The organism is Microcoleus sp. AT3-D2 (assembly GCF_036705715.1).
Taxonomy (GTDB): domain Bacteria; phylum Cyanobacteriota; class Cyanobacteriia; order Cyanobacteriales; family Microcoleaceae; genus Microcoleus.
The window spans coordinates 1-56,815 of sequence record NZ_JAUBVE010000040.1 but is presented as its reverse complement, the minus strand read 5'-3'; the positions used below and the strand labels follow the sequence as shown (position 1 = coordinate 56,815).

General features: G+C 45.2%; 53 protein-coding genes and 1 pseudogene. 21 read left to right on the top strand and 33 right to left on the bottom strand.

The annotated features are described in order from the left end of the window. Positions 1–143: 143 nt before the first annotated feature. Both QUB44_RS17610 and QUB44_RS17605 read right to left on the bottom strand, forming a co-directional pair. Positions 144–698: pseudogene (locus QUB44_RS17610) on the bottom strand (Uma2 family endonuclease); the annotation flags it as partial. A gap of 153 nt (positions 699–851) precedes the next feature. Beyond that, positions 852–1,940, bottom strand: coding sequence for a Rho termination factor (modular protein) (locus tag QUB44_RS17605; RefSeq protein ID WP_333369622.1), 1,089 nt, complete (start codon positions 1,938–1,940; stop codon positions 852–854). Positions 1,941–2,260: 320 nt separating this feature from the next. On the opposite strand from QUB44_RS17605, the gene QUB44_RS17600 reads away from it, so the two are divergent. Beyond that, the gene (locus QUB44_RS17600) at positions 2,261–2,395 is read left to right on the top strand and encodes a hypothetical protein (RefSeq protein ID WP_333369621.1); all 135 of its coding nucleotides are present in this window, start codon (positions 2,261–2,263) and stop codon (positions 2,393–2,395) included. Between the two features lie 134 nt (positions 2,396–2,529). On the opposite strand, the gene QUB44_RS17595 is transcribed toward QUB44_RS17600, so the two are convergent. From QUB44_RS17595 to QUB44_RS17580, 4 genes are all read right to left on the bottom strand, one after another. Next, complete coding sequence (locus QUB44_RS17595; protein ID WP_333369620.1) at positions 2,530–3,237, bottom strand: ParB N-terminal domain-containing protein; 708 nt, start codon at positions 3,235–3,237, stop codon at positions 2,530–2,532. Next, positions 3,237–4,739, bottom strand: a complete 1,503-nt coding sequence (locus QUB44_RS17590) for an AAA family ATPase (protein WP_333369619.1) — start codon at positions 4,737–4,739, stop codon at positions 3,237–3,239. The genes QUB44_RS17595 and QUB44_RS17590 overlap by 1 nt, the downstream gene beginning before the upstream one ends. Before the next feature lie 182 nt (positions 4,740–4,921). Next, positions 4,922–5,974, bottom strand: coding sequence for a fatty acid desaturase (locus QUB44_RS17585; RefSeq protein ID WP_333369618.1), 1,053 nt, complete (start codon positions 5,972–5,974; stop codon positions 4,922–4,924). 257 nt (positions 5,975–6,231) lie between these two features. After that, entirely contained in the window at positions 6,232–6,438 is a 207-nt protein-coding gene (locus QUB44_RS17580) for a hypothetical protein (RefSeq protein WP_333164289.1), read from the bottom strand. A gap of 195 nt (positions 6,439–6,633) precedes the next feature. Here QUB44_RS17580 and thrC point away from each other — a divergent pair, with 195 nt between their 5' ends. The 3 genes from thrC to purU all read left to right on the top strand — a co-directional run bounded on the left by thrC (position 6,634) and on the right by purU (position 9,479). Next, positions 6,634–7,770: a threonine synthase gene (thrC, locus tag QUB44_RS17575; RefSeq protein WP_445299903.1), complete on the top strand. Its 1,137-nt coding sequence runs from the start codon at positions 6,634–6,636 to the stop codon at positions 7,768–7,770. A 120-nt stretch (positions 7,771–7,890) separates the two neighbouring features. Continuing rightward, positions 7,891–8,511: a Uma2 family endonuclease gene (locus QUB44_RS17570; RefSeq protein ID WP_333369617.1), complete on the top strand. Its 621-nt coding sequence runs from the start codon at positions 7,891–7,893 to the stop codon at positions 8,509–8,511. Positions 8,512–8,624: 113 nt separating this feature from the next. Next, a complete protein-coding gene (gene purU / locus QUB44_RS17565; protein WP_333369616.1) occupies positions 8,625–9,479 on the top strand; it encodes a formyltetrahydrofolate deformylase in 855 nt (284 codons plus the stop codon). Positions 9,480–9,616: 137 nt separating this feature from the next. Here purU and QUB44_RS17560 read toward each other — a convergent pair whose 3' ends face one another. Both QUB44_RS17560 and QUB44_RS17555 read right to left on the bottom strand, forming a co-directional pair. Continuing rightward, positions 9,617–10,606 (bottom strand): mechanosensitive ion channel family protein, encoded by a 990-nt coding sequence (locus QUB44_RS17560; RefSeq protein WP_333369615.1) that lies wholly within the window; start codon positions 10,604–10,606, stop codon positions 9,617–9,619. A 415-nt stretch (positions 10,607–11,021) separates the two neighbouring features. Next, positions 11,022–11,657 carry a hypothetical protein gene (locus QUB44_RS17555; RefSeq protein ID WP_333369614.1) on the bottom strand — a complete coding sequence of 212 codons (636 nt, stop codon included), beginning with the start codon at positions 11,655–11,657 and terminating at the stop codon, positions 11,022–11,024. Positions 11,658–11,786: 129 nt separating this feature from the next. Between QUB44_RS17555 and QUB44_RS17550 the strand changes: the two genes are divergently transcribed. Together QUB44_RS17550 and QUB44_RS17545 are read left to right on the top strand one after the other, a co-directional pair. Beyond that, positions 11,787–12,812: a YihY/virulence factor BrkB family protein gene (locus QUB44_RS17550; RefSeq protein WP_333369613.1), complete on the top strand. Its 1,026-nt coding sequence runs from the start codon at positions 11,787–11,789 to the stop codon at positions 12,810–12,812. Between the two features lie 238 nt (positions 12,813–13,050). Next, complete coding sequence (locus QUB44_RS17545) at positions 13,051–13,713, top strand: hypothetical protein (protein ID WP_333369612.1); 663 nt, start codon at positions 13,051–13,053, stop codon at positions 13,711–13,713. Positions 13,714–13,804: 91 nt separating this feature from the next. Here QUB44_RS17545 and QUB44_RS17540 read toward each other — a convergent pair whose 3' ends face one another. The 3 genes from QUB44_RS17540 to QUB44_RS17530 form a co-directional block, all read right to left on the bottom strand. Further along, complete coding sequence (locus QUB44_RS17540) at positions 13,805–14,497, bottom strand: MAE_28990/MAE_18760 family HEPN-like nuclease (RefSeq protein WP_333369611.1); 693 nt, start codon at positions 14,495–14,497, stop codon at positions 13,805–13,807. Between the two features lie 111 nt (positions 14,498–14,608). After that, on the bottom strand, positions 14,609–15,142 hold the full coding sequence (locus tag QUB44_RS17535; protein ID WP_333369610.1) for a DUF262 domain-containing protein: 534 nt from the start codon (positions 15,140–15,142) through the stop codon (positions 14,609–14,611). Between the two features lie 203 nt (positions 15,143–15,345). After that, positions 15,346–15,576 (bottom strand): hypothetical protein, encoded by a 231-nt coding sequence (locus QUB44_RS17530; protein ID WP_333369609.1) that lies wholly within the window; start codon positions 15,574–15,576, stop codon positions 15,346–15,348. A gap of 207 nt (positions 15,577–15,783) precedes the next feature. Between QUB44_RS17530 and QUB44_RS17525 the strand changes: the two genes are divergently transcribed. Together QUB44_RS17525 and QUB44_RS17520 are read left to right on the top strand one after the other, a co-directional pair. Beyond that, positions 15,784–15,960 carry a ribbon-helix-helix domain-containing protein gene (locus QUB44_RS17525; RefSeq protein WP_333029546.1) on the top strand — a complete coding sequence of 59 codons (177 nt, stop codon included), beginning with the start codon at positions 15,784–15,786 and terminating at the stop codon, positions 15,958–15,960. Between the two features lie 53 nt (positions 15,961–16,013). After that, complete coding sequence (locus tag QUB44_RS17520) at positions 16,014–16,190, top strand: ribbon-helix-helix domain-containing protein (protein WP_096829277.1); 177 nt, start codon at positions 16,014–16,016, stop codon at positions 16,188–16,190. 118 nt (positions 16,191–16,308) lie between these two features. On the opposite strand, the gene clpB is transcribed toward QUB44_RS17520, so the two are convergent. Continuing rightward, the gene (gene clpB, locus QUB44_RS17515) at positions 16,309–18,924 is read right to left on the bottom strand and encodes an ATP-dependent chaperone ClpB (protein ID WP_333369608.1); all 2,616 of its coding nucleotides are present in this window, start codon (positions 18,922–18,924) and stop codon (positions 16,309–16,311) included. A 411-nt stretch (positions 18,925–19,335) separates the two neighbouring features. Here clpB and QUB44_RS17510 point away from each other — a divergent pair, with 411 nt between their 5' ends. Further along, complete coding sequence (locus tag QUB44_RS17510; protein ID WP_333164309.1) at positions 19,336–20,028, top strand: DUF2259 domain-containing protein; 693 nt, start codon at positions 19,336–19,338, stop codon at positions 20,026–20,028. Between the two features lie 117 nt (positions 20,029–20,145). Here the strand turns inward: QUB44_RS17510 and QUB44_RS17505 are convergent, their stop codons facing one another. From QUB44_RS17505 to QUB44_RS17485, 5 genes are all read right to left on the bottom strand, one after another. Beyond that, positions 20,146–21,897: a calcium-binding protein gene (locus QUB44_RS17505; protein WP_333369607.1), complete on the bottom strand. Its 1,752-nt coding sequence runs from the start codon at positions 21,895–21,897 to the stop codon at positions 20,146–20,148. 365 nt (positions 21,898–22,262) lie between these two features. Further along, positions 22,263–23,978 (bottom strand): ATP-binding protein, encoded by a 1,716-nt coding sequence (locus QUB44_RS17500; RefSeq protein ID WP_333164313.1) that lies wholly within the window; start codon positions 23,976–23,978, stop codon positions 22,263–22,265. Positions 23,979–24,332: 354 nt separating this feature from the next. Then, the gene (locus QUB44_RS17495) at positions 24,333–24,854 is read right to left on the bottom strand and encodes a hypothetical protein (RefSeq protein ID WP_333164315.1); all 522 of its coding nucleotides are present in this window, start codon (positions 24,852–24,854) and stop codon (positions 24,333–24,335) included. A gap of 530 nt (positions 24,855–25,384) precedes the next feature. Then, entirely contained in the window at positions 25,385–25,957 is a 573-nt protein-coding gene (locus QUB44_RS17490) for a thermonuclease family protein (protein ID WP_333369606.1), read from the bottom strand. Positions 25,958–25,968: 11 nt separating this feature from the next. Beyond that, positions 25,969–29,349: a DNA polymerase I gene (locus tag QUB44_RS17485; protein WP_333369605.1), complete on the bottom strand. Its 3,381-nt coding sequence runs from the start codon at positions 29,347–29,349 to the stop codon at positions 25,969–25,971. 200 nt (positions 29,350–29,549) lie between these two features. Here QUB44_RS17485 and QUB44_RS17480 point away from each other — a divergent pair, with 200 nt between their 5' ends. Then, positions 29,550–30,872: a J domain-containing protein gene (locus QUB44_RS17480; RefSeq protein ID WP_333369604.1), complete on the top strand. Its 1,323-nt coding sequence runs from the start codon at positions 29,550–29,552 to the stop codon at positions 30,870–30,872. A gap of 54 nt (positions 30,873–30,926) precedes the next feature. Here QUB44_RS17480 and QUB44_RS17475 read toward each other — a convergent pair whose 3' ends face one another. The 3 genes from QUB44_RS17475 to QUB44_RS17465 form a co-directional block, all read right to left on the bottom strand. Continuing rightward, positions 30,927–32,627, bottom strand: a complete 1,701-nt coding sequence (locus QUB44_RS17475; protein ID WP_333369603.1) for an EAL domain-containing protein — start codon at positions 32,625–32,627, stop codon at positions 30,927–30,929. Then, a complete protein-coding gene (locus tag QUB44_RS17470; protein WP_333369602.1) occupies positions 32,627–34,999 on the bottom strand; it encodes a PAS domain S-box protein in 2,373 nt (790 codons plus the stop codon). The genes QUB44_RS17475 and QUB44_RS17470 overlap by 1 nt, the downstream gene beginning before the upstream one ends. A 525-nt stretch (positions 35,000–35,524) precedes the next feature. Beyond that, positions 35,525–36,811 carry a WD40 repeat domain-containing protein gene (locus QUB44_RS17465; RefSeq protein ID WP_333369601.1) on the bottom strand — a complete coding sequence of 429 codons (1,287 nt, stop codon included), beginning with the start codon at positions 36,809–36,811 and terminating at the stop codon, positions 35,525–35,527. 259 nt (positions 36,812–37,070) lie between these two features. On the opposite strand from QUB44_RS17465, the gene QUB44_RS17460 reads away from it, so the two are divergent. From QUB44_RS17460 to QUB44_RS17450, 3 genes are all read left to right on the top strand, one after another. Continuing rightward, positions 37,071–37,445 carry a DUF1257 domain-containing protein gene (locus tag QUB44_RS17460; protein WP_333369600.1) on the top strand — a complete coding sequence of 125 codons (375 nt, stop codon included), beginning with the start codon at positions 37,071–37,073 and terminating at the stop codon, positions 37,443–37,445. 46 nt (positions 37,446–37,491) lie between these two features. Then, positions 37,492–38,271, top strand: coding sequence for a DUF6920 family protein (locus QUB44_RS17455; RefSeq protein ID WP_333369599.1), 780 nt, complete (start codon positions 37,492–37,494; stop codon positions 38,269–38,271). A 68-nt stretch (positions 38,272–38,339) separates the two neighbouring features. Beyond that, positions 38,340–38,534, top strand: coding sequence for a hypothetical protein (locus QUB44_RS17450; protein WP_333369598.1), 195 nt, complete (start codon positions 38,340–38,342; stop codon positions 38,532–38,534). A gap of 44 nt (positions 38,535–38,578) precedes the next feature. On the opposite strand, the gene QUB44_RS17445 is transcribed toward QUB44_RS17450, so the two are convergent. Genes QUB44_RS17445 through QUB44_RS17435 form a run of 3 tightly spaced genes read right to left on the bottom strand, consistent with a single transcriptional unit; the run spans position 38,579 to position 39,638 of the window. Beyond that, on the bottom strand, positions 38,579–38,866 hold the full coding sequence (locus tag QUB44_RS17445) for a type II toxin-antitoxin system HicA family toxin (protein WP_333369597.1): 288 nt from the start codon (positions 38,864–38,866) through the stop codon (positions 38,579–38,581). Continuing rightward, positions 38,863–39,066, bottom strand: a complete 204-nt coding sequence (locus tag QUB44_RS17440; protein ID WP_333369596.1) for a type II toxin-antitoxin system HicB family antitoxin — start codon at positions 39,064–39,066, stop codon at positions 38,863–38,865. The genes QUB44_RS17445 and QUB44_RS17440 overlap by 4 nt, the downstream gene beginning before the upstream one ends. 53 nt (positions 39,067–39,119) lie before the next feature. Continuing rightward, the gene (locus QUB44_RS17435; protein ID WP_333369624.1) at positions 39,120–39,638 is read right to left on the bottom strand and encodes a hypothetical protein; all 519 of its coding nucleotides are present in this window, start codon (positions 39,636–39,638) and stop codon (positions 39,120–39,122) included. Positions 39,639–39,861: 223 nt separating this feature from the next. Between QUB44_RS17435 and QUB44_RS17430 the strand changes: the two genes are divergently transcribed. Both QUB44_RS17430 and QUB44_RS17425 read left to right on the top strand, forming a co-directional pair. Further along, positions 39,862–40,002: a hypothetical protein gene (locus QUB44_RS17430; protein ID WP_333369595.1), complete on the top strand. Its 141-nt coding sequence runs from the start codon at positions 39,862–39,864 to the stop codon at positions 40,000–40,002. Positions 40,003–40,322: 320 nt separating this feature from the next. Then, positions 40,323–41,084 (top strand): hypothetical protein, encoded by a 762-nt coding sequence (locus QUB44_RS17425; protein ID WP_333369594.1) that lies wholly within the window; start codon positions 40,323–40,325, stop codon positions 41,082–41,084. A 144-nt stretch (positions 41,085–41,228) separates the two neighbouring features. Here the strand turns inward: QUB44_RS17425 and QUB44_RS17420 are convergent, their stop codons facing one another. Genes QUB44_RS17420 through ilvA form a run of 3 tightly spaced genes read right to left on the bottom strand, consistent with a single transcriptional unit; the run spans position 41,229 to position 44,191 of the window. After that, positions 41,229–41,420: a hypothetical protein gene (locus QUB44_RS17420; protein ID WP_333369593.1), complete on the bottom strand. Its 192-nt coding sequence runs from the start codon at positions 41,418–41,420 to the stop codon at positions 41,229–41,231. Then, the gene (locus QUB44_RS17415; protein WP_333369592.1) at positions 41,417–42,625 is read right to left on the bottom strand and encodes a hypothetical protein; all 1,209 of its coding nucleotides are present in this window, start codon (positions 42,623–42,625) and stop codon (positions 41,417–41,419) included. The genes QUB44_RS17420 and QUB44_RS17415 overlap by 4 nt, the downstream gene beginning before the upstream one ends. A 33-nt stretch (positions 42,626–42,658) precedes the next feature. Further along, positions 42,659–44,191 carry a threonine ammonia-lyase, biosynthetic gene (ilvA, locus tag QUB44_RS17410; protein ID WP_333369623.1) on the bottom strand — a complete coding sequence of 511 codons (1,533 nt, stop codon included), beginning with the start codon at positions 44,189–44,191 and terminating at the stop codon, positions 42,659–42,661. 206 nt (positions 44,192–44,397) lie between these two features. Between ilvA and QUB44_RS17405 the strand changes: the two genes are divergently transcribed. Beyond that, entirely contained in the window at positions 44,398–44,952 is a 555-nt protein-coding gene (locus QUB44_RS17405) for a GNAT family N-acetyltransferase (protein WP_333369591.1), read from the top strand. Positions 44,953–45,043: 91 nt separating this feature from the next. On the opposite strand, the gene QUB44_RS17400 is transcribed toward QUB44_RS17405, so the two are convergent. From QUB44_RS17400 to QUB44_RS17380, 5 genes are all read right to left on the bottom strand, one after another. After that, positions 45,044–45,613: a hypothetical protein gene (locus QUB44_RS17400; protein WP_333124450.1), complete on the bottom strand. Its 570-nt coding sequence runs from the start codon at positions 45,611–45,613 to the stop codon at positions 45,044–45,046. A 188-nt stretch (positions 45,614–45,801) separates the two neighbouring features. After that, the gene (locus QUB44_RS17395; RefSeq protein WP_333369590.1) at positions 45,802–46,659 is read right to left on the bottom strand and encodes a bifunctional class I SAM-dependent methyltransferase/HIT family protein; all 858 of its coding nucleotides are present in this window, start codon (positions 46,657–46,659) and stop codon (positions 45,802–45,804) included. A 109-nt stretch (positions 46,660–46,768) separates the two neighbouring features. After that, the gene (locus QUB44_RS17390; protein WP_333369589.1) at positions 46,769–48,400 is read right to left on the bottom strand and encodes an Hsp70 family protein; all 1,632 of its coding nucleotides are present in this window, start codon (positions 48,398–48,400) and stop codon (positions 46,769–46,771) included. A 20-nt stretch (positions 48,401–48,420) separates the two neighbouring features. Beyond that, positions 48,421–49,203 carry an XRE family transcriptional regulator gene (locus QUB44_RS17385; RefSeq protein WP_333369588.1) on the bottom strand — a complete coding sequence of 261 codons (783 nt, stop codon included), beginning with the start codon at positions 49,201–49,203 and terminating at the stop codon, positions 48,421–48,423. An 11-nt stretch (positions 49,204–49,214) separates the two neighbouring features. Next, the gene (locus tag QUB44_RS17380; protein ID WP_006633566.1) at positions 49,215–49,427 is read right to left on the bottom strand and encodes a DUF2997 domain-containing protein; all 213 of its coding nucleotides are present in this window, start codon (positions 49,425–49,427) and stop codon (positions 49,215–49,217) included. An 82-nt stretch (positions 49,428–49,509) separates the two neighbouring features. Between QUB44_RS17380 and QUB44_RS17375 the strand changes: the two genes are divergently transcribed. Beyond that, positions 49,510–50,532, top strand: coding sequence for a low specificity L-threonine aldolase (locus tag QUB44_RS17375; RefSeq protein ID WP_333369587.1), 1,023 nt, complete (start codon positions 49,510–49,512; stop codon positions 50,530–50,532). Positions 50,533–50,731: 199 nt separating this feature from the next. Here the strand turns inward: QUB44_RS17375 and QUB44_RS17370 are convergent, their stop codons facing one another. Both QUB44_RS17370 and QUB44_RS17365 read right to left on the bottom strand, forming a co-directional pair. Continuing rightward, positions 50,732–51,130 carry a DUF4112 domain-containing protein gene (locus tag QUB44_RS17370; RefSeq protein ID WP_190743084.1) on the bottom strand — a complete coding sequence of 133 codons (399 nt, stop codon included), beginning with the start codon at positions 51,128–51,130 and terminating at the stop codon, positions 50,732–50,734. Between the two features lie 71 nt (positions 51,131–51,201). Continuing rightward, positions 51,202–51,540 carry a helix-turn-helix domain-containing protein gene (locus QUB44_RS17365; RefSeq protein ID WP_333369586.1) on the bottom strand — a complete coding sequence of 113 codons (339 nt, stop codon included), beginning with the start codon at positions 51,538–51,540 and terminating at the stop codon, positions 51,202–51,204. Between the two features lie 116 nt (positions 51,541–51,656). Between QUB44_RS17365 and QUB44_RS17360 the strand changes: the two genes are divergently transcribed. The 4 genes from QUB44_RS17360 to QUB44_RS31205 all read left to right on the top strand — a co-directional run. Beyond that, positions 51,657–52,355, top strand: coding sequence for a pirin family protein (locus tag QUB44_RS17360; RefSeq protein ID WP_333369585.1), 699 nt, complete (start codon positions 51,657–51,659; stop codon positions 52,353–52,355). A 160-nt stretch (positions 52,356–52,515) separates the two neighbouring features. After that, positions 52,516–52,722 carry a hypothetical protein gene (locus QUB44_RS17355; RefSeq protein ID WP_333369584.1) on the top strand — a complete coding sequence of 69 codons (207 nt, stop codon included), beginning with the start codon at positions 52,516–52,518 and terminating at the stop codon, positions 52,720–52,722. A gap of 154 nt (positions 52,723–52,876) precedes the next feature. After that, positions 52,877–54,520, top strand: coding sequence for a WD40 domain-containing protein (locus QUB44_RS17350; protein WP_333369583.1), 1,644 nt, complete (start codon positions 52,877–52,879; stop codon positions 54,518–54,520). A 410-nt stretch (positions 54,521–54,930) separates the two neighbouring features. Beyond that, positions 54,931–56,815: ATP-binding cassette domain-containing protein (locus QUB44_RS31205; RefSeq protein WP_445299902.1), on the top strand; the 1,885-nt coding region annotated here is incomplete at its 3' end.

Sequence of the window (56,815 nt, the reverse complement as noted above, 5' to 3'; positions counted from 1 at the left end):
GAAGTTTAGAAAATCTTAAGGTTCTGATTTAATTTGCTTAAATGTGGTTAAAGTTAATGATTTTTAAAAGTTTTTTTTAGTTATTTAGTAATGCACAAATTTAGGTGTTTGTCAAATTAATTTAGATGCGTTTACCCTGCACAAATTCCGAGACTCAAATCGAGCTGCTGACTCCGCAGATGCCCGAATTCGTTCGGTGCGATTGCTTCATATTCCCCATCAAGTAAATGAAACCCAGCTAATTCTAAAGTTTCTGGGTCAAACCAAAAGTAGTCGTGAGTGCGAAAAGTATCTTGATAGAGTTGTTTCTTAAAGTTTTTGTCTATATCCGCTGTTTTGGGAGACAGGATTTCTACGATAATATTGGGGTACTTTCCCTCTTCATCCCAAACTACCCAGCTTTTCCGAGTTTTGCGTTCAGTTCCGAGTACCACAAAAAAGTCTGAGCCTCGGAAGTCCTTCGATTTGAGTTGCTTAGAACAGTAATAAAGGGCGAGGTTTCCAGCAGCATAGAAATCATTTCTATCTCGCCATAGCCATTCTAGACAGTTGAGGAGTAGGATTATTTGTCGGAGATGCAGTTCTGTTTCCACCGGAGGTTCGTCACTGTATAAATCGCCTGAAGGAAAGATAACATTTTCCGGTATCTCTTGTTCTGGTATCTCTTGGGTAGTAGCTAATTCTGCGGTTGCGGACATGGCTGCTGGCTGAGGAGTAAGAGGTTGTGTGTCTATTTTAGCAAGCTTTTCATATCTCTGCCGAGGACTGTTCTGAAAGCCCGATCGCGCTTTTTGCAAAAAAATGCGATCGAACACCGAACAATTAGTCTTTAACTACTAGCAATTACCGCTTTATTCGCCGTCAGTGTCCCTGAGAGCGGCCAGAATTTCCGGTCGTTTCATGCGCGCGTAGCCCCGCACTTTCCTGTCTTTGCCGATCGCCTTCAACCGTCTCAGCGAAAGACTTTCGTAGTCTTCTTCTGGGGACGGAAACGGCAACTCCAACTGCAACTGCGGTAACTGAGGTTTCTGCTGTGCTTTCGACTGCTTCTTCGGCTGCGTTTTTGGCTGCTTCTTCGGTTGTGCCTCTGGCTGTATTTCTGAGTGCGTCACTGTGGCTCCCAGTTGGCGGCGGAGCGTTTCAATTTGATTTTTCAGGTCATTTTCTACGTCTTCAATAGCGTCGGAAACAAACTGATTAATTGTTTGGACTGTGCGTTCTAATTTTGTTGACAGTAGTTTTTCCAGTTCATCCAACTGTCTCAAAGCACCTTCTAGATTTCCCTCAGAAATAACAGCCGATGTTGGCGGACGGTTGCTGCTCGATTGTTCAATTTTTTTAGCCATTTTATCTACCTTTTCATGAAATGCTTTTTCCACTTGTTCGAGCAAATGCTTAATCTGTTCTATTTGATTACGCTCAAAGTTCTGCTCAGTGAGAGCTTTTACGTGTTTTTTTAGCAGGTCTTCATTTTTTTTAACAGATTGTTCTATTTGTTTTGTTAGACTATCTACCTTTTTTTGAAATGATAGCTCAAATTGTTGCAGTACAGTCTCAATTTGTGCAGTTTTCTGAGTAGGTTGCGGAGCTAAATGTTCCATTTCTGCTTGAGCAACAGCTACCTCCTCGTCGGTCATTTCAAATACCCAAGCCCACATTTGCTCGATGCCGAGTTCTTTAGCAAGAATACACCAATCTGATCCGCAGACAACTTCATATTCTTCTTCGTTGCTGTAAGCTTCAGTGGGGCGCACAATTAAAGGAATCAAGTTGCTGCCTTGCTCGATCAAACTTCTCCTGATAGCTTCGCGGCGTTCGCGGGGAATCTCCCCCCTGTGAGGCTCTGGTACTGCAATTTGGGAAGTGTAAATCTGGCTGTAACTAATTGGCTTAATTCGCAAATATTCAACTATTCGGTTTTGATCCGACGATCGCTCCATCTTGTTATAAGTCCCCTTTTCTCATTAAAATCTGGTGTTTGGGTGTTTATGTATATTTGCACTTTACAGCCTGCGTTTTAAGTGCAGCAGGACTAACCCAAGAAATCTAATTGTAGGGTGCGAGACAAACACCTTACCCAGACCGTGGTAAGTTAAAGGGTTTCTTGGGCTGAGTCTTCCCAGTCTGCGATCGAACTCGGTTATCTGGGGGAGATATCGCTTTGCTGCTGTACCTGTGCGGCTAGCTGTGCGGTGACAGCCCGATCGGCAAAAGTTACTGCAATTCCTAAAAAAAGCGACTGTGATGAGTTTAACTGCCTGTGGGACACCAACGATACAATGCTTTACTCATCTTTACTTTTTTTGGCGTCAGGGCGATCGGGCTGACGTTGCGAATTACGATCGCAATTGCGATTTATACGAAAGCCAGCTTTAATATCGCCCTTATTCTTTAGTCTCAAGCGAGAGGGACGAAAGTTTGTGTATTGTGTAGGATGGGTTTCAACCGCCGAGTCAGATCGGGTTTTTCAACGTTTGTCGCATGGGCTTTGAGCAATGCCCCAAAAATGCAATTTAGATGGCTGAAAGCTTATAAATATCTTTGCCAATAGTCAATAAGCTTAATCATTGTTTTATCTCCTAACCCTGTAATGCGTTGCACCACACTCTCAAATGAGGTAAATGGCTCCAAATCTCGCTGTTTGATGATTTGTTCTATTATTTGAGATTTGATGCCAGCATTTTTCAAATTTGTCGCCAGTTTAAATTTATCTTGAGTGTTGAGCGCTGACAACAGCGGAACAGGTTTGGGAATGTGGCTTTCAACATCTTTAACCCTCTCTATCAGCGCCTGTTTTTCCCGCGTATACTCGGCTTTCAATTCATTAATTCTGTTTTCCAATCGAGTTTCAATATTGGTCAGCCGCTGTTCAAAGCTGGAGGACTGTTGCGGAACCACAGTTACACTTGGATTCTCAATGATTGCGGTTTTTCTGAGAATTTCAAGTTGTTCTAGGAGAATTCCTTCATTTTCTTCTTCCAGGATGAATGCTCCGATTGTCTCGCCTTTGAGAGCATCTATTTCCTTTGCTCTCGCCGCCGCGTAGTATTCAAAGTCTCCGTCTACTATTTCGTAAGCATCCATACCGTTTCGGCGGACAATTATCGGATTAATCAATCCTCCTGACTCTAAAATGAGTCTCGCTAATTTTTCCAAATCCGGATCTGCAAAATTGGAACGGGGAACTGCGGATGTAATTTTTTTAACTGCAACCAGTGACGGAGATAATTTTTTCATTAGTTTTTACCTATTTTTTCCAAAACTTCGAGTGCTAGCATTTCAAATTCTTGGGATGCGATGGAATCTGGCTTAAAGTCTAGCACTGAAATGGGATCGGCAATTTCCATATTTCCCACGATTTGAAATTGTTCTGCACACTTTGCCAAATCGTCTCTCTCGTAAATTACGCTGTCCATGATTTCAAAGCCGTAGCGTTTGGGAATTGCCTCCCTCCGCTTGGGCAAACTGTACTGTACAAATTTAGCATTAGTTGAGATTTTGCAAGCAAGTACGCCTAAAATTTCTAGAGGTTTCTTGCCAATTTGTTTTTTGAATCCGTTGACTTTTTTAATAAAATCCTTGACATTAATCAGTCCTTGATTGGCAAAAGGTTTTAAGTCAGAAGGAATAATTAAATAATCCGCCGCAATTAGAGCAACTCTAGCATAAAAATTCAAAGATGGCGGCGTATCGATCAGTACAATATCATATTTATCCTGTACTTCTGCTAGTTTTTGAATTAAAATCATTCGGCTGTAATCTAGTTGATTGAGTTCCGTTTCATATTGCATTAAATCAATGTGGGAAGGAATCACATCTATTTCGGGATTGCAAAAATTAGACTTGCGAGCTACTTCTTCGATCGAAAAAAAGTCTTCTGATTGCAAAACTTGAAGAATATTATTATCTTTCAAATCATCTTGTTCTTCATCCTCAAATTTTACTAAACCTGTCGCAAAGGTTGTATTAGCCTGACTGTCTAAGTCGATTACCAAGACTCTCTTACCTTTCTTGCTCAGCGCAGCAGCTAAATTGACTACTGTTGTAGTTTTGCCCACGCCACCTTTGTTATGGTAAACTGCAATAACTTTCATACTATTTTGCCTTTTTTGGGGAACGGTTACATCGGATTTAACTTGAGGCTTAACTGGATTATTTTCAGGTATTTGTTGTGGTTCAGAGATTTGACTTAGCTCAGGTTCTGCGGTTGCGGGATTGTCTGGTTGTACTGGGACTTCGCTAATTAATTCAGGACTAACCAAATTAATTTTACTATCTTCCAGTTCGAGATTATCGGGATTTTTTATTGGTTTTAAAGTATTTCTGCCAATGAAAGCGATAATTTCATCAATTCTATTTTCAAGGTCTTGTCCAGCACACTTAAAGACTAGCTGAATATCATCGGCGACTCTTTCGTAAATTCTAATTTCTTTACCGTTAGTTATGAGTCCGTAGCGGATGCTCAAACTTGTTAAATAGCGAGTTAGTTTTCGCAGGTGGCGGTCTAAATTTTCCTTCGGATGTTTAGCCTCCATGACTACACTCATCGGTGAGTCTGCATCGACGACTATGGGGATAACTTGGGTGGCAAATGAGAGGAAGTCTAGACGAATATTCCCAAATGCTATTTCTTGGTGCCAAGTGTCGGGCGTATAGCCTAGTTTTGGTAGCAGGTAGCTGACAATGAGTTTGCTTTCTACTTCGCTTTCGTTGCGACAGTTATTGGGATTGAAAGTCATTCGATTTTAGATTTTAGATTTTAGATTTTAGATTGGGAATGACTGATTTAATAATGGTACGGATTGTGATATTGACAGTAGGGCGCGCATTCTGCCCCTGACAAAGGCTACGGATTGTAATATCGAAAAACCCGGTTGTGTTTGACAAACCGGGTTTTTCTGGCATTTATCGCGTTTAAAACTTACTTTGTTTTAGCGTTAAATTCCTGCAATGTTTGATAGCCGCCAGCGGGATTGTACAAGTGACAGTTGTCGGCAATCCGCTTCATTAAAGACCAAGAAAATTCTGTTTCGTAGAGATGATCTTGCCAATTTTCCTTTAAGCTGCTGTGGGCGAGGCGCAAATTGTACCAGGGAATAGCAGTCGAAAGGTGGTGGGGAACGTGCACGTTAATGTCGTGGCACAGAAACTCTACCCAGCGGGGATAATCGCAGTGAACTGTTCCCGATAGTTGCGCTTGGGCTTCGTTCCATTCTTCGGGTTCTTGAAAGGAAATGTCTGGTGCTGTGTGGTGGACGATCGTAAAAGTGCTCATCCAGAAATGGTAAACCAGCCAGGGCATCAACCAAAATTTGACAAATCCCCAAATGCCTGTGGTTGCAATTAACATCGGGAATCCGATCGCAGCACCGATTAAAACGACAAAAACTGAAAACCGCACTTGTTCTTGTTTCTGTTGGCCTTTGAAGCGCCACCACATAAAGTGCACTTTTGCCCAGTGGGCGATCGAGCCGATCCACCACATCCGACCGAATATTAAACTATAAGCTATTTGTAAAGGCTTGGACGCGCCAGCGTAGTCTGCTGCTGTCATCGGCTGCCAAGCATTATCTTCGCCAATTTTGTTGGTGTGCTTGTGGTGGTAATTGTGTCCATGCCGCCATGCGTGAAACGGGAAAATTAACGGCAGAAATGCAATATGTCCCACTAAATCGTTTACCCAGCGGCGGTTAGCAAATGACCGATGGCCGCAGTCGTGGCCGATCACAAAAAAACCGGTTAATCCGGTTCCTGTGAAAATCCACATTAGGGGTAGTAGAAACCAAGGAGAGACTGCTATGCCCCAATAACCGACAGCAACGAGCAAAACGTTGACGATTACTTTTGTCCAAGCTTTGCGGGGGTTTTTGACGAATACTTCCCGCGGCAGGGTTTTGAGAATATCTTTGAGGCGCAGGTTGGAGGTGTCACTTGCGGATGTCAAATTTAGTGGTTTTTCGATCGATGCTGTCATAAATTGATTTCGATTCTCCGTATGCCATGACGATGGCTTAACAAAATTAGCGCATAAAAAAGCGCAGTAAAATCTCAGCTCGTTGCCAGCTTGCGGCAGACGAGTTGAGCAGTAGGCAAGCGCGTTTTAGCAAATGCTAGTGATCGCTATCCGCAGTTAGGAATTTCTAGCACTTTGGGCAAAAAACACTGCGGGTAGCAAAACATTCGTTTTTATAACACAGGGCCAGGACAATTAGCATTAGGCGCTGTTGTCTGCTAATTGCTCTTGCTGCCAGAAATCGGGTCGAGAGCCGGCAAGCCAGCGATCGAGCGTTGCTGTTTGAGGCTTTGCACTTCCAGCAGCAAGGATTCGATTTCTGCTTGCAAGTGCAGGAACTTAACTTGCTGATCGGCTTGGTAGGGGCACTTTACCAAATCTACTTTGCGGGCAAAACTGGTCGATAGGCTAGAAGAACTAGCCATTTCGGGGTTGCTCGCGGTCACTTGAGGCCGGGAAAGAGTGGATGAATTATTTGACATTAGTAATTGAGTAGACATATCTACACATTCACACCATTAAGTTACTTTAACCTGAACCGATCGTATTAAACATCAAATTAACCGATCGAGCTAAAATTAGTGTAAATTCTTTGGCCATTGCCTAAAACCATTGACATCGTGACCCTGATTCTACCTGCTACTGACTCTGTTGCTAACTCCGCTGCTAACTCCGCTGCCCGCGCAGCCGAGCCGAAACGCTACGGCTGGCCCGGCTTGATCGAAGCTTATCGCCCCTACCTGCCGGTGACGGAAACCACGCCGGTAGTGACTCTCCAAGAAGGCAATACTCCCTTGATTCCAGCACCTGCGATCGCCTCTCTCATCGGTCGAGACGTGCGCGTCTTGGTGAAATACGACGGCCTCAACCCCACTGGTAGTTTCAAAGACCGGGGGATGACAATGGCGATTTCCAAGGCCAAGGAAGCTGGTGCGGAGGCAGTAATTTGCGCCAGTACCGGCAATACTTCGGCCGCCGCCGCCGCCTACGCCAGACGCGGGGGGATGCGAGCTTTCGTGTTAATTCCCGAAGGTTACGTGGCTTTGGGCAAGCTGGCGCAAGCTTTGCTTTACGGTGCGGAAGTAATTTCGATTGGCGGAAATTTCGATCGCGCCTTAGAAATTGTCCGCGAAATGGCTGTCAATTATCCGGTGACATTGGTCAACTCCGTCAATCCTTACCGCTTGGAAGGCCAGAAAACCGGCGCTTTTGAAGTGGTGGACGCTTTAGGCGACGCCCCCGACTGGCTCTGCATTCCCGTAGGAAATGCGGGAAACATCACAGCATACTGGATGGGTTTTTGTCAATACCACCAAGCCAAAAAATGTTCGCGCTTGCCGCGGATGATGGGATTTCAAGCAGCCGGGGCTGCACCTTTGGTGACGGGACAGCCAGTGGCGAACCCAGAAACCCTGGCGACGGCGATTCGGATCGGGAACCCGGCTAGCTGGAAACAGGCGATCGCAGCTTCCGAAGCCAGCCGTGGCAGTTTTGCCGCAGTCACCGACGCCGAAATTCTCGACGCTTACCGTTTGTTAGCATCACAGGAAGGAATTTTCTGCGAACCGGCGAGTGCAGCTTCTGTGGCCGGTTTGCTGAAGGTAAAAGACCAAGTTCCGACTGGGGCGACGGTAGTTTGCGTGCTAACTGGTAACGGTTTGAAAGACCCGGATACCGCAATTAATCACAGCAACAATCAATTTAAAAGCGGCATTGCTCCGACTTTGGATGCAGTAGCTGGGGCGATGGGATTTTAAAAGAAGGAAGAGGGAACAGGGAAATAGGAAAACTCTTTGTCATCTTCTCTCTCTTCTCTTCCTCTGCGTCCTCTGCGGTTCGTTAAAAAAATTCTTAATTCATCACCAGGAGCAAACAGAATGGTTCAATCACCTGCCAAACTTCTAAGTGTTGATGAATTTATTGCCAACTTTGGCGACAGCGAGCGTTACGAACTAATCGATGGTGAATTAACCGCAATGGAACCAACGGGGCCGCACGAACAAGTATCCGCCTTCCTCGGACGAAAACTCAATGTAGAGATCGATCGTCTGGATCTACCCTACTTTATTCCCCCTCGCTGTCTCATCAAATTATTAGGAACAGCAACAGCGTTTCGCCCCGACGTACTTGTAGTAGATCGAACTCAACTAATTAATGAACCTTTGTGGCAACAAGAACCTGTAATTACATCGGGAAACTCAATTAAACTAATCGCTGAAGTCGTCAGCACCAATTGGCAGAACGATTACGCCCGTAAAGTTGAAGATTACGCACTGCTGGGAGTGCATGAGTATTGGATTGTGGATTATCTGGGCATTGGCGGCAGAGAATATATTGGCAAACCCAAACAGCCGACAATTACGATTTGTATGCTGCGAGAAGATGAGTATCAAAAAAAGTTGTTTCAAAAGAGCGATCGACTGATTTCTTCACTCTTCCCAGACTTGCAGTTAACCGCACAACAAATCTTCGGAGTAAGCAGTATTTTAAATTCCTGATTACCAAACGGCGGTAGTTCGAGTAACAGTAAGCTGCGTAGCGTACACCCTACAGAATAACTTCAACGAGCTTGTATGCTGCGGAGCGTCAATAAAACTTTAGCGATTATACAATGACTAGCCCTACTGCAACCCTGTTAATTTCCTGTCCCGATCGCAAAGGACTTGTCGCCTTACTTGCCAATTTTATCGCCTCCCATAACGGCAATATCATCCATGCAGATCACCATACGGATTTTACCGCCGGATTATTTCTGAGCCGGCTAGAATGGCAATTAGATGATTTTGACTTAACCACCGAACAAATAACACCTGCTTTTAGTGAAATTGCCAAGGACTTACAAGCCAATTGGCAATTGCATTTTTCACATAAAATTCGACGCATCGCAATCTGGGTAAGCCGTCAAGATCACTGTTTATTAGACTTGATTTGGCGACAGCGAGCGCAAGAAATCAGGGGTGAAATCCCCCTGATTATCAGCAACCATGAAAATTTAAAGCCCATTGCCGCACAATACGGTATCGACTTTGAGTATATTCCCATTACTAAAGATAATAAAGCTATTCAAGAAGCACAACAGTTAGAAATCCTTAAAAAATATAAGATTGATTTAGTAGTTTTGGCTAAATATATGCAAATTTTGAGTCAAGACTTTATCAGGAAATTTCCCAATGTGATTAATATTCACCATTCATTTTTACCCGCGTTTGTGGGTGCAAATCCCTACGAAAGGGCTTATGAAAGAGGGGTAAAAATTATAGGTGCAACAGCCCACTATGTTACACCGGATTTAGATGCTGGCCCGATTATCGAACAAGATGTTGTGCGCGTGAGTCACCGCGATGAAGTGTCTGATTTGATTCGCAAAGGTAAAGATTTAGAAAGGGTTGTCTTAGCAAGAGCGGTGCGATATCATTTACAAAATCGTGTTTTAGTTTACGGCAATCGGACTGTGGTTTTTGCTTGAAAATTAGGCATCATATCAATCCTGGTTTGTTACTCCTTTCATAACTCGGTGAGTGATATCAATTCAAGTGGCACGATCGCTGTGCAGCGAATCCCAAAGTTTTCTCAACTTGATATTTTTCATTAATTGTAATGCTGTTAAGATTTTCCGTTGTCGTCTTGTTGCGATCGCCTTTCGACCAATTTTCGCAAAGACCGGTGCATACGACGAGGTTTCGGAACTTTACTTTTGCCCGCAGGCCATCCTTCACGCTGCTGGTAGCGATCGCCATCTGTCTCTTCGGTTTGATCGTGGAACAAGATGTTCCGCGTGGGATAAGGCAAATCGAGGCCGTTTTCCACATATAGCTTTTTTTTAATAGCAGAAATTACCTTGTCGCGCGATCGCAGATCGTCAATTCGGCGCGGCGGAGCAATCCACCACCGAACGCGGATATTGACGGTACTTTCTGCTAACTCCATCGCCAGCACATCGGGTTCAGGAGCTTTCAAAACCTCCTTCAGGCTGTACAGTGCTTCCAGGATTAACTGCTTGGCGTGGTCAATATCGTCGCCGTAACCAATACTAATATCGTATTCCATGCGGCGTTTATCGAAAGCAGTATTCACTGTCACCGTATTCGTAAACAACTCGGCATTAGGAATGACAATCCGCCGACCATCATAGGTTTCGATTGTTGTAGCGCGCGTCTCAATATTTTCTACCGTTCCCTCAAAGTTTTTAAACACAATTTGGTCATCGATTCTGAACGGTTCCGTCAAAAGAATTAGAATACCGGCTAAGAAGTTTTGCAAGATATCGCGAAAGGCAAAACCAATCGCCACCCCGCTAATTCCCAGCAGTTGCACCAAATCGCCAGCTTTCAATGTGGGAATTATAATCGAAAGAGAAATAAATAGACCAACTAGAACGATCGTACCCTGCGCTAACCGTCCTAACACCAGCCCCAAATTTCGAGCTTGGTGGTGCTTGCGGGTAACTCGCCTGACCACTCTCTTAATTTGCCGACCCACAAAGTAAAAAATTGCAAAGACAATTAACGCCAGCACAATATTAGGGAGCATGATCAGAAAGCCGTCGATCATGCTCTGAATCTTTTTCCAGACTATGGATATCTCTGCCTTCATGAAGTTTCCTCCCGCATCAGTCGTTGTCGATAGTAGTAGAATTTAGCTCGATTAAGTTCTATCTAAAGACTGTAGGTTGGTAGGACGCGAGGAAGATTTTTTTGTCGTCCTCAAAATTTTGAATGCGGATTATAGGTTGGGATCTAGTGCAATTACATCAATTAGTAGATTATCCGTAGATGCGGAATAATATCAACTCAGCCCTTCATCGGAATTATTCATCTCTCTTCCCTTCCTCTGTATCCTCTGCGTCATCTGTGGTTTAATCATTCCGATATAACCGGAATTGAATATCATAAAGAAGCTGAGAAATTAATGCCGCTTAATTGCAGGAAAAGCAAAAACAACCTATCGGTGACTAAATCCCACCTGCGAAGGGGACTCGCCATGCCGACAATTCCTGAATTTTTAACTCCTAATTCCCAAAGGGCGGTAGATCGAGTAACTGATTTTTAGAAGGTGGAAGCTGGGCGGGATTTTTACCTGTTTGGGCGGAAGTTTGGCGTATTTCCAGAGCAGTTTCGCCTGGATTTGTAGTGCGAGTAGGTACTATCTCTAAAGAATATACTGTCTCGGTTTTTGCAGGAGCGGGATTTTGGGCTTTCGTGAGCAAGTCAACGGCATCTCCGAGGGCGCTAGTTAAATTTTTGCTAGTTTCGGCGTGACGGGCTTCTTCTTGTTTGAGGGCTTGAGTCAGTTGTTTAACTTGTTCGATCGCCCGATCGCGCTCTTGAAGAACTTCTGCTAACTTAGCTTTAAGTTCGCCTACTGTTTGCAGTTGTTCGACTTCCTGCTGGCGAGCAACCCCAGCATCGTCGCCTTCGGACACAATTGGAGAAAAATTTTGTAATTGCTGTATTTGTGCTTCCAGAGAAGCGATGCTTTGCTGAGTTAATTTAGCATCATTCCGCCGCTGCTCAGCTTCGGTATTGTAGAGTTGGCGCCACTGAACCGCACTTTCACCGGCCTCATCTCGATCGCGCGAAACTTCTGTTAACTGCTGTTGCAGCCGCTTGATTTCATCTAACCACTGTCTGACATCCTGAGCCATAATATTGATTTTAGATTTTAGATTTTAGATTTTAGATTGGGGAATTGGGAATTGGCAATTGCGAGTTGATAATGGCTTAATTAATTAACGACTTGTGTACCTCATCTTTCACCCCATTGCCTGTCCGCTATGAACATTTTTTACTGGTTGCGCTACCTGATTTTAGCTTTGTTTAAGGCATTTTTGAGGCTGCTTCGAGCTCTCAAACGGAAATTTGGGGGTTTTTGGCGGTTTTGTCGGTGTTTGACTTGGGGCACGCTCAAGGAAGTCGGCGCGAAGGCGGGAGAACAGCGCTTGCCGGGGCTGTCTGCGGAAATGGCCTACAATTCTATGCTGGCGCTGTTTCCGGGGCTGTTGGCTATCTTATCTGCGATCGCTCTCTTTGAACCTTTGCAGTCAACACTGTATCAAATCGCCCGTCTTTTGGGCGAAGTTATACCCGATAACGTTCGGAACTTGATTGGTGGGTTAATCAAAGAAATTCTGTTAACTCGCAGTAAAGGGCTGTTTTCGGTGAGCTTTCTTGGGGCGATTTGGGCATTTTCTGGAGTAATGAGCGCGGCGATGGCTGCACTCGATCGCATCCATGACATCCCCAGCGCTCGAACTCGACCATTTTGGAAAGCAAAACTTATTTCTCTGGCGCTAAGTGTCGGCACAATTATACTATTGATTCTGGCATCGGGAGTAGTATTTGTCAGCGACTTAATTGTACAAGCTATTGCCCGCCAGAGTTGCCTGCTGGAGTCCGTCGCCCATTGCGATTTAAAAGATGTTCAAAATTGCTTGCTGCTCGCCAGAACTTGCCCTTTGGAATCGCAACTGTTAGGTGTTTGGCGGTTGTGGCGGTGGCCGATTTCTTTGGGAATTGTATCACTGGCTTTTGCCTTTGTTTACCGCTACGGGCCTAGCCGCCGTCAACCAGATATTCCTATTTTGTCGGGAGCTGTTTTTGCTGCTATTTTGTGGGCGCTGTTTTCAGCTTTATTTCGGTGTTATGTTTTGCATTGGGGCAATTACAGTTGGGCTTACGGCACGATCGGAACTTTTATTGTGTTGCTGCTGTGGCTCGATATTTCTTCTTTGGTGATGCTGATCGGCGCTCAGTTGAATGTGACAGTGGGAAAGGCAATGAAACAATCAAAATTAAAATAAATAGTTAATTTTTAATTGTTAATTCTTATTTGTTATTTGCCGGATGCTGGCTTACCGACGGAGTAAAGTGCTGAGGATACCCGCAACAAAAGACAACAAAATCAGTATCCAGATAACACCACCGGGAATGGATGTCAATATCCCAACACCTCTGAGAATCCAAACTAGGAGGGTGAGGCCCAGGATAGTCAAAAAGATGCGGGTAGATAGTCGCATTTGAAATCTAGGAGAATTAGTCATGTTGAATGTTAAAGTTTTGTCTGGATCAATGATAGCTGCTTTGCTGGCGATCGGCAGTTACCTCACCTTAATTTCAGTTCCGGGTTCCGCTGTTGCACCTGGGGGTGCAAATAAGCTGGGCGAAACGGCAAAAACTGCTCAAAAAACACCTTCTGCAAGTTTAACAATTTCCGATCGCACAATTGGAGCGGCGAAGGTGGGGATGACTTTCGGAGGATTGAAAAAAGCTCTGGGTTCCACGGCGCAGTTTAAGGTAGAGTCTCCTTTTATGGTAGACTTTGATTCTGTGGCAGTTAGTCGATCGGGAAAAGTGCAATATCGGATTATTTATGCTGCGGGTACAAAGCTGAAAGATTCGGATGTCATTGAACTTTTGATGACTGAAAATGTTAATTATAAAACAGTTCAGGGCGTCGGGCCGGGAATGACGTTGAAACAAGCTGAGGCTATTTACGGCAAAGCTACTTTATCTTATAATGTTGATAATGAAATGAGAGAAGGGGTTGTATTTGCCAAGCAACCCACTAGAAACATTATGTTTGTTCCCAAGGCTGAAGGGAAACAATTTGCGGGAGTTTATGGCGCTGGTAAAGGGGGATTCTATCAGACTAATAAGTATCAGCCGAATGCTGTAATTAAGTCTGTGATGGTGCGGCAGTAGCCTTCGCATCATCCCCAGAAACCGGGTTTCTTCCGAGATATCTCGCCACCCAACCTAAATTATCAGAGAAACCCGGTTTCTTAGCCTAAAATTAAGGATTACCTGTAGTTACTTCTAAATACTCTTGATTGTCAAGATAAATTTTAATATTCTGCAGTATTTGACGTAGATACTCTATGACTTCCTCCTTCATTTCTAATAGTTCCTCAATAGCCTGATCTTGCCCCACTTCCTCAAAAGACTTAATCCCATGCGCCAAATCATTCCTGTTGCTTTTAACAACTACAAGATTTTGCCAGTTCTTGGTCTTAGTAAAGTCTGTTTGATATGAAAAACCATATTTTTCTGCTATTTCTTTAATCAACCTAGCATCCACATTTCCTGAAAACAGTTCCTCGCGCTCAAATGTAGCTGTGATGATATCTGTAGAGATTTGATTGATTGTTAAATGAATTTTCTGAGGAGAACGGTTTTTCAGATTTTGGAGGACAATCACTTTGATTTTGGGTTTTAGTCGGTCAAAGGAGATTCCTTTATTTTTGAACTCCTGGAATATGGCTTCTATCGCATTTCGCATAGTGGATTCCACTAAGTTATACAGTAACAAAAAACCATTGGCTCTCAGAGTTTTTGCTAACTCAGGATCGAGACTTTGTATTTTGTATGTGCCAGCAGGATCGAATACAGCTAACTTCGTTGTCTGTTTTTCCAAGCTCTCCAGAAAAATGAAGTAATCATCCACATCTTTAGCGCGTGTATTAAAGTCGAAGAGTACAGTTTCCATGATTATCCTAGCCGTCGATCGCAGACATATTCAATACACACAACATTTTTTTGATTTCTCACACTAATACCAGAGATTTTTGGCTCTATTTCAAATGTATTTACTTTGCTATTAAAATGATTGTAGCCGCTCAAATAAATCTCTTCTGAATTCCTCATTTGCAGTTTTGCTTAGTTGGATTACCCGAAGTGTAGTTCGATTGAAATGCCTCTGACGAGGCATGAGTAAATCACTAAACTTAAATCCATTCAAATGCTCTAATTTTTTCAGTCCACTTAAGGTTAATTCGTTGTTGACAAATCTGGTTAGAGTACGAATGCGTTCTGCACCGTCTACGATCTCTAAACGTGATTCATCATTTTCATCATCACCGAGATCGGCAACGAATAGATAAGGTATTGGTAGCCCCAAAATTACAGATTCGATAAACTTTGATTGCCTTGCTTCATCCCAAGTCATTTCACGTTGGTAGTCAGGAATAAACAACTTATTAGTATCATCGTCAATTCCTTCCATATATTTTTGAACGAGTATTTCGACGGGATACTGTTTGGTGTCGTAATTAATTTGCTGTCGCTTGTCGCGAATTTCCATTTCAGCAGCATCTTTGTCTTGAATCGTAATTTCTTCTAGTTTCGATCGCATATTTTTAAGTAACAAGAAAGTGTTGTGGATATGATAATTTTACCACAGCCCAAGGTTGATAAAGTCGTGTTCGGAGAATTTCAGTCTTGAGGCTACCCCAGTGTAAATTCTGATTTGGCTGAGAGGGTACGGACGATCGCACTTATCAAAAAAAGTGCGATCGCCCAAATTGAATCAACTCAAAACAGCCGGAAAATTACAGTTTATAACCCGCTGGCGAGGGAATTGATAGAGCTGCCCAACGCCGATAAACGGTTGCTGTCCTCGCTTAAATCGAACACAACCTCAAACTTAACGTGGGGTATAGTTTGACGCAAAAACTGAAAATGCCCGTCTGCATCTGAACGACTGCGGAAGCGGGCGACAATCATCCATTGATGAGAAGGTAACAAACGGGCGATCGCCCAACAGTGCAAGCGGTCTTTATAAGTCATAATTGAATACACTCCATTGATATTTTTGGAGCCAGAGCCAGCCCGGAACCTTGGACAGTGAGGGGCTGGCTTCTGACGTTTTAAGGCCTGAGCCTTATATACACTAATAGCATAATTTGATGCCATTGACATCAAATGACACAAAAATATATCAAATGGTGTTGGAGTGTAAAATTGAAGACAATTGAAGTAAAACCATGCCAGCCCATGCCTTCACGAATGCGAGTCACAGTTACCCTGCCAGAAGACGTTCATCAAGCCTTGTCCGAATGGGCTGAAGAAGAAGATAGAACCCTTGCAAACCTGCTATCCCATGTGGCAGCTAAAGCAGTCAGAGAGCGCCAAGAGCAGAAAAAGGAAGAATCAGAAAGCGATCGCCCTTAAGCGATGACCACGGCGTAAGATGGACTGTGTTGAGATGTTTTGCAGTGCAACCAATGGCTTCACGGGGACGAGTTACCGCATACTTGCCAGAAGAGATTCAAAAAGCTCTCGAAGAATGGGCAGAAGAAGACAGCAGATCCGTCAGCAGTTTGGCAACGTACCTGCTGACGAAATCTGTTCGAGAACGCCAAGAACAGAAAAAAGATAAATCAGAAAGCGATCGCCCTTAAGAACGATCGCCCGCAATCCCATCCGCGTCCATCCGCGTCCATCCGCCTACATCTGCGGTAAAAAAAAAGAACCATCGCCTCAAAAAAATAAGGTGGGCCGCAGCCCACCCTACCCAAATTATTTCGCAGTCACCAACTGAGCCGGCAGCCGCTTAAACGCCAACCTTTCATTCTCGATATCCACAAAAATCGTATCGCCATCAGCAAAATCTCCCCGCAAAATACCCTTCGCCATTTGCGTTTCCAACTCCCGTTGAATTCCCCGCTTCAAAGGCCGCGCACCGTAAACCGGATCGTAACCTATTTCTGCTAAGAAATCGATCGCAGATTCCGACAATTTCAGAGACATCTTGCGATCGGCTAACCGTTTTTCCAAGCGCTTGACTTGCAACAGCACAATCTGCCGCAGTTCTGCCTTACTCAAACCGTGGAAGATAATCATCTCATCAATCCGGTTCAAGAATTCTGGGCGGAAAGTTCCCCGCATCGCTTCCATCACCCGACTCCGCATTTGTTCGTTATCTCCTGCCACATCTAAGATGTATTGAGAGCCGACATTCGATGTCATAATAATCACAGAATTCTTAAAGTCTACCGTGTGACCTTGAGCATCGGTAACGCGGCCGTCATCCAGAATTTGCAGCATGATGTTGAAGACATCCGGGTGCGCTTTCTCGATTTCATCGAATAGAATCACGGAGTAAGGGCGGCGGCGCACAGCCTCAGTTAATTGTCCACCTTCGTCGTAGCCAACGTATCCCGGAGGCGCACCAATTAACCGCGAAACCGCGTGTTTCTCCATGTATTCCGACATATCAATTCGCACGATCGCTTCTTCGGTGTCGAACAGATAAGACGCTAATGCTTTGGCTAATTCGGTTTTGCCAACACCCGTGGGGCCGAGGAAGATAAAACTCGCAACCGGACGATTGGGATCTGCTAAACCTGCGCGCGATCGCTGAATTGCATCTGCAACAGCCGTCACCGCTTCATCCTGTCCAATTACCCGCTTGTGCAATTCATCTTCCAAGTGCAGAAGTTTCTGCATTTCCGATTCAACCAACTTGCTAATCGGAATTCCCGTCCACTTGGAAATAATCTCGGCAATGTCAGCTTCCGTGACTTCTTCCCGCAGCAGAGTTTTACCTGTGGTTTGAGTGGCTGAAAGTTGAGCTTCTGCTTCTTGCAATTGTTTTTGCAATTCAGTTAACTTGCTATATTTCAACTCAGCAGCGCGGTTCAGGTCATATTTTAATTCAGCTTGCTGAATTTCAATATTCACCTTATCAATCTGTTCTTTAATCTTTTGAATGCTGCCGATGACACCTTTTTCCGATTGCCACTGGGCATTCAAAGCGCTTTGCTGTTCTTTGAGGTTTGCTAAGTCTTTTTCCAGTCTTTCCAAGCGTTCGATCGAAGCAACGTTACTTTCTTTTTGCAGCGACAGTCTTTCCATTTCTAGCTGCAAAATCCTGCGATCAATTTCGTCTAGTTCTTCTGGCTTGGAGGTAATCTCCATTTTGAGTTTAGCGGCTGCTTCGTCCACTAAGTCAATGGCTTTGTCTGGAAGGAAGCGATCGCTAATATATCGAGTAGACAAAGTAGCCGCCGCCACCAGGGCGCTGTCAGAAATTTTCACGCCGTGGTGAACTTCGTAGCGTTCTTTCAAGCCCCGCAAAATCGAGACAGTATCTTCAACTGTCGGTTGGTCAACATAAACTTGCTGGAAGCGGCGTTCTAGTGCCGCATCTTTTTCGAGGTACTTGCGGTATTCGTCGAGAGTTGTAGCGCCGATACAGCGCAATTCTCCCCTCGCTAACATGGGTTTAAGTAAGTTGCCGGCATCCATCGAGCCTTGAGTTGCGCCAGCACCGACAACGGTGTGAATTTCATCGATAAATAAGATGACTTTGCCGTTGCTGTCGGTAACTTCTTTGAGCACCGCTTTCAAGCGTTCTTCAAATTCTCCCCGGAATTTGGCACCCGCAATTAACGCGCCCATATCTAAGCTAATTAATTGTCTGTCTTTGAGAGATTGTGGCACATCTCCGGTGATAATTCGCTGGGCGAGTCCTTCGGCGATCGCAGTTTTGCCGACTCCCGGTTCCCCAATCAATACCGGATTATTCTTGGTGCGACGGCTCAAAATTTGAATCGTGCGGCGGATTTCGTCATCCCGTCCGATTACCGGATCGAGTTTGCCTTGACGCGCGGCTTCAGTCAAATCTCGGCCGTATTTTTCCAGCGCTTCGTATTTGCCTTCTGGATTTTGATCGGTCACTTTGTTCTTCCCCCGGACTTGGGTAATGATATCTTTGAGCTTGGCTTCATCTAGTTTAAATTCTTGTAGTAAATTTTTGCCGAAGCGATCGTCCTTAACGTAACCTAGTATCAAATGCTCGATCGAAATAAATTCATCGCCGTACTCTTTGCGATAAGTTTCGGCGCGATCGAGCAAAGTGTCGAGAGAACGACCTAGATAAACGTTGCCGCCGCTTCCAGTGATTTTGGGCTGACGACTGATAAACTCGTCAGTGCGATCGCGCAATTTTGCTACAGAAACTCCCGCTTTGTTAAACAAGCTGCTAGCAAGTCCCGATTCTTGTTCCAGCAAAGCTTTCATCAAATGTTCGCTTTCTAGCTGCTGCTGCTGACCTGCTTTGACGATTTCGGGGGTGCGGGCGAGGGCTTCCCAGGCTTTTTCGGTAAATTGGTTTGGATTATTTGGTTGCATAAATTTTAATTCCCTGCATTAAAAATGATGACTGCTGTAGAGGCAATTACTTAATTCCCCGTACAATTGTCATTGTAGGCAGTTGCGGAGGGGGGGGCGGATCGGTGTTCCCCTATCTTGAGATAGGTATTTCCGTCCTGTGTAGCAGTCTCTCGCAAGGAAAAGCAAACTATCGCCCCTAAAAGTTGGACTCTTGGATAAGAGCAACTCTCACATTAAAAATGCTTTCTAGTGCCACTTGAAAAAACGGCACCTTCTTAAACAGTCTCCTGCTGCGGAAAATGGAGAAACACTCATGTAAATAGGAGAGAGGACTTGAGAAGCGCCACAGTCCTATAGCTAAACCCAAAGCGTTATTGTTTTACTCATCAATAACAGCCGCTATAACTCTCACACATGGAAAATATAGCTATGAAAATTTTACCTTTAATTTCGTTAGGTATTATAGCAAGTGCCGCGATCGCACTAGCCCCTGAAGCTTTGGCAAGTACCTGGCGTGCCGCACACCGGATGTCGGGTTTTTCCGCCGACAGCAATTACTACTTGTATTTAGAAAGTTCCAGAGATACAGGAGCGGGAATTCCCAAAGCAAAATTGCAAATTGTCCAAGTTGCTGCAAATTCCTGCATCAGAAATGGGTGTATCGAAACTAAATATGGCGAACCCGACTCCAATAAAAGCACTAAAATGGCAGAAGATGACTTGCTTAAAAAAAGTTGGAATAACAGGCAAACTTTGAAGTTAACTCCTCCTCAAGCTGGAACTAAACTGAACATTATTTCTCGTACTCCCGGAGCCAATGGAAGCGAGACAGTTGCCGTCAAACTCAATACAGCAAAGCCTTTACAAATTCGCCTGGAACAGCGGCAAAAAAATGCTTCTGCTGGCAAAGAAAGCGCGGCAATGCGTCTTGTAATTAATCATAACGGTCGGCAGCGTGTCCTCGGAACGCTGAACAATTTTCAAGATTGGGTGTTCTCTTATTCAATCCGAGAAGTTCGTTTGTCTCCGAATGGGCGCAATGTCGTTGTCCTGGTGGACAAGACAGAACGCACTTTTGAAGGAGTCTTGAAAACTACTTTTGTACAAGGCTTTGTTCTTTAGACTTGCTATATTCCCAGGTTAAAACCTGGGAATTATCAAAACTTACAGTGATTATTGGCCAATTTTAATCATGTTCCCTGAGCAAAAGTGATTTCAAAAATGACCACTTTACTATCTCTAAACCGAGATGAAATCTTCAGAACCGATGAGATTGGGAGCAACACCTATCAAAGAAGCTAAAACTTCACCGCTGCTGGCTACTGTAATTAATGTGCCGTCAGTTCCCGGCGAAATTGATAGCTGTCCGAACGTCAAGCCATTGATTAATTGCACGGTATCTTGAGACTTAGCGAAATCAGCGATCGTATCAACTCCCAATCCGACACCTAAAACAAAAACATCGTTGCCCCCACCGCCGACTAGAATATCGTTTCCTAAACCGCCGTTGAGGGTGTCAAAACCTTTGCCACCATTCAGGACATCGCTGCCGTCGCCCCCGACAAGCATATCGTTGCCTCGTAAACCCATAAGTACGTCATTCCCTTCCACACCGTTGATGATGTCGTTGCCGCTGGTGCCAAACAGGTTGTCGTTGCCGCTAGTGCCGTTGATGTTGTTATCAGGAGGGTTATTGCCTGGAGTGTTGCCGATGTCAGAAACAAAGACATCGCGGGTATTGTTAGTATCCCCCGGCACGAGGTTGGAAGAATTTGAATTAAACGCTACTCTCCGCCCATCTGCTGAGATGGAGGGGTAGAAGGAGGCATTGTTTCCCTGATTGCCTGCTGCATCTACTGACACACGGGTGGTGGTATTGGTGAGCGTGTCTCGCACGAAGATGTCGGAGGCATTGTTCGTATCCCCCGACACAAAGTTGCTGGCACCTGAATAAAAGGCCACAAAGCGCCCGTTGGCAGAAATGGACGCGTTGGAAGAGTCGCCGTTCGCCTGATTGCCTGCTGAATCTACTGACACACGGGTGGTGGTATTGGTGAGCGTGTCCCGCACGAAGATGTCATAGGTTTCGTTAGTATCCCCCGGCACGAGGTTGGAGGCATCAGATCTAAACGCTACAAACCTCCCGTCGCCTGAAATAGAGGGATTGTAGGACTCCCCGTTCCCCTGATTGCCTGCTGAATCTACTGACACACGGGTGGTGGTATTGGTAAGCGTGTCCCGCACAAAGATGTCAGGGCTATAGTTAGTATCCCCCGGCACAAGGTTGGAAGAATATGATTGAAACGCCACAAACCTCCCGTCGGATGAGATGGAGGAGTTTTGAGACCCGCTGCGTCTAAAGTCGTCGTAGCGTGTTAATGGGTCTACGGAGGTATTGTTCCCCTGATTTCCTGCTGAGTCTACAGAGACGCGGGTGGTGCTATTGGTGAGCGTGTCCCGCACGAAGATGTCGTAGGTTTCGTTAGTATCCCCCGGCACGAGATAGGAGTCCTTTGACTCAAATGCCACAAACTGTCCGTCGGCTGAGATGGAAGGGTTGATGGAGCCATAGTACGTCTGATCGTCCGCCTGATTGCCTTCTGAGTCTACAGAGAGGCGGGTGGTGGTATTGGTGAGCGTGTCCCGCACGAAGATGTCAGAGTTAGCGTTAGTATCCCCCGGCACGAGGTTGGTGGCAACAGACCAAAATGCCACGAACCGCCCGTCGGCTGAAATAGAGGGGTCAAAGGAGTCCTCGTTCGCCTGATTGCCTGCTGAGTCAACAGAGACACGGGTGGTGGTATTGGCTAGCGTGTCCCGCACAAAGACATCCTCGCTAGCGTTAGTGTCCCCCGGCACGAGGTTGGATGCTGGAGATTCAAACGCCACAAACCGCCCGTCGGGCGAAATGGAAGCAGAGGAAAAGATGCCCAATGGCCCTCGATTGCCCTGATTGCCTGCTGAGTCCACTGAGACGCGAGTAATATTCATAAGCCCTGATATTTCAATAGTCCGAACTGTTTTTATTTCGTAGTCTGGAACCCTGGGTTTTCCCTTGTTAGCTCGATCGCCTTAAAGCCTTGAAACCCTTATTCTACGACTGGTAATCAAAAACTATCCGAAGTATTAATATTTAAGAGTAGAACTTTGGAGATGGGTTTTGCGATCGCACGGCAATTGAGGCTATTTACACTTTATGCCCTCATCGCCTTGGCGGTTGCTATATCAATACATTTTAAAATTTCCCTCTTCCTTCCTCCCTCTTTCTTTTTCCTTGAATATCTGCCTCCTGACTATTGACGAATGCTCAATAATTAATCCGTGTATCCGTTTCAAAATCAATATTTTGCCTGACTTTATGCTTGCATCACCACCCGTTCCGGGAGACTGACAATAAAAGTTGAACCCTTACCATCCTCGCTTTCAACGCTAATTTCGCCGCCGAGAATTTGACACAAACGCTGGCTAATTGTCAATCCCAAACCCGTGCCTCCGTACTTGCGGGTAGTCGAAGCATCAGCTTGGGTAAAAGGTTTGAATATCTGCTCTAATTGCTCGTCCGTCATGCCGATTCCGGTGTCGCTGACTCGAAACATTAAAACTTGAGAAGTGTAGCTTGAACCCGATTGAAAATCATTATTTTTATTTTGTTTGGTCGGTCTTGATTTTTCAATTTTCATTCTTTCCACGCCGATAGTAATGACGCCTTTTTCGGTAAACTTGGCAGCATTGCTGAGCAAATTGAGCAGAATTTGCCGCACTTTCGGTTGATCGGCGTACATTGTGCCGAGTTCGCCTTTGGTTTTCAGTGCTAAAGAATTGCCTTTTTTTTCTACTAGCGGTTGAGCCGTAGTCATCACTTCTTCAATCATGGTCGCCACGTCGAAGTTTTCCAAATAAAGGGTGACGTGACCTGCTTCTATTTTGGAAATGTCGAGAATGTCGCTAATCATATCTAACAGGTGTTTGCCTGCGGTTTGAATTTTTTCTAAGTCTGGGAGAAAGTCTTCTGAACCGGAATCTTGAGCATCTTCTTGCAGCATTTCGCTGTAGTTAATGATGGCGTTGAGGGGGGTGCGTAGTTCGTGGCTCATGTTGGCGAGAAATGCACTTTTGGAGCGGTTGGCAGCTTCGGCGGCTACTTTTGCTTCGTGCAATTCTTCGGTGTATTCAGCTACTCTTTGGATCAGTTCGTTGAGGGAGATTGCTAGCATTCCCACTTCGTCGGAAGTAGTGACGGGTACTTGCAGGTCAAAGTTAGATTCTTCTGTCACTCGCTGAGCGATGAGGGTGGTGGCTTCTAAGGAGCGAGCGATCGCCCCGCTGGTGTATGCTGCTAGAATTGCTGCGATCGCACCTGATATCAAGAGAGAGCAAACGAGAATGAGAGTTCCGAGTTTTTCGGCATTTTCGTAGGTTCTCAATGCCTCATCTGCTTTCTCGCGAAAGTTGGCGGCCAGTTGGGCTGAATCCTCGGAAAACTGTTTGAGTTTCAAAGCAGTTTCGCCAGCCACAAAATTGTTCAAGTTCTGCCCCAAAGCCTGCTGCTGCTTCGGATTCAAAGCAGATAATTTGGCAGCAGCCAACAATTTTTGTACTTGTTGAAAGTATGATTCTACGGTTTTGCCGTTGACTTGAGCGAACTGTTGAAGCTGTTGGTAGTCTTTGGCAACCTCGGGATTCTTCGTAGGCGACGAGGTTTGCAGTTGTTCGAGGATGCCGCTCATCTGAGCAACGCGAGTCAGGAATTCCGAGCGTTGGCTATCGAAAATTTGCGGTTTGGCCGTCAGACTCGCCAGCTCTTGCTGCTGAATTCTGACTTCCTGCACCGTGTTGTTGAGGTTTGTCAGGATTTCCGCTTTATCTCGGTCGAGCGCTAGTTTTTCTCTAACTTGCTGCTTGTGATAGGATTCTACTCCCCGTCCCGCCACAGCACCCAAAACGGCAATACCAATGACCAATGCGTATCCGCAGCCGATTTTCTGCCTGATACCCAAGCGGCCCAACAGACTTTTCAACCCTATTTGAGGACGGTTCTGCAGTTGATTTTTCAAAGCTAAGGTTAAAGACATGGGCAATGTACTCGTCACCTTTGAGAGGCACCATCTATATTCTAATTGATGCCTGTCTGAGGGTAAATAAAGTTCTGGCTTCAAGCCCGCTTTCGGCAGTTATTGGGCCTTTGCAGGGTTCCACAGCTCGATCGGCTTGACAGTTTGGAGGAGTTATGCGTAACAAATTATAGCAGAAGGAAGAAGAAAGAAGGAAGAAACAGTCAAAGGGAGCATTTCAGTAATTAAGAACCTGCTCACCGTCGGGCGTGGTTGCGATATTGTGAGTGGCGAGTTATAAGTTGCAAGTTATGAGTTAGATTTCTAATTCATAACTCTACTCTACTCGCAACCCACAACTCTATAGCTGTTCCCCTACTGGCAAAGTTGAAATTGTGCTATCTCAGCAGGAATTCTTGAAGCATTAGGTACGCTCGCAGAGGCAGGAACGAAGATTCCCATGCCGTAACTGCAACCCTCTGCCGTCTTGCATTCCCCAGGCTTAGCACTGATTTGATATTCACCTTGGGATGGGGGAGTAAAAGAGATTGACGCCAGTTCGCCTGTCTTTTGACTCACAGCTATTTCCTGGCCGCTTGCATCCTTAAGAGATAAGTTTAAATCCTGGCAATTTCCGTCGCAAGTGGCAACAAAAACATACTCCACATTAGGATGCAGCGTCGCTCTAAAAGGAGATGAAACTTGGTTGCGAACTTGACCGAGCAACGGCACAAATACTAATTTTTGACCGTTGCCTTTCCGCTGGTCAACTTCTGTTTTCAAGCGACAAATAACCGTTTTTTCGTTTTCGGTCAGTTCTTGAGCAATAGCATTTCCTACGATTGTAGTACCGAGGAGCAGGGCAAGGCCGGAAATAACCAGATGTTTGAAATTCATTGATGTCCCTTAAAGTTAATTTTGGGTGATTGCAATAGACCGCTTTTGTCAGCAGTCTATTAGTTTATCTGGAGCCTATCACATTTGTTGACTTTTCCTAAAAAAAGCTGGGACAAAAGTGCGATCGAACTCATGTCTGGTTTTAGATGAATCTGGCGTCAGCTATCGCCGAAACTCCACAGATTGCAAACCGTAGGAGCAGAACCTCGTCCTGATTGTATTGTACTAAATTAGGACGATCGGCATCGGTATCTAGAAACCCGCTTCCTGGGCCGATGCGGAGCAGCTAAACCTAGGATTTATAGTATAGACGGGGTTTAAAAAAACCGGAGTGACTCCAAGACTGTAAATGTCTGATACAGGTTCCCCGATTCCACCCCAACAACATAATCTTGTCCCTGTCAATATACAAATAGGTTGAAACTTGTGGCTCTACTAGACTAACAAAACTCCGAAGGCAAGAGTTAGCTCCTACTTCTACCATTTTCCTTCTTTTTACCCGATCGCGAAGTCGGAGGGCTTTCTTCCCATCATTTATCACTGTTCCGAAATTTCCACGCGGGAACAAATTTAGAATCTCCCCAAACGCCGCGGCGATTTTTCTTAGCTTCGGCTTCCGCTTGTTCCAGAATACTTGCACTCGGACAGTTTTTCAAGTAAGGACGGTAAACCATTGCTAATCCTTCGCGGATCAAAACTTCTTGGGCAAATGTACCATTTGGCAAGCGAACTTCGCTAACTTTGCGACCGTAACGGTCAGTATCGGTGACTGTCAAAACAACGCGGTCGCCCCCTTTTTTGACAAGCTGCTGCATTCTTTGGTGCGCTAGATTTCCCCACTTAAATTGATTTTTTTTTGCTGCTGCTTTGCTATTTTTTTCAGCATTGGTGTGCGCGACTTCCGGTGCATCTACACAGGCAAAACGCACTTTGATATCTTTCCCGGCGGCATCGCTAGCGACAAGGGTGTCGCCGTCGCTGACTCGCTTGACAGCATAGTTATTCGGTGCGAACTTTTGTGGACACCCGAATAGTAGCAATAGCAGAGCAACTGCACTTAAGGTTTTTATTTTGGGGAAAATGGCAATTTTAAGTTGGCTCATATTTCTGTGTTTTATTTAGTTTCCATCCAATTTTGCCCAGCGTGGATGTCAACTATCAGCGGTACCATACCGGGCGCATTTTCCATCGCACTTGTATTTTTGGGCAGAGCATTTTCCATCGCACTTATAATTGTCGGAGCACTTTCCATCGCACTTCTAATTTTTGGTTGCAATTCTTCCCATTCATCGGGAGGTACTTCAAAGATTAATTCATCGTGCACTTGCAGCAGCAGCCGCGCCTGATAGTTTTGCAAAATTTTGTGTACCTCAATCATGGCAAGTTTAATGATATCAGCACTAGAGCCTTGAATGGGAGCGTTGGCTGCCGCGCGCAAAGATTGGGCATCATCTCTGCTGAGAGATTTAAGTCTATCGGAGTGAATGTCTTGGGGATTGCGGCCTTTTAAGTCGCGGAGGCTTTCGCTCTCGAAGTTTAAGTAACGGCGGCGGCCGAGTATTGTGGTAACGTATCCGAGGGCGATCGCCTCTTTTTTTACTTTCTCCAAATATTCAAAAACTTTACTGTAACGCTCGTTAAATCGCTTAATAAACTCCTTGCCGTCTGCTGCGCTTTTACCCATCGATTTGCCAAACTTAATCGCCCCCATACCGTAAACTACGCCAAAATTAATCGTTTTGCCAAACCTGCGCTCGTCGGGAGTTATTTCCTCCTTTTCAAACAGCAGTTGAGCTGTCACTGTATGCACATCTCGGTTATTTTGGTAAGCTTCAATTAACACAGGTTCTTGACTCAAGTGAGCCAAAATTCGCAGTTCAATTTGAGAATAGTCAGCCGACACCATCAGCCAACCTTCTTCCGGTAAAAATGCCTTGCGAATTTGCCGTGAAAACTCGGTGCGGATGGGAATATTTTGTAAATTTGGATTGGAAGAAGAAAGCCTTCCCGTACCCGTTGCAGTTTGGTTGAAATCTGTATGCACTCGCCCGGTATCCGCACGGACTAACTGCGGCAAAGCATCGACATAAGTTGATTTCAACTTGGATAATGTTCGGTGTTCCAATAAATCGTCTACAATCGGGTGATCTCCTTGCAATTTATCCAAAACAGCGGCGTCTGTAGAGTATCCAGTCTTAGTTTTGCGAGACTTTTTCTGAAACTCATCCGGGATTTTTTCTAACAAGATTTCGCTGAGTTGTTTCGGGGAACCTAAATTAAACTTTCTCCCGGCTGCTTGATAAGTTTTTTCTTCTATTTCTTTTAAACTCTTTTCTAGCTGTTGCGATAGTTCTTGCAGGTAAGCTGAATCAATGCGAATTCCGCAGTATTCCATTTCAGCTAAAACTGGTTCTAGGGGCTGTTCTACTTCCAGCAGCAACTTGTGCAAAGACTTATCTGATGGAGCATTTTCATCATCGGTATTTTCTTCGAGTTTAGCTAATTTGGTTTCTAGCTCTTGCAAGAGGGTATTGAGATAAGCTGAATCAATGCGAATTCCGCAGTATTCCATTTCAGCTAAAACAGGTTCGAGGGGATATTCTACTTCCAGCAGCAACTGATGCAATAACTTGTCTAACAAAGCATTTTTATCAGCATCATCTAATTCTATTATGAGTTTTTTTACTAACTGAAATGTCCTGTAGACATCCATGCCACAGTAATCAGCTACTTCTGGAATGCTTTTATCAGCAATTGTTTTCCCTTTAGGCACTAATTGGTTATAACTTTTGGCTTGATTCCGCTTCTTCAAGTATTGGTAGTGCTGCATAAGGAGTGATGCCATTTGATATAACCCGCTCTGTACAAGGAGATGAAAGGCAAAAATCACTACTTGTTTAGCACTATCCAAGTATTTATTTGACAAATCATCAAGGTTATGTTTTTGTTCTGGATTGAGTACGTAACTGGCTAACATGGTGTCAAATACGACTCCTGCTAGTTTAATTCCTTGACAACGCAGGATTGATCGATCGAACTTAGCATTTTGTAGCGCTTTGGGATAATTCTCGCTTTCCAAAATCGGACGCAAAGCATTTAAAACTGTGGCTTTGTCCAAGTTTTTGCCCGTTTTGTGTCCCGTGGGAATGTAAGCGAGATCCTCTTCACCAGTTCCCCAACAGCAGCCAATTCCGACTAATTCGGCGTCTCGTGGTTCGATGGCGGTGGTTTCGGTATCCCACGCCACGGGTGAGGCTTTGTCGGTGAAGGTTTGCAGCAGTTCGACTAATTCGTTTAACTGTTCGGTTGTTTGAATAATTCGGGGTTTAATTAGCAGTTGCTGGGCGGCTAGGGTATCAGCATAATTCCAAAAGGATAAGTCACCTCCAACTTCTGAAATTTCAGAAGTTGGAGGTGACTTATCTATTGTGGGGAGTAGGGGTTGGGCATCTTGCCCGCCCTGTTCCCATGGCTTTTCTACACCCTCCAATTGCTGTTCTAGGGTGTTTGAGGAGGAGGATTCTTGTTTTTCCTTATCTTCTACACCACCAAAACGCTTTTGAATTTGTTTAACTTTGCTTAAAAATGTTTTAAATTCTAACTTTTCCAGCATGGGAATCAAGGCTGATTCGTCAAAACCGATAAGCTGGCAATCTTCTAAGTTGATTTCTAATGGCACGTCTTGGACAATTGTTGCCATGCGTTGAGAATGATAAGCAGCTTCTTTGCCTTCTTCTAGCTTTTTCTTAGTTGCTCCTTTAATCTCGTCGATGGCTGCATAAATTCCATCTAGGGAATTGTAAGCCTCCAGCAATTGCAGGGCGGTTTTGTCGCCGATGCCTTTGACTCCGGGGATGTTGTCGGATTTGTCGCCGCACAAAGCTTTGTAATCTATTACTTGTTCGGGCAAAATACCGAGTTTGGCTTTGACTTCTTCCGGGCCGTATTCTTGGGATTTGCCTTTGCCCGATCGCCTGAGTTCATCGGTACTCAAATATAATACGCTGATTTGTTTTTCGGTTTCTACTAATTGAAACAAATCTCGATCGCCCGTGAGGATTTTGACCTGATAACCCGCCGCGCTGGCTTTGTTTGCCAAAGTTCCCAAAACATCGTCCGCCTCGTAGCCTGGAGCAGTTATTGCAGGTAAATTCAAATAGGTGAGGAGTTCTTGCAGGTTTTTGATATCCGGCTTAAAATCTTCCGGTGTTTCGGCTCGACCGGCTTTATAGGTGTCGTCTGCTTCGTGGCGAAATGTGGGTGTGGCGAGGTCAAAGGCGATCGCCATGTACTGGGGGTCGTGGGCGGCCATTACTTCCAGCAGCGACTTGAGAAAGCCAAAACAGACGCTGGTGGGAATGCCTGTCGTAGTTCGCAAGCCTCCGTCTCGACTTTTGGCGAAGGCGAAGTAGGAGCGAAAGGCCAGGGAGTGGCCGTCAACTAAGATGAAGATGGGAGCTTGATTTGCCGACACAGACACAAATACCGATCGCACGAAAGGATTTTCTCATTGTACTCAGTTGTCCGCCTGCATTGATCGACCGGAAGGATGGCCCGCAGACTTGAGGACGCTTGACACTCGATCGGATCTCGGCTTACTGTGCAGCTTGGCTGAGAATAGTACAAGATGTTAAGTACGATTCCCTACGGGATAGCTTCGCTTCACGCGAATTTACAAACACCTGCCCGAAGCCTATGGCTGACATTAATCGATGCTACGAAATCCTCGAAATAGAGCCGGGAAGTTCCCTCGAAGAAATTAAGCGCGCTTACAGGGATTTAGCGTTTGTGTGGCATCCCGATCGGTTTGCCCACAACGATCGCCTGCAACAAAAAGCTCACCAAAGATTAACAGAAATTAATGAAGCTTACCAGCAGTTGGTGTTGTTTCTGAGTCAGCCTGAATCGAGTTCGATCGAACAACAGTTTCAGCAGCCACCGCCGCCTGCGCCGGAAAAGCCGCTGAGAAGGCGTTCTGGAAAATCAGCCGCCAGGCCTGGTTCCCAGCGCCGTCAAACCCGCCCAAAAGCCGCCTCCAAAAAATTTCTAACTCAAAAAACCTCTTCAAGAAAGAAACGATTTACCACTCACAATCGTCAAGCGCGGCGGGGCACAAAGCAACCTGGGCGAAGCGTGGCGAGGGAAGCACGGCCCTCTCAAAACTATCCAAAGCTTATCTCGAAAAGGAAAAAAGAATTTTCAACTCAATACTCAAAACCGCGAAGCGCGCCGAGGGAAGTGCGGCCATCTCAACACTATTCAAGCTTCCCTTGGGGGCCGCTGGCAATCGCCGTGGCGAGTTACGCTTTGACCGGTTGGATTTTGACGGTATCACCCGCCCCGCCGTGGATGTGGGCTTTAATCTGCGGTGCAGATTGGCTGTGGGCGGCGATTTTGCTGGCGGAGGGTTCGGCAACGCCTAGAGTGTGGCTGGCGGCGTTAGTTTTGGCTGGGGCGGTAGGGGGGTCGATCGCCGGTTTTCAGGCGGGAGGAAAGGTCACAGGGGCTGCTTGGGGGGCAGTTGGGGCTGGTTTGGGGGCGATCGCCAGTTCCGAGGCCCAGTCTCGGGCTGTAGCTGCTGTGTTGGCTGTGGCGGGAGTGGTGACAGTGGTGGGATTGATGGCTGGAACGGGTTCGGGGAATTGGGTTAAGGCGTTGGTGACGGCCGTGTGTTGGGCGATTGTTGGCTTGATGTGCGGGCTGGCGACGGAACTAGGCGTGAATTCTGGCGGCCCCGTGGGGTTCTCTGGTGCGATCGGGCTGGGGATTGGGGCGTGGGCAGGGGTTTTGGCTGGGGCGGGTTCGGGGGCGATCGTCCAAGCCTTGGCTATCGCCGGGTCTAAGAGTGTTTATGGGGCTTGGGCTGCGATCGGCATTATTGCTGGAGTTGTGGCGCGGATGGTAGCTGCAGAAAGGTTGATCCACAACGGCAGCGGGCTTTATACGTTTATCCTGTTGGTGGCTACTTCCGGTTTTGGGCTGTGGCTGGGAAGTTGGTTGGGCGATCGTATCTTTTGAATTAGTCATTAGTCAACAGTCAACAGTCAACAGTCAACAGTCAACAGTCAACAGTCAACAGTCAACTATTCCGGAGGATTGCAACCGGAATTGATGTAAATTCCAGCACTTATCGCTTTTCAGTAGCGCTTCAAACTCAGCGCTTGGTAGAGCTTTGCTGAAAAAATAACCTTGAATTTCGTCGCACTCGTAATCGCACAAAAAAGCAAGTTCCGACTCATTTTCTACCCCCTCAGCAATCACAGTCATGTTCATGCGGTGTGCCATTTGAATAATGGCTATTGTAATCGCTGCATTTTGGCGATCGTCCGCAATATCGCGAATAAAACTCTTGTCAATTTTTATCGCATCCAACGGAAAGCGTTTCGGAGAACTCAAAGAAGAATATCCCATTCCAAAATCATCAATTGCTATCCTAATCCCCTGCTCTTTCCACACCCTAAAAGCTTTAGCTGCTGCAATTTCGTCTTGCAAAACAAGACTTTCAGTCAGTTCTAATTCCAAACACTTGGGATCGAGAGCGGTTTCTGTTAATATCTCCCTGACTCTTTCCGTGAAATTTTTGCGCTCGAATTGACGGGCTGACACGTTAACTGCCACTCGCAGAGGCGGTAAACCTGCTCTTTGCCATGTTTTAGTTTGCCTGCAAGCAGTCTCTAATACCCATTCGCCCAACGGCGCAATCAAGCCCATTTCTTCAGCCATTGGAATAAATTCCCCAGGGGAAACTCGCCCCCGTTCTGGATGATTCCAGCGCACCAAAGCTTCAGCACCAATAATTTTACCTGTTTTAATTGCTATTTGCGGCTGATAGTAGATTTCAAATTCTGAGCTTTTTAAAGCATGGCGAAGGGAAGTTTCTTGAAGAAGTGTATTGATGAAAAAATTAGCATTCTTTTTCGTATAAAAATGATAATTATTACCGCCTTTCTGCTGAGATTGATACATTGCTATATAAGCATTTTTCAGCATTTCATCTCCGTCGGTGCCGTCCCCAGGATACAAGCAGATCCCCATACTAGCAGTGACATAGACTTCGCAATCTTTGACAATCATACCTTGGGATACAATATCTAAAATGTTTTGAGCAATCTTAGCCACATCCTGTTTTTCTGCAACTGGTTTGAGAATCAGCGCGAATTGGGCCGCTTCCAAACGAGCAACAATAGTAATGTTTTCCATGCAGTTAGTTAGCCGCTGGGCGATGCTGCAAAGCACCGAGTCGCCGATATCGTGTCCCCAGGTACTGTTAATGCGGTTGATTTTATCTAAGCTAAGCGTGACAACTGGAACGACTCCCAACAATTCTTTTTGATCCTCTAATACTCGACTTAACTTTTCTCGCAAAAATGAACGATTCGGCAGGTTGGTTAAGCTGTCATACTGATGTCGGTAGAGTGCCAGTTGAATAGTTGTGTGCAAGTTTTTTTCTTCAAATGGCTTGACAATATAGCCGAACGGTTTTGTGCTATTGACTCGTCGCAAAGTAGTTTCATCGGCATAAGCTGTCAGATAAACTACCGGAATTTGAAAGCGCAAGCGAATTTCTTCGGCTGCTGTAATGCCGTCGATGTTTCCTTGCAGGTTAACATCCATTAAAACTAAATCCGGGCGCAACGTCGCTGCCGATTCAATCGCTTCTTCTCCCGAATAAACCATCCCAGTTATTCTATATCCTAGAGAGATCAAACTGTCGGAAATGTCTTCCGCAATGATGCTCTCGTCTTCAACTATCAGAATTTTTTTGTTGGACACTAATTTTTCTCCTCAGAGTGCAATTTGGGTTGAGAAAAGGTTATTCTAAAAGTCGTGCCAGCAGTTTCTAACAGTTCTATTTCCCCCCGGATTTGCTTGACTAAAGACCCGACCAGTCGCAAACCCAACGTTCGGGCTTTGCGATAATCTAAGTCTTGAGGCAAACCAATTCCGTTGTCACTCACGGTTAGCACGCAAAATCTGTTATTATCTAAAGTGAAATCTATGTTAATTTTACCTTTAACTTGCCCTTTAAAAGCATATTTGAGGGCATTTGTCACAAGCTCGTTGATAATTAACCCGCAAGGAACTGCCGTATCAATATTGAGAGAACACGGCGCAATATTTGTTTGCAAATTGACGCCTTCTGCATGATTTTCATAAGCTTGGAATAAATTGTGGGCGAGATTTTGGATGTATTCAGCAAAGTCAATGTTTGACAAGTCTTTGGATTGATACAATTGTTCGTGAACCAGGGCCATTGATCTGACTCGGTTTTGACTTTCTTTTAACATTTCACTAACGTGGCTGTCTTGGATGTAGCGTGACTGAAGTTTGAGCAAACTGGAAATAACTTGGAGGTTGTTTTTAACACGGTGGTGAATTTCTTTGAGGAGAACTTCTTTTTCTGCTAGGGATGCTTTGATGCCATCTTCGTCGCGCTTGCGATCTGTAATATCCCGCACTACTGCTTGAATTACTTTTCGTCCGTTAATTTCCATTGCATTTAACAGCACTTCAGCGGGAAATTCTGAACCGTCGAGTCGTTTGTTTACCCAGTCAAAGCGACAGCTACCTGTTTGCATTGCTGTCGATATTCTCTGTATTGCTAGACTGGATGAGTCTTGTCCGCTAGGCTGAAATTGTGGGGAAAAGTCGCTCAGTTTCTTGCCGTAAAATTGTTTTGTGTTGCTACAGCCAAATATTTTTAAAGTAGCGGGGTTGCAGTCAAAAAACTCTTTTTCGTCAAGCAACATTACTGCGTCGCTGGTGGCTTCATACAGGCTACGAAATTTGTGTTCTGATTCTTGCAGCGAGCATATCAATTGGTTTTTGAGAGCTTCCGCACGCTTGCGGTCGGTAATGTCTATACCTACAGAAACTGCTGCGGTTCCCTGATGATATTTCTGAGCTACTATCAAATAGTTGCGGGCGAAACCGTTAATTTCTATTTCTATTTCTTGGCAGATTTGCTGAGATGAACTGTCAAAAAAAATTCGGATCAATTCTCCGAAAGCCGAGCCTTTGTCGAGAAAGTTGATTTCTTGACCGACAAAGCTTTCAGGAGACAGGTTGAATGAGGTTGCTAAGTGCTGGTTGACTCCAATATACCGCAAATCTGAACTGATCCAAGAAATCAATCCGGGTACGGCATCCAAAACGGCGCGAAGTTGGTCTGTAGCTTCTTTGAGTGCTTCTTCCGATCGCTTATGGTCGCTAATATCTGTCGCCGTTCCGCACAAGCCTAAAATAGCGCCGTTTTCAGCTTGGTTGACTATGCTGTTGACGCGCAGGTGAACGGGAGTACCGTCTTTGCGAATGTGTACTGTTTCGTAAGGAGAATTAGCGGTTTGTGGCTGAATTTTGGTTCTCGCTAAAAGTTGGGCAAATATTTCTCTTGGTCTACTTTCTTGCTGAGGAACTAAAAAATCGGAGAAGCGGCGTCCGATCATTTCAGGCGGTTCGTAACCGTAGATGCGTTTGGCGGCGGAATTGACAAAAGTCAAGAGGCCTTCAATATCGATCGACCAAATCAATTCTTGGGAGGTTTCTACGAGGTTACGGTACTTTTTTTCGCTTTCGGCAAGTGCTGAATTGAAGACTGCCGTTTGCTGCTGAAGTCTCTCTTCTAATTCTTGATTTGCCGTTTCCAGAGTGGCAATGGACTGCTGGCGCTCGGTAATTTGAGTAGAAACACCCACTGCCCCGACAACTTCGCCGTTTCCATCTCGCAGGGCTGCAGATCGAATTTCGTGAATAAAATGCCTCTCTCGGACGTTCCAAGTGCGATCGTTTCCTGCTAGTACCTCAGCAATATTTTCTAAGATATCTGGCTGGCTGCTGTAAACTTCAAAAATCGATCGCCCGACACTTGTACCTGGTTTGAGTCCCAAATTTTCTAATCCTTTCCCTGCTGCAAGGGTTAACTTGCCTTCTCTGTCTGTTGCCCACAGGAAAATTGGGGCACAACTGACAGCGGCCTGAAGGGTTTGGTTGGCTTGTTTGAGCCGATCTATTTCTGCGTGAAGCCGATCCTGGGTGGTGTTTAATTCTACCGTTAGTCGATCGGCTTTTTGCTGCCAACTGGCAGCAGTATCGCACATTTCTGCGAGATTGCGGGAACGACAGATGGATTGGTTGCAGTGTGACATGGTTACTCTAGGGCGCACTGTATATTTAACCCCAGCCTATCTTTTAAGCATAAACTTTTTAAGTCAAATATTACAATTAGCAGGAATACTCATCCGACCAAGATGCAATATATTAAAGCTACTTTAAAATATTCAGGAATTGCCCCTTGCTCAGGCTTTCTGACCACAGTTCACAAATTGATAATAAGCTGAATAATGCCTGCCAGTCGGTATTTTTACGGTAACTATTTGTACTATTGCAAAAAGAAGTTCCGCAATCTTCGGCTTGCACAAGAACTGAGATTGTAAATTTATTATATGGTTTTGCGTAGATTCACGCACCGAGGAAGAGGGAATCGGGAAAATTGAAATATAGGCAGCCCCTGAATGGTTAGGAGGTACTTAATTTGTGAAAATCATGAGGTCGATTCCCTCTTCTTTCTGCCTTCTGCCTTCTGCCCTATTCCCTATTCCCTATTCCCTATTCCCTATTCTCTATTTCTTCCATCCGCTACATCCGTTACAGAATCCGTTGCCGAACTTTCTTCAATTCACTCCCCAAATTTTGACAGTTTTGTCTATACTACCACTGATAATAGTTTCGCCATCGCTGCTAAAAGTAAGACAAGTAACAGAGTTTTGATGTCCGCTGAGAGTGTAAAAATTTTCGCCCGTACTGGCATTCCAAAATTTGATATTACCATCGGCACTAGCACTGACAACAGTGAGCCCGTCGGGACTAAAGAGGATCGCATTTATCGAGTTAAAATGCCCTGCCAAAGTGATTGAACTATCTGGATTCGATAGCTGCCGCAGTTGGATATTTCTGTCCCAGCCGCCAGTAGCTAAAGTCTGCCCGTCTGGACTCAAAGCCAGACAATTCGCGTAACCCTTAATTGTTTGAGAGCATTCTCTGCTGCGGAGGTTCCACAGTTTAATTGTACCGTCAGAACTGCTGCTAGCGAGAGTTTGTGCGATCGGGCTGAAAGCAAGACTAACAATTCCTGCTTTGCTGCGGAGACTCCACCGTTTAAATGTACCGTCAGAACTGCTGCTAGCGAGAGTTTGTGCGATCGGGCTACAAGCAAGACTAATAATTCTTGCTTGATCAGCTCCCCAAGTTAAATGATTACCAAAAGTACAGATTAACTTTCCCGTCTCTAAATTCCAAATTTTGATAGTAGTATCTGCCGAACCGCTGGCGATAACTTGACTGTCGGGACTGATGACAATTGCGCTAATTTCCTCTTCATGTCCGAGGGAAGTATGCCGCAATTCTCCTCCTTGCCAAATTTCGATCGCACGGTGTTTCGGAGTATTTCTGCTTCTCACAAAAACTTCGCTTTCTTTGCAAAATACAAAAGTTTCTTGAGCGCGGGGATACTTGTCAACAGTATAGAGTATTTCTCCTGTATCTACATCGCAAATTCTAATTATTTTGCCGTGCAAACTCGCCGTGCGAAATCCTCCGGGACTAATCGCAACATTTGTCCCAGTTTTGACCGTGCGGATGCAGTCAAAAAGCTTGTAAGGGACGAATTCTTTTAAAGCTTGGCTGACTAAAGGTTCTGTCCTCGATCGCAACATTAAATAAGCAACTCGCTGCACTTCTGGTGCGGGGTCAAGCAGCGCCTCAATTGCTAAATTTAAACCAGCGCCTCCGTATTTAGGAGCATCTTTAACAGCGGCAATCCGCGACTCGATACTAGGACTGTTGAAGCGCTGCTTGACCCCGGCGATGCCTCCCAAAACAGCGTCGGCGATCGGGATTTGACTTTGAACGCCGAGGACGGCATCATATTCTCTGGGTTGGTTAGGATTGTCGGCCATCATACGATTTTAGATTTTAGATTTTAGATTTTAGATTTGAAGAATTGGATAATTGAAGAAAGCGAACTCACGGATGAATCTGGGGAATTGTTATCGGATACTATGTTTTTAATTTCTGCACAGATGAATCCGGGGGCTTGTAACCTGGCTGCTTTCGCTGACGCTCAAACCTCGTTTAAGAGCGCAAGTTCTAGCTTATTGACTGTTGCAGTTTATGCTATTATAATCAAATCAGCGTTTTACACAAAAATCCGAAAGTGATATGTCACACTTCACAACTATCAAGGTTCAGATCAAAAACGGCGAACTGCTGCATCAAGTGTTGGAAGAGTTAGGTTATCAAGTAGAGTCCAATGTGCAGGTACGGGGTTATCGGGGTGACAAAACTAATGCGGAGTACGTGATTCGGCAATCCAATGGTTACGATTTGGGTTTTCGCCGCAACGGAGAGGATTACGAATTGGTGGCGGATTTTTGGGGCGCTCGAATTAATCAGCAGGAATTTATCAATTCAATTAGTCAAAAATACGCGCGGAAAACTTTGATGGCGGCGGTGCAGTCAGAGGGTTTTCATGTTGAAGAAGAGGAAACTTTGGCAGATGGAACGCTGAGAGTTGTAGTCGGTAGATGGGTTTAAGACTCGCCCTTGATTAACTCGTTTTTAGGTACCAAGAGGAATCACCATGTGGCGATCGGCGATCGTACTAATCATCCTGGCGCTTGTAGTTGGCATTGTTGGCGCGATCGCCCTTGGAGCATACCGCTGGCATCTCGGTACCAAGGAACTGCCAGCAAATCTGGAATCTGCACGCTTGCCGATTCAACCTCTGACATTTGATGCGCGGGAAATCGCCGATTTACCCCAGCCAGTGCAGCGCTACTTTCGCGCGGTGCTGAAGGATGGACAACCGCTAATTGCAACAGCGCGGGTTTCCCACGAAGGCACGTTTAACATGAGCGAAACCGCAGAAAAATGGAGCGCCTTCACCTCAACTCAACTCGTAATTACTCAGCGCCCTGGCTTTGACTGGGACGGGCGAATTGCCATGATGCCCGGTATCAATGCGTTTGTTCATGATGCGTACATTTCTGGCGAAGGCATCCTCCATGCGGCGCTGCTTGGCCTGGTGACTCTGGCGGATCTCCGCGGCACTCCAGAAGCGGCACAAGGGGAACTGATGCGCTTTTTCGCGGAGGCGGCTTGGTATCCGACGAGACTGCTGCCGAGTCAGGGTGTTCGCTGGGAGGCGATCGACAATTCTTCGGCCAGAGCAACGCTACAGGATGGCGACACCGCTGTTTCCCTGGATTTCCGCTTTGATGAAGCAGGGCTAATCGCCACTGTCCGCGCCGAGGCCCGCGCCCGTACAGTTAACGGGGGACTGGTGTTTGCGCCCTGGCAAGGCCGCTTCTGGGACTACGAATTGCGAGACGGTATGCGGATTCCGCGATCGATCGGGTGAGGTGGCGTGGCAACTGCCTGATGGCTCGCTATTGCCCTACTGGCGCGGCCGCATCACGAATGTTGCCTATGAGTTGGCACGATGATTCTAGTTTGTGTTGTGAAGTTGCTTTGCGATTGTTAGATGAGTACGATCGCGCCGATCGCCAGTGGATCGATACTGTACGAGTTAAGATAGATGCTGCTGTTGCCATGTCCGAACATACTCCACCGATTGACGGCGAAACGTTTATTCCAGGGATGTGCGATCGTTTCCCAAAATAGCTTGTAGGCTGGGTTGTTGCTTTCATCCCAATATGGAGGCAATTTCATTCTTGTTCTTCACAGATCGAATCAGATTCATTCGCCGCCTTATTGTCACTATTTGACTCTTCAACTGTGCTGGTATTTTGATGGATATTTTCCAATAAATCCGCCTGTTTTAACAAGTGTCTGAGTAATCCAACTTTTAAAGATTTATTACCGTGAATTGGCACGGAAATTCGGATTGAGCTTCCCGCTTTACCGTAGATGTGGTGACTGCCTTGAACTCTTAATAATATCCAGTCATTACGTTCTAGCAGCTTGGCTAGCTCTTTGCCCGACATGGAGTTCATATCGCAATCTCCATAATTTTGTCTCGCTCATTTGTCTCGATGGATTCAACATCTACACTAAGGCAACCTTCGATTGCTTCATAGAGGTTTTGCAGCAGTTCCTCGAAGGTTTCTCCCTCTGTTGCACAGCCAGGAATAGCAGGAACTTCTGCCCAGAATCCGCCTTCTTCTGCTTCGTGAATGATAATTTTGATTTTCAATTGATTCTCCTAATTTATTCTCAAAACTTACCTCTTTATTACTGTACCAGACTTTACTCCTCAAAGTCCACCTGTTTAACCTGCTCTAAAGGTATATCTAGCGCTTCTGCAATTTGCTCGTCGCTCAAGCCAAACTGCCGTAATTTATCAATTGTTTCAATCTTAGTTTTATTTTTGCTTTTCTGCTGCAAGTCGGGATTTTGCGGCTGACTTTCATCTGAGGTAGGAGTGGAGGGATTAGAACAATTGTTAATGTAGCTAATTTTGTTACTATCTTTAAAGGTATTATTATTACCCAAAGTTGTTATATTCTGATTTATATGCCTTTCTAGGACTGATTCAAGATTACTTTTCTTAACTTGTTCACCAAAGACTTCAGATAACATTTGCAAAAGCTCGTGACTAGCCTTTTTAACGTGTTGGGAACTATAACCATAAGTTTCTGCAACGTCAGCATATCTTTGACGATTCAGTATTCCCGAAATAATCCCCCGCTGCAAGTTATTTAGATGTTTGCCTGTCTTGGCCCAGACAGCTTTATCGACAAATTGCAATATCGGAGGACTGTCCATAGGTGGAATGGTAAGATAGGTATGGTTACTATACCAAACTTTTTCCAACTTTTTCCAACTTTTTGAGCCTCGCATCCGAATTTTAGGAAGTTCCAACTTTTTCCCACTTTTTTTCCTTTACATTTTTTGTGCGATCGGTCTAGTATATGCTGAAGCCAGGAGCTATTGTTTAGCTCTCTCTGACTGGCAACGATCAGTAAAGCTTATTATACAAGGAGAACAAATGAAAAAATACACTTTTGGATGCTGCGATAGTGGCAAATCTGCTGACTCATACAACGGAGTCACAAATTACGTGCCTTCGATTACCAAACAGGTGAATGGAACCCAACAAATATCGAAAGCAGTTAACTCTATAAATTAAACTTTGAGTTTTGATTGACGTTTTTACGCTGGCAAATATCTACCAATGTATTTTTGTCGGCGTATTTCTATATAAATCATTTTCAATAATGATATGAAGTTTCAACTCCCTGATATTAGCATTGCTCTAAATTTAGAAGGCAAAAATAAATTTGAAAAAATTAGATATATTAAAACTGCATTGATAATGATTTTAGCTTATTGGATTGATATAAGTGAAACTAGCAAAACTTATTACAGGAAAGTATATGATAAAGATTTAGAAAGATCGAGGCTGATGAATCTCAGGACGTTCGCCAATCCTAGACTTATTAATTTTTATTGCCAACAAGACAGGATGGAAGGAGGCTTAATGAGATAAATGACAGTCTTTACGGTGCATTGGAACACGGCATTATTTATGAATCAAATCACCCCTATGCCTGTCCGAGAATATTGTCTATTGGGCACGCTTTCAGTCATTTTGATTCAACGGTAGGCAATACAGAAGGTTTAGGTAATCCCAATAAAGCTCATTGTTTATTAGATCTTCTCATTTTTCATGCTAATAAGTCTTTTGACGAAATCGAAGTAGATATAATTAAAACTCTAATCAGAAGTAGAATAAAGCTTTTTCTTGTAACTGACTATCAAATCGAATCATTTGAGACCGATCCTGATAATAGGCTCAAAAAACTGAGAGAAATGTTCCTCGCTCTTCTGATTATAGAATCAGTTTCTGAGCTAACTGGTTTATCTAGCCAATCAATTTTTAGAGGACATGTAAAAAAATTAGAAACTGCCCTGAAACATAGAATTAATTATTATTCTAGCAGTGAAGAGTTAAAAAAGTATGATTTTTTGGAGTTTATGAATACTTTTGTCAGTTCTCTAAGAATTGATAGTGGATATAGACAGCTAGATATAATTAACTTAAGGAAGATGATAGATTGGTTGCCTGAATCAAGTAATAATTTCAGTTGGTTTAAAGAAATCATCAAGTTGACTGATGAAGATCCTTTCAATACTGAATATCTTGAGTCCATTGTACTGCCGAGATTTGACCAAATCTTAACAACTCGATTAGAGAAGTATTACACTTAGATAGACATAAGAGCGTCTGTAGGTGTATGGCAGTGTGTCAGTATTCGTGGCAATTTAAGACTTTACTTCTTTTGTCAATTACCAATCTAACTTATGTATTCCTCAAAATATAGCATCTTTTAGCCAAAGTGCGATCGCCCGCAACTACCAAATCGTTTCAACGTAAGGAATATCATACCGCCGCGCGATCGCAACTAAGATGCGAACTAAGATTCGCTCGCGCGGCAATTGCTCGATCGCCTGGATGATGCAACTATCGGTCAAACAACCGGACTCAGTATTGAGGATGTGCGGAAATTGCGATCGCCATGAGATTTCTTTGCCAACAACAATCACAACTGCAAAGCCCCAGACACCTTGGCATTTTTAACACTTGAAATCCGAATCAAAGACCCTGATTTTACAGCAATCTTAGGTTTCCATTCATAAACCCCATCGCTACTCGCGCGGTTGGCTATGCTTTCAACCGACTTATTCTCTTGATACAGGTCAATCTTGACTTCATCCTGAATATTGTCTCTCCACAAAATCAAATAAGGTTTATTTGCTTCCACCTGCACTTTTCTTGCTGGTTGAGCCACCAATATTTTTGGTGAAGCTGTCTGAGATTTTCTATTCCTAAATCCTAAATAGTGCGGCAGTTCGCGAGTGGCAATATTATTTGATTGAGGCAACATAATTTCGCCGATTTTAGGATTGAATAGATAAGTTGAGAGTCCGCCGTCGATCGTCACTATATCTCCTTTCACTCCGAATTCTCGCATTAACTTAGCTGCTGCATCTAATGTCGCTTCATTAACTGTGATAATTGCCAGCAATTCATTACCCTTGCGACCATCTTTGTCCAGCGTACCGATGACATGATACCTATTTGCGGGATTTTTAGATATGAGTTTAGCTGGATGGTGCTTGTATTCGTAAGTAACAAGTGCATTTTGTACTTCTTTTTGATTCAATGGCGTTCCGGTTTGCGGTTCGTAATTTGTGATATATGCTTCTCGATCGTTCCACACCAAAGCTTTCAATCGAACATTTTTATACTGCCCATCTTTTGGTTTCTTGACGGGGCCGTAGAGGCCGTTACCGCCAGTAATAACTTGACCGTTGAATTTGATAGGAAAAGATAGCTGCGTGCTGCGTTCGTATTGTTCAAAAAAAGAACAGTTAATCACGGAAAAAACATCGTTAGCGTAAAGTTTTTTGTATTCTCCTCTAACTTCAGAGAATAACTTGCTTTTAAAGAAAGGACTGTAATATTTGTTTTCTCCCTGATAATACAATCCTTTATTGAAAGCCATCCGATCCACCTCTCCAATTAGCTGGTCTATTTGCATTTTTTCGACGTTAATAACTTGCAAATAAGCCACATTTCCGTTGGGTAGTTCTTTTTTGTACAACTCTGCACCATCTCTGGTATCCACAGGTTGAAAATAACTGACTGGGCTGGAAAGTTGTTCGATCGCAAAATGTGCAACTGCTGCCACAACAGCAACAGCAAAAATCATCAAAAAAAACGGCAATATTTTTTTGAGTACGTTCATAAATATTAATTTGTTTCAAGACCACCAACCAAACTACCTCAAAAACAACTTATACGCCGGATTCTGACTCTCATCCCCATACTGATAGCCCAGCGTATCCAAAAAAGCCTGCCACTCTTTCATCTCATCGGGCGGTACTTGAATTCCCACCACAATTCGCCCGTAATCTGCGCCATTATTTCGATAGTGAAAAACGCTGATATTCCAGTTAGGACTCATCGAACCGACAAACTTCATCAACGCACCGGGACGTTCGGGAAACTCAAAGCGATAAAACAATTCATGATCGGCCAGCATCGAACGCCCGCCCACCATATGCCGCACGTGCAACTTCGTTAATTCATCATCAGTTAAATCCAAAGTTTTGAAGCCACAATCTTCAAAACTTGCGGCTATCTTCACCGCATCGGCACGGTTTTCAATTTGCACGCCGATAAAAATATGTGCTTCTTTTTCATCCGCAATTCGATAGCTAAATTCAGTTAAATTGCGCTTGCCAAGACACTCGCAAAACCTGCGGAGACTGCCAGCTTGTTCGGGAATTGTGACTGCAAAAATGGCTTCGCGGCGTTCGCCAAACTCGGCTCTTTCTGCTACAAAACGCAGCCGATCGAAATTCATGTTCGCGCCGCAAGCAACAGCAATTAATGTTTCTCCTGCGATTTGTTCCCGTTCGACGTAAGCTTTCGCACCTGCGATTGCCAAAGCGCCAGCAGGTTCTAAGATCGATCGCGTATCTTCAAAAACATCCTTAATCGCCGCGCAAACATCATCCGTATCCACCAAAATAATCTCATCCACATACTCCTGACACAGCCGAAAAGTTTCCTCCCCAACTTCCCGCACCGCAACGCCGTCAGCAAATAAACCCACCTGCGACAAACGCACCCGTTTACCCGCTTTCAGCGATTGATTCATTGCATCGGAATCCACCGGTTCGACTCCAATAATCTTAATTTCCGGCCGCAACCGCTTGACATAAGCCCCAATTCCCGAAATCAATCCGCCGCCACCAATTGCCACAAAAATCGCGTGAATTGGTTTTTGATGTTGCCGCAGAATTTCCATCCCGATCGTACCCTGTCCAGCAATCACGTAGGGGTCATCAAAAGGGTGAATAAAAGTCATACCTTTTTCCGCCTCTAATTGACGCGCAAAGGCGTAAGCATCATCGTAAGCATCCCCATGCAAGACTACCTCTCCACCACGGGCTATCACCGCATTTACCTTCACCTGCGGCGTCGTTACGGGCATGACTATGATCGCGCGAGTTCCCAGGTGGCGGGCTGCGAGGGCGACTCCTTGGGCGTGGTTGCCGGCGGAAGCTGCAATCACACCTTGTGCTAGCAAATCCGGCGACAGTTGCGCCATTTTGTTGTACGCACCCCGCAGTTTGAATGAAAACACCGACTGCATATCCTCTCGCTTCAGCAAAAGTTTATTGTTGAGCCGTGCTGATAGATTCGGGGCTACTTCTAGGGGTGTTTCTTGAGCAACATCGTAGACGCGGGCGGTGAGGATTTGTACCAGGTAATCGCAAAGCATGGGGTTAGCAGGTTGGTTGATGCCGGATGGTGGGATAATTGTACGGCACTTGTGTTAGTATTTTGCGGGGAATTGGCGATCGCAACTTTCCAATAATAACTTTTCCCTTTGAGAACATAAGGAGCGTGAAGACTATTAATAATATTTAGTTTTTGCCGTTTACCCCGGTTATAAAATCCGGTTTGTGAGCGTATTAGTCCGTAATCCTTGATTTAGTATGTAAATTCATGAACGTACAAATTACAGATTTGCGTGCGGTTGACGAGCCAAAAATTCAACAGGTAGCTCGATTAATAATTGAAGGTTTTAAAGAGCATTGGCCCGATGCTTGGCCCGATCTAAATTCTGCTTTGCAAGAAGTGCAAGAATCTTTGGGAGCCGATCGCATCAGTCGAATTGCTGTCGGCGACAACAATCAAGTTTTGGGATGGATTGGCGGGATTAAACAGTATGACGGTAATGTTTGGGAACTGCACCCGCTGGTAGTGGGAACAGAATTTCGCGGACAAGGAATTGGTCGATCGCTCGTAGCTGATTTGGCAGCCGAAGCTAAAAACCGGGGAGGGATCGTGCTGTGGGTGGGAACCGACGACGAAGACAATCAAACCACTCTTTCAGGCATCAATCTTTATCCTAACGTTTGGGAACACATCGCCAAAATTAGAAACTTGGGCGGTCATCCCTACGAATTTTATCAAAAAATGGGTTTTGCGATCGTGGGAGTGATGCCCGACGCGAACGGAATTGGCAAGCCAGATATTTACATGGCAAAGCGGTTGTAAAGTTTAATGTAGGTTCTAAATTTACTGGCTGAGGGCTTGCCAATTCAACACTTAGCAAAATTAGTGGTTGAAAGATTCCCAGAAAATCGGTCTAGTCTGGACGTGCGAACCCCGTTCGAGGGTCGCTAATAAACAAACCCAGAACTAACGAATCCATCACCGTATCCCAGACAGGAGTCAAACGCTCTGCATCGTCAACCCAGTAATCAAAAGTAATCAAACACTGAACATTAGAACCCAATCCAATACAAATTCGCGAATAAGCTTCCCGCTGCTCTGGAGGGTCGATAAACTTAAATTCAGTCCAAACAATGCGGGCAGTTTGCCGCTTCAATTGGATAATGTCCCCAGGAGCGATCGGATTTCGCGTATCATCTTCAACCACCTTCTGTAATAGTGGCACTAGCGGAAAATCTGCCCAGTTACCGGGGGGTAGCAAATTAAACGAAACCTCCAAACAACAATCATCATCCGGCGGCTTTTTATCCGTAAACCGGAACGACTTAGTATCCGGTTCAAAATGCCAATCTTCAGGGACATCAAAGCGGACAGCACCTCTTCCTGCTACAAAAATTCGAGTTCCAGGCTTTGACTTCCAATTGTGGTCTTCTTTAAGCTCTAGAGTTTCCTTGAGCCATTCTTGCTTTTTGCGCTTAGACATAAACAGAACACCAAATTACTGCTAATGTGTAGTTTTAGACCTTGCAAACACATTTTAACTCTATTTTGCTCGCCGTTTGCTCAAATATAACAATCCTTACAAAAATTATGAATTCCTCTCTTCTCTATTCCTCTGTGTTCTCTGCGCCTCTGCGGTAAAAAATAATTCCTTTCACAATTGGCTAACTTTTATTTTTCACTCTTGGGAATCACATACCTAATTCCGCCTTTATTCCCAGCCGCATCGCCATTGTAACGCGGGATAACATGAATAGCCGCGTGACTGCGACTTTGACCAGCCTGTTTATTAATATTGATTCCCACATTAAACCCGTCAGGCTGAAATTCTTTACTTAACATCTCTTGCACCTTATTAGCCATAAACCAGCAAGCCGATTGCTCTCGAAACGGCAGTTCAAAATAATTGGCGACGTGACGCTTGGGGATGATTAAAACATGACCTTTGCTGGCGGGATAACCATCAAACATCGCATAAGCTGTTGCTGATTCAGTTAGCAAAATTAGGTTCTTATACGGATTGCAGAATATGCAGTTATTAGTTGAATTTCTTTGATGGTTGTAATGCACATATTTGTAAATTTCGCAAGACTCATCTAGGTGAACTGGCTTAAATGGAAGTTTGACAATGCACTGATATGTAGGTTTTTTGTGGACATAATGTTCTCGGAAGCCTTCTTTTTTGATATCCCTTCTCACCGCCAAATATGCCTTACCTCCCGGTTTCAACAGGTGCGACACTTCCATCAGGACATTAGCTTGTTCTTCAGGAAACAAAACATTCAAAACATAAAAGCAAATGATTGTGTCGAATTTATCTTCGGGGAATTCTGGGAAATAATAAGGGTCATAACCCGTAATATCCAAGCCTTTTTGCTGCAACAATCTAACATCGCTGCCCAATCCGCACCCAAAATCTAAGACTTTGCCTTGCAGCAAGTTTTTATCCAATAAAAATCTTGCCGGAAATGACAGATAAATTCTTTCGATTGCCGTCAGGTGGCTGAATTTATTTTGTTGCTTTTTCATGGCGGCATAAATTTGATTTAAATAAATATTCTTCCGTCCGCGCACCATCCGGACGAGAGTTTGTGTAGTACCGATTTCAATATCCGAATGTTATCTAAAAATTTTACCATTATTGCAGTTTGGCGATCGCCCCTTTTTCCACCAACACCTTACCAGTCACTAAATCCCGCACCGTCGCCAACAAAACCCGCCTCTCATCCACCTCAAAACTCACCGAAACCCTGTCAATTCCCAATACCCCGGGCGGATTCAAATGCGCCACACAAACCTGCTGGTGGTGGCTGTCCAAAGAGCGAAAATCTGTCTGTTTGTTGAGCCAACTGCTCGTCATTTGACCTTTTTCGTTAAAAATAACCTCCGCTTGCGATACCTCCGCAACTTCCCCAATATCTAACCGAATTTCCCTTTGCCCTTCAATTGCCACTTGCAGCGTCAACTCTTCGGAACTTTGGCAGGGATACTTCATTTCCTTGCTAAATATCGGCGAATAAGCATAAGCTTTAGTATAAGGTTCCCAGAGACGAATTGCATAGCTGTGACGCAAATAATCGTCAACACTCGCTAATTGTGTCAAGGCCAAAGCACCGTGCGCCACCGCTTCAAACGGCTTGTCAGCTTTGACTTTTTGCCGCCCAAAATACGAAACCACTAAATTAGATACAGCAGGAATTAGAGAAGTTCCTCCTACTAGCAAAACCTGTTCTATATCTGCTTTGCCGATACCTTTTCCCATTGCAATACTCAGCACTTCATCTAAACTTTCCCGCAACTGTTCTAACAACTGCCTAGATTCCAGAATTTCCTCAAGCTTCTCTCGGTTTAGCTGCAATTCGTAAGACATGAAATTTTCATCGTCCAACCAACTTTCCTTCGCCTCATTAACTTGAGAAAGCTGAATTTTTAATTTTTCCGCTATTTCTAATAAGTTTTGCCAGCCAACTGGGCCGACTTCTGCCCGCGACGAACCAATTTGCCGCAAATAATCTTCGACAATCCAGATGTCAATATCTTCGCCGCCGACATAAGCATCGGATTTTGCCAATACTTCGGCACGAACCCCCCCCAGCCCCCCCTTGCTAAGGGGGGGAGCGAGATTTCTCCCCCCCTTAGCAAGGGGGGGTAAGGGGGGGGTTAGAGCAGTACGGACTAAACTTAAATCTAAAGTTCCGCCACCAAAATCAACTACTAAAACTAGAGAGCCGGGGCGTTTTACTGCATATCCCAGGGCGGCGGCTGTGGATTCATCTATTACCTGAATTTCCGCCACTCCCAAACTTTCTCCTAAGTCGCGAAACCAATCTAAATATCGCTCAAATGCTCCGACGGGTACTGTAAAAATTACTTTTTCTGGGTGTATATTTTGTAAATATAATTGTTTCCAAATAGTCTTAATAAACTGTTCGGCTACTGATTCGGCTGTGTAGGTTTCGCCGTCGAGATTGCGGGGTGGCGGCTGAAAGTCGGCGGCTAAAGTGCGTTTAAAAGCTTTGAAAAAGCGCTCTGGCTGGGATTGTCCCAAACGCTGCGATCGCACTTTTTCTCCCAACACCAACTCTCCGGCATTCTTCACAAACACTAAAGTCGGCACTACAGATATTTCTCGAACATCTCCGCTCAAATTCTTCGTTTTAAAAATGCGGGACATCTCCCCCAATCTCAAAGTTTCTGGTGTTTGCGTATCCGGGTTAAGAATGCAGACAACCGTATTGCTGGTGCCGAAGTCAATGGCAACTGTAGTCATGTTGATTTAAAATTTAAAAATTAATTTTTCATTCCCGCTGGCAGGGTGCGACTAACTTTAGCCGGAGTAAGAATTCGCTCTCCCTCCCGATAGCCTACAAATCGAATATAAACTAATTCTCCTTCGGTTATATCCTCAACATCCGGCTGGTGCAACTGCGGATTGTAAGCAGTTTGTTCCCACGCAGAACCGATTGTTTGAAAATCCCAGCTTGATAAGAGATTTTCTAAGGGAGTAAACAAAGCTGAGAGATTTTTGGCGGGCATATCCGGCTTGGCTTCTGCCATTTTGCGGGCGGCGGGATAGTTTGTTAACAAAGTTTGTAACTGTTCAAAGGTAGCGCGGCGGAAATCGGCAGTTAGTTGAGCTTTTTGCTGCTGCAGTTCTTCCCGCAGCCGGAAACACTGCTGCCTCAATTCTTCTATTTCGCTGGGATTAGTTGTGATTGTAGCCGATATTGGCAGCGCGAGCAAAGTGCGATCGAACTCTTGAAAATTCAAATTCAGCACTGTTGCCAGCCGCCTCAGTTGGTCTAGCGTGAGTTTTCCCACGTCTCCCTGCCGCACTAAGCGCACCGCAAAGCGACTTAAGCCTGCTTTTTCGCCTAAGTCTTGCCAATCGAGAATGTCTAGCTGATTCATGCGTTCCCGCAGAATTTTATCGTACTTAAACTCGATCGCATCTCCCGCCTCAGATGCAGCATAAAGGTAGACTAAAATTAGAAAAATGCCCCCGACAGCCAGCGCGAAGCTGAAGGCAGGCACTGTTGTTACATCAAGTGTTGCACCGAGGATCTCAAACATCTTTAACTCTTCTAAACTTGTTTTAAAGTCTGCGTTTGTTCAACGACCAAATTTTCTTCGCCTTGGTAGTATTCTGGCAACAAGTCTTGAGATTCTACTTTTCCGAGAGCTTTTTCAATTCCCGCGGTGGTTTCGGTGCAACTCGAACCGGTGGCGTTGAGGACGGTTTCGGTAATTTTGCCGTCTTTGCCGATGCGGTATTCTATTTGGCGGTATTCTGCCATAATTCTTCCTCTTGGTTTAATGCTTGAGTGTTGACTGTTGAGCGTTGAGTTATATTATAGATTCTATTTACCAATTATTCTAATGAATTTTTGTAGCGACAATGCAACCGGGGTTTCGCCGGAGATTATGGCGGCGATTGCAGCGGCTAATTGCGGTGCTGTAATGTCTTACGGAGATGATGAATATACACAGCGTTTGCAAGTTAAATTTTCAGATTTGTTCGAGACATCGGTGACTGTTTTTCCGGTAGCAACTGGTTCGGCTGCTAATGCTCTGGCCCTGGCGGTTGTTACTCCTCCTTACGGGGCTGTTTACTGTCACGGGGAATCTCATATTAATGTAGATGAATGCGGCGCACCGGAGTTTTTTACAGGCGGTGCAAAGTTAGTGACAGTAACAGGAAATCATGGTAAAATAGAGGCAGAGACTTTAGGAAAAATACTCGATCGCGCTGGTGCAGGTGTCGTCCATCACGTACAGCCCGCAGCCGTCAGCATCACTCAAGCAACGGAAGCCGGCACAGTCTACAATCCAGCCGAAATTTCCCATATTTCGGAAGTGGTTCGCCGCCACAATTTGAACCTACACATGGATGGAGCCCGCTTTGCCAATGCTGTTGTTAGTTTGGGCTGTTCTCCCGCGGATGTCACTTGGCGCGCCGGTGTGGATATTCTATCCTTTGGAGCGACAAAAAACGGCGCGATGGCTGCGGAAGCTGTGGTTTTTTTTAATCCAGAATTAGCAAAGACTTTCCCTTTTTACCGCAAGCGCAGCGGGCATCTATTCTCGAAAATGCGATTTTTGTCGGCGCAGTTAGAAGCGTATATAACGGATGATTTGTGGCTAAAGAATGCGGCTCATGCAAATAATATGGCCGCCAAATTAGCCCAAGGTTTGGCGGGAGTTGAGGGAGCAAAGTTTTGCCATCGGGTTGAAGTTAACGAGATTTTTATTCAACTTCCCGAATCGGTAATTACAGCGGTTTTAGCGGAGGGTTTTCTGTTTTATCGCTGGGATGAATGTACTGTTAGACTGGTAACGGCTTTTAATACTTTGGAAGCGGATGTTATTGCTTTGGTGGAAGCGGTTAAACGACATCAGTAATTATTTCGTAAGCGTTGGTTTTACGAATAATATCTGACGAGTACCAACAATCTCGATCAACCCGCCCCCCAGAATAGACAACCCGCATCAACATTAAATTTGGATCGAATGCGGAAAATATACATTGTGATTTTTCGTTTGATGGGGGCAGGTTTGAGAGATTGTTGGTTATTTACAATTATTGTTTGTGACACCAGCCCTACATTTTAATAGGTTGAGGAATAGGTTCTGCAACTGCGGCTAGTTCGGGTTCAACTTCTTCGAGGTGTGCTTCTAAAAGCGCCAGATTTCTCATGTTTGATTTATAAAAAGCATCGAAGATATCTCCCACTAAAGGTACTGAACCAACCACGGCTTCTAGACCGATGTTGTAAACCATTTTGCCTAGAGTTTTTTGGGGGATGTTGAATCGAGTTGCTAAATAAATTAGGTAGGCGGAAAACGCGGTATCTACGATATCCCCAGCACCCGGAACTAAACCGATAATGGGGTCTAAACCAATGCGAAATTTAGTGCCGGGGATGCCAATGGCGGTATCCATCAGGCGGCTGAGTTTGCGGATGCGGTTGAGGGTGGCGAGACGCTCTATGTTGTTCATATTATTATTGTTGAACTAGGTTGAAAATTTGAAATCTGTCGGAAGAGGGAAAAAAAACATCTAGAAACCGCTCATTCTCGATCTTCGCTAATATGCTGAATTCCCCATTCGTGCATGGCATTAATAATCGGTTTGAGACTTTCGCCCAAAGGCGTTAGCGAATATTCAACTTTTGGCGGCACTTGCAGGTAAATTTCTCGGTGCACAATCTCGTCTGATTCCATTTCCCGCAGTTGCTGCGTCAGCATCTTCTGAGTAATGCCGTTGACAGCTCGTTGCAGCTCGTTAAAGCGCTTCACTCCTGGAAACAACTCCCGCAGAATCAAGACTTTCCAGCGCCCGCCAATCACCTCTAGAGTGCGTTCTACCGGGCAATTTGCTCGATCGACTTTTACTTCTTGGACTTGCATAGTATCTTTTTGGTAAGTACCGCACTTTTAAGTGCGTACTATCCATAATAGCTTGACTCAGTTTAAAATAAAAACATCAAAGAAACACCCGATAAATTTCACTGAGGATTCAGAAAATGATTACCGTCAGAAAAAGTGAAGCAAGAGGACACGCAAATCACGGTTGGCTGGACAGTTACCACACATTTTCTTTTGCCGGCTATTACGATCCAAATTTTATGAATTTTCGCTCTTTGCGGGTAATTAATGAGGATTTCGTTAGCGCCGGTAAAGGTTTCGGCACTCACGGACACAGCGACATGGAAATCATTACTTATGTATTAGAAGGAGCATTAGAACACAAGGATAGTTTGGGTACTGGTGCAGTGATTAAACCCGGTGAAGTGCAGCGGATGAGTGCAGGTACGGGTATCCAGCACAGCGAGTTCAATAGCTCGCAAACAGACCCAGTTCATTTGTTGCAAATCTGGCTGTTACCTGATACAAAAGGCTTGCAGCCGAGTTACGAGCAGCGCGAATTTCCCCTAACAGAAAGGCACGGAAAACTGCGTTTAGTGGCTGCACGAGATGCGAGAGATGGTGCTGTGAAAGTGCATCAAGATGTTGATTTGTATGCGGCTGTTTTGGATAAAGACTCGCGGGTTTCTCATGCTTTGCAGCCGAATCGCCATGCTTGGGTGCAAGTGGCTCGCGGCTCGGTTTTGCTGAACGGTTTGACCTTGAAAAATGGCGACGCTGCGGCGGTTAGCGGGGAGGCTGAGGTGGCGATTGAAGCTACGGAAGATGCTGAATTTTTGCTGTTTGATTTAGCATAAATTTCCGCACCATACTTAGTTATGGGTAGTGATGGGTAAGGTGCGCAATGCGCACCCTACTTAGTATGGATTACTTCTTAGGAAATAAGTACATAGGGGGAAGAAACTAACTTTTATTTGTGCTACTTTTGCTAAGGGTAAGTCTTTAGGATAATTTTTTATGCAACAAAACCCGATCGCCAGAAAGCATCTTATTTGGAGCCTCATCACTGGTTTAGCAGTCGGCGCGATCGCGGGCGCACCTATCGGCTGGATGGCTAATGGGTTTTATTCCGAGCAGCGTTTGGCTCAAATTCTGATTTGCCGAGAAAAAAATAGAGATCAGCCAGTTGCGATTGTTGAGGCTAGGTGCGGTTCCCGATTCTAAATTTTTCTGCTAGCCAGAGGGCTGTGTAAAATATTTTGAGGCTTGTGCGAATGTCGAAAGTTCGATCGCGCAGGCGTTTTGGCGTTGTAAATATGCCACAAACCGGAAAAGTTATGCGTCAGTGGATATGTGGGTATGTTAAATTGACACAAAAATGAATTACAGCAGAACAATTCCGGCTATTTTGAGTGCTACGATCGCCCTGAGTTCGATCGCCCTTATTCCACTGACATCACCTCAAATCGCCCTCGCATTAACCGCCGACAAAGTTAAAACCGTTGCCCAACAAATTACTGTTCGCATCCAGGGGCCAAAAGGCGGTTCAGGAGTAATTTTAGAGAAACAAGGCAGCACATACTATATTCTCACAAACTGGCACGTTGTCGATAAAGCCGGCGATTACGAGGTTGTAACTCCTGACGGCAAAGCTCACTCTGTATCATACAGCCTCGTGCGGCGAATGCCCGGTGCGGATTTGGCGATCGTGCCGTTCAGCAGCACTCAAAGCTACCCCCTGGCTCAATTAGCCAATTCCGCAGCAACTAAGGGAAACAAGGCTTATGTGGCTGGCTGGCCGAGATCCGGCGGTTCTCTGAGACAGCCGATTTTCATCGCTACGGAAGGTCAGCTTACCGGCCGCCAAACTCCCTGGAACGGTTATACTTTGGTATACAATAACTTAGTGAGAGCGGGCATGAGCGGCGGGCCGGTGCTCGATGACGCGGGGCGACTTGTCGCAATTAACGGCATTGTCAGGTTAGAGGAAAATTCCGATAAAATCGTGGCGGCGGGAATAGAAATCAATACTTTCATGAAATGGCGATCGACTATTTCCCTGCCAGTAGTTCCCCAATCTCCTACGGCCGGAAACCCGAAAACTCCTGCGAATAATGCGCCCCGCACGCCCGCAAGTGCGATCGCCTTTGCTGCCACCAATACCCTCAAAGGGCCTTCCGAAGTTGTCAGTTCCCTTGCCCTAGCTTCAGCTTATTTTACCACAGGAAATAGCAACGGCACTATCTCAGTTTGGAATTTTCCCAGCGGGCAATTAAAAACTACCCTGCAAGGTCACACGGAAGCCGTAAACGCACTGGCTGCGAGTGCGGATGGCAAGGTGTTAGCTAGCGGCAGCGACGACAAAACGGTGAAGATTTGGAATTTAGAAACTGGCGCGGTTGTACGCACTTTTAGCGGGCATTCCAATGCAGTTTCGAGCGTTGCCGTTAGTCCTGATGGTCAATTTGTAGCCAGCGGTAGTTGGGACAAAACGATTAAGATTTGGAACCCGAAAACGGGGGAATTGCTGCGGACTTTGACCGGGCATTCTGGGTTGGTGAATGCAGTTGCCATCAGTCCAGATAGCAAAACTTTAGCTAGCGGCAGCAAAGACGGTTCTATTAAGTTCTGGAATTTAGCTACGGGTCAAGAAATTCGCACCATTAGCGGCAAAAACTTGGCTGTTTTGTCGCTAGCTTTTACTCCCGACGGCAAGAGTTTAGCTGCGGGAAATAGCAACGGTACAATCGGTTTGTGGAATGCCACAAACGGGCAGTTAATTCGGCGTTTAAGCGGGCATACTGACGGAGTTTGGTCGGTGGCTTTCAGTCGGGATGGCACTACGCTGGTTACTGGCAGTTGGGATAAGAGTGTGAGACTTTGGGATGTGCGATCGGGCGAATTGAGAGGTAATTTGAGCGGTCATGCTGGCTACGTTAGTGCTGTGGCGATTAGCGCCGATGGCAAGACTATTGTTAGTGCGGGTTGGTTGGGGGAAATCAAGATTTGGAAAAGGAGTTGAGATTTTTTTGAACGAACCGCGAAGGCGCGTTACGCGGAGGGGCGCGTAAGCGCTACTCAACTTAGAAACAGCCCCGCCTCTGTAGCGAAGCCAGCTACTTGAGGGTTCGGTTAGGCACGGACTCTGGTAGGGTGCGTCAGTTGGTAGCGATTCGATGTACAGGGGCTAATCATTTCCGGGTTCGGCACCCTACTACCTAGCATTTTGCTTCAAAGTCCGATCGACCCTTATGATAGATTTGGTTCTTGCCAGACTACACTGGAAGACAAAATCAAATTAAAAATTTCGCCATAAATTTCGATCGACCCGCCGATCGGGCGGGACTCTCCCCTTCGTGGAACAGGCGTCCCGCCTGTGGTTGGCAAAGTAAATCTAAAATCTAAAATCTAAAATCGCGTGACTTCTGACAAATGATTGAAGTAGAACACTTAAGCAAAACTTACGGTTCGACCGCAGCGATCGCGGACGTGTCTTTTTCGGTCGAATCAGGAGAAATTCTCGGTTTTTTGGGACCAAACGGCGCTGGCAAAACCACAACCATGCGGATTTTGTCGGGATATTTGCCGGCATCCAGCGGTACGGCCCGCATCGCCGGCATGGATGTTCACGAAAACTCGATGGCCGTCAGACAGCGCATCGGCTATCTGCCGGAAAACCCGCCACTGTATCCAGAAATGACTGTGGAAGGGTTTCTGTTTTTTGTCGCCCGGATCAAGCAAGTACCTGCGGGCGATCGCGCGCGACGAGTTACCTCCGCGATCGAACGCTGCGGCCTGGTTGATAAACGCAAAGTTTTAATTCGCAAGCTTTCTAAAGGATTTCGGCAGCGCGTCGGTATCGCGCAGGCGATCGTCCACGACCCCCCAGTGATTATCCTAGACGAACCAACTGTCGGCCTCGACCCCCGACAAATCATCGAAGTCCGCAATTTAATCAAAAGTCTTGGCGGCCAGCACACAATCATCCTTTCCACGCACATTCTGCCGGAAGTCAGCATGACTTGTAACCGCGTCACCATCATCAATCGCGGAAAAATCGTCGCTGCAGGTAGTCCCGAAAATTTGATGGGAGAGTTGGCGGTGGGAGAGGGCTACGAACTCGAAGTCGAAGGCGAGGCAGATTTGGTAAACAGTCTGCTGTTGCCTTCTTTGGAAAATTTGCCGGGAGTTCGATCGGTCGAATTGATTCCCAGCAATCAATTTTTAGTGAATCGCTACCGCCTGCGGGCTTTGTGCGAACCGGAAAGAGAACCCGGACGAGAAATTGCTACAGCTATCCTCGCCTCTGGATTCGGACTCTGCGAAATGCGTCGCTCTCGCGCTACTCTGGAAGATGTGTTTTTAAGGCTGACAGCGGCTGAAAAGAAACCGGCAGAAAATCTGGTTCACAGCGAACCGGAGGTCGATCGAAATCTCCAAGAAGCCACAGAAATTCAAGATTCGATCACGGATTCTCATCAATCGGAATCACAACCGACGATCATCCCGGACAATCTGCCCGTTTCAAATAAACCAGAGTCTCTCTATGATTCTCATTCAGCATCGGAACCAGTTGCAGAAACTGAAGAGTTGGTTTATGATTCTCATTCCGCATCGGAACCGGTTGCAGAAACCGTAGAGCCGATAGAACTTTCTCCACCAGAATTAGAATCAGTTGCAGAAACCGCAGAGTTGATTGAACATCCTCAACCAGAATTAGAAGCAGTTGCAGAAACCGTAGAGCCGATAGAACATCCTCAACCAGAATCAGAACCAGTTGCAGAAACCGTAGATTTGAGTGAAGCGAAGCATCTCAGTTTGGGTGTCACAGAAACCCGAGGATCTTACTCGCTACAGATATCTAAACAAGCAAGCAGGATGCTCACTTTTGTAAAAAATGTTTTTTATAAAAGTGAGAGACTCCCAGAACCTTCTCCACCAGCACCAGTTCTCGAAAATCTAGAAGTTTCAGAAACCGTAGAGTCGATCGACTATTCTCAACCAGAATCCGAACCAGTTATCGAAAGACAAGAGTTGATCGAGCATCATGAACCAGAACCGATTGTCGAAAATCTAGAAGTTTCAGAAACAGTAGAGTCGATCGACTATTCTCAACCAGAATCCGAACCAGTTGTCGAAAGACAAGAGTTGATCGAGCATCATGAACCAGAACCGATTGTCGAAAATCTAGAAGTTTCAGAAACAGTAGAGTCGATCGAGCATCATGAACCAGAACCGATTGTCGAAAATCTAGAAGTTTCAGAAACAGTAGAGTCGATCGACTATTCTCAACCAGAATCCGAACCAGTTGTCGAAA

Bases quoted from the DNA above. Each gene is read 5' to 3' on its own strand.
- QUB44_RS17605 (WP_333369622.1), bottom strand. From the start codon at position 1,940: ATGGAGCGATCGTCGGATCAAAACCGAATAGTTGAATATTTGCGAATT.
- QUB44_RS17595 (WP_333369620.1), bottom strand. From the start codon at position 3,237: ATGAAAAAATTATCTCCGTCACTGGTTGCAGTTAAAAAAATTACATCC.
- QUB44_RS17590 (WP_333369619.1), bottom strand. From the start codon at position 4,739: ATGACTTTCAATCCCAATAACTGTCGCAACGAAAGCGAAGTAGAAAGC.
- QUB44_RS17585 (WP_333369618.1), bottom strand. From the start codon at position 5,974: ATGACAGCATCGATCGAAAAACCACTAAATTTGACATCCGCAAGTGAC.
- QUB44_RS17580 (WP_333164289.1), bottom strand. From the start codon at position 6,438: ATGGCTAGTTCTTCTAGCCTATCGACCAGTTTTGCCCGCAAAGTAGAT.
- QUB44_RS17570 (WP_333369617.1), top strand. From the start codon at position 7,891: ATGGTTCAATCACCTGCCAAACTTCTAAGTGTTGATGAATTTATTGCC.
- purU (WP_333369616.1), top strand. From the start codon at position 8,625: ATGACTAGCCCTACTGCAACCCTGTTAATTTCCTGTCCCGATCGCAAA.
- QUB44_RS17560 (WP_333369615.1), bottom strand. From the start codon at position 10,606: ATGAAGGCAGAGATATCCATAGTCTGGAAAAAGATTCAGAGCATGATC.
- QUB44_RS17555 (WP_333369614.1), bottom strand. From the start codon at position 11,657: ATGGCTCAGGATGTCAGACAGTGGTTAGATGAAATCAAGCGGCTGCAA.
- QUB44_RS17550 (WP_333369613.1), top strand. From the start codon at position 11,787: ATGAACATTTTTTACTGGTTGCGCTACCTGATTTTAGCTTTGTTTAAG.
- QUB44_RS17545 (WP_333369612.1), top strand. From the start codon at position 13,051: ATGTTGAATGTTAAAGTTTTGTCTGGATCAATGATAGCTGCTTTGCTG.
- QUB44_RS17540 (WP_333369611.1), bottom strand. From the start codon at position 14,497: ATGGAAACTGTACTCTTCGACTTTAATACACGCGCTAAAGATGTGGAT.
- QUB44_RS17535 (WP_333369610.1), bottom strand. From the start codon at position 15,142: ATGCGATCGAAACTAGAAGAAATTACGATTCAAGACAAAGATGCTGCT.
- QUB44_RS17530 (WP_333369609.1), bottom strand. From the start codon at position 15,576: ATGACTTATAAAGACCGCTTGCACTGTTGGGCGATCGCCCGTTTGTTA.
- QUB44_RS17525 (WP_333029546.1), top strand. From the start codon at position 15,784: ATGCCTTCACGAATGCGAGTCACAGTTACCCTGCCAGAAGACGTTCAT.
- QUB44_RS17520 (WP_096829277.1), top strand. From the start codon at position 16,014: ATGGCTTCACGGGGACGAGTTACCGCATACTTGCCAGAAGAGATTCAA.
- clpB (WP_333369608.1), bottom strand. From the start codon at position 18,924: ATGCAACCAAATAATCCAAACCAATTTACCGAAAAAGCCTGGGAAGCC.
- QUB44_RS17510 (WP_333164309.1), top strand. From the start codon at position 19,336: ATGAAAATTTTACCTTTAATTTCGTTAGGTATTATAGCAAGTGCCGCG.
- QUB44_RS17505 (WP_333369607.1), bottom strand. From the start codon at position 21,897: ATGAATATTACTCGCGTCTCAGTGGACTCAGCAGGCAATCAGGGCAAT.
- QUB44_RS17500 (WP_333164313.1), bottom strand. From the start codon at position 23,978: ATGTCTTTAACCTTAGCTTTGAAAAATCAACTGCAGAACCGTCCTCAA.
- QUB44_RS17495 (WP_333164315.1), bottom strand. From the start codon at position 24,854: ATGAATTTCAAACATCTGGTTATTTCCGGCCTTGCCCTGCTCCTCGGT.
- QUB44_RS17490 (WP_333369606.1), bottom strand. From the start codon at position 25,957: ATGAGCCAACTTAAAATTGCCATTTTCCCCAAAATAAAAACCTTAAGT.
- QUB44_RS17480 (WP_333369604.1), top strand. From the start codon at position 29,550: ATGGCTGACATTAATCGATGCTACGAAATCCTCGAAATAGAGCCGGGA.
- QUB44_RS17470 (WP_333369602.1), bottom strand. From the start codon at position 34,999: ATGTCACACTGCAACCAATCCATCTGTCGTTCCCGCAATCTCGCAGAA.
- QUB44_RS17465 (WP_333369601.1), bottom strand. From the start codon at position 36,811: ATGATGGCCGACAATCCTAACCAACCCAGAGAATATGATGCCGTCCTC.
- QUB44_RS17460 (WP_333369600.1), top strand. From the start codon at position 37,071: ATGTCACACTTCACAACTATCAAGGTTCAGATCAAAAACGGCGAACTG.
- QUB44_RS17455 (WP_333369599.1), top strand. From the start codon at position 37,492: ATGTGGCGATCGGCGATCGTACTAATCATCCTGGCGCTTGTAGTTGGC.
- QUB44_RS17450 (WP_333369598.1), top strand. From the start codon at position 38,340: ATGAGTTGGCACGATGATTCTAGTTTGTGTTGTGAAGTTGCTTTGCGA.
- QUB44_RS17445 (WP_333369597.1), bottom strand. From the start codon at position 38,866: ATGAACTCCATGTCGGGCAAAGAGCTAGCCAAGCTGCTAGAACGTAAT.
- QUB44_RS17435 (WP_333369624.1), bottom strand. From the start codon at position 39,638: ATGGACAGTCCTCCGATATTGCAATTTGTCGATAAAGCTGTCTGGGCC.
- QUB44_RS17430 (WP_333369595.1), top strand. From the start codon at position 39,862: ATGAAAAAATACACTTTTGGATGCTGCGATAGTGGCAAATCTGCTGAC.
- QUB44_RS17415 (WP_333369592.1), bottom strand. From the start codon at position 42,625: ATGAACGTACTCAAAAAAATATTGCCGTTTTTTTTGATGATTTTTGCT.
- QUB44_RS17405 (WP_333369591.1), top strand. From the start codon at position 44,398: ATGAACGTACAAATTACAGATTTGCGTGCGGTTGACGAGCCAAAAATT.
- QUB44_RS17400 (WP_333124450.1), bottom strand. From the start codon at position 45,613: ATGTCTAAGCGCAAAAAGCAAGAATGGCTCAAGGAAACTCTAGAGCTT.
- QUB44_RS17395 (WP_333369590.1), bottom strand. From the start codon at position 46,659: ATGAAAAAGCAACAAAATAAATTCAGCCACCTGACGGCAATCGAAAGA.
- QUB44_RS17390 (WP_333369589.1), bottom strand. From the start codon at position 48,400: ATGACTACAGTTGCCATTGACTTCGGCACCAGCAATACGGTTGTCTGC.
- QUB44_RS17385 (WP_333369588.1), bottom strand. From the start codon at position 49,203: ATGTTTGAGATCCTCGGTGCAACACTTGATGTAACAACAGTGCCTGCC.
- QUB44_RS17380 (WP_006633566.1), bottom strand. From the start codon at position 49,427: ATGGCAGAATACCGCCAAATAGAATACCGCATCGGCAAAGACGGCAAA.
- QUB44_RS17375 (WP_333369587.1), top strand. From the start codon at position 49,510: ATGAATTTTTGTAGCGACAATGCAACCGGGGTTTCGCCGGAGATTATG.
- QUB44_RS17370 (WP_190743084.1), bottom strand. From the start codon at position 51,130: ATGAACAACATAGAGCGTCTCGCCACCCTCAACCGCATCCGCAAACTC.
- QUB44_RS17365 (WP_333369586.1), bottom strand. From the start codon at position 51,540: ATGCAAGTCCAAGAAGTAAAAGTCGATCGAGCAAATTGCCCGGTAGAA.
- QUB44_RS17360 (WP_333369585.1), top strand. From the start codon at position 51,657: ATGATTACCGTCAGAAAAAGTGAAGCAAGAGGACACGCAAATCACGGT.
- QUB44_RS17355 (WP_333369584.1), top strand. From the start codon at position 52,516: ATGCAACAAAACCCGATCGCCAGAAAGCATCTTATTTGGAGCCTCATC.
- QUB44_RS17350 (WP_333369583.1), top strand. From the start codon at position 52,877: ATGAATTACAGCAGAACAATTCCGGCTATTTTGAGTGCTACGATCGCC.